The sequence below is a fragment of the Psychroflexus sp. MBR-150 genome, assembly GCF_053628795.1.
In genome coordinates this window covers 1-41938 of record NZ_JBRJHB010000019.1, presented here as the reverse complement: position 1 = coordinate 41938, position 41938 = coordinate 1, and the positions used below count along the sequence as shown (strand labels likewise).

38 protein-coding genes are annotated in these 41938 nt (G+C 32.8%); 15 read left to right on the top strand and 23 right to left on the bottom strand.

Features of this window, described 5'->3' with window-relative positions; genetic code table 11:
* Positions 1-281: 281 nt before the first annotated feature.
* The 5 genes from ACSSV5_RS10200 to ACSSV5_RS10180 all read right to left on the bottom strand — a co-directional run bounded on the left by ACSSV5_RS10200 (position 282) and on the right by ACSSV5_RS10180 (position 6657).
* Positions 282-1598: an OmpA family protein gene (locus tag ACSSV5_RS10200; protein ID WP_454245792.1), complete on the bottom strand. Its 1317-nt coding sequence runs from the start codon at positions 1596-1598 to the stop codon at positions 282-284.
* Between the two features lie 105 nt (positions 1599-1703).
* A complete protein-coding gene (locus ACSSV5_RS10195) occupies positions 1704-4022 on the bottom strand; it encodes an ATP-dependent helicase (RefSeq protein WP_454245791.1) in 2319 nt (772 codons plus the stop codon).
* 300 nt (positions 4023-4322) lie between these two features.
* Complete coding sequence (locus ACSSV5_RS10190; RefSeq protein WP_454245790.1) at positions 4323-5285, bottom strand: HaeIII family restriction endonuclease; 963 nt, start codon at positions 5283-5285, stop codon at positions 4323-4325.
* A gap of 3 nt (positions 5286-5288) precedes the next feature.
* Positions 5289-6332 carry a DNA cytosine methyltransferase gene (locus ACSSV5_RS10185; RefSeq protein ID WP_211065596.1) on the bottom strand — a complete coding sequence of 348 codons (1044 nt, stop codon included), beginning with the start codon at positions 6330-6332 and terminating at the stop codon, positions 5289-5291.
* Between the two features lie 4 nt (positions 6333-6336).
* Positions 6337-6657, bottom strand: a complete 321-nt coding sequence (locus ACSSV5_RS10180; RefSeq protein WP_454245789.1) for a helix-turn-helix domain-containing protein — start codon at positions 6655-6657, stop codon at positions 6337-6339.
* 195 nt (positions 6658-6852) lie between these two features.
* On the opposite strand from ACSSV5_RS10180, the gene ACSSV5_RS10175 reads away from it, so the two are divergent.
* The 7 genes from ACSSV5_RS10175 (at position 6853) to ACSSV5_RS10145 (ending at position 12840) form a co-directional block, all read left to right on the top strand.
* Positions 6853-7377, top strand: coding sequence for a DUF7935 family protein (locus ACSSV5_RS10175; RefSeq protein ID WP_211065598.1), 525 nt, complete (start codon positions 6853-6855; stop codon positions 7375-7377).
* Between the two features lie 78 nt (positions 7378-7455).
* On the top strand, positions 7456-8337 hold the full coding sequence (gene fabD, locus ACSSV5_RS10170; RefSeq protein WP_454245788.1) for an ACP S-malonyltransferase: 882 nt from the start codon (positions 7456-7458) through the stop codon (positions 8335-8337).
* A gap of 3 nt (positions 8338-8340) precedes the next feature.
* Positions 8341-8793 (top strand): 6-carboxytetrahydropterin synthase QueD, encoded by a 453-nt coding sequence (gene queD / locus ACSSV5_RS10165; protein ID WP_211065600.1) that lies wholly within the window; start codon positions 8341-8343, stop codon positions 8791-8793.
* Between the two features lie 178 nt (positions 8794-8971).
* The gene (locus ACSSV5_RS10160) at positions 8972-9811 is read left to right on the top strand and encodes an OmpA/MotB family protein (RefSeq protein WP_211065601.1); all 840 of its coding nucleotides are present in this window, start codon (positions 8972-8974) and stop codon (positions 9809-9811) included.
* Between the two features lie 224 nt (positions 9812-10035).
* A complete protein-coding gene (proC, locus tag ACSSV5_RS10155) occupies positions 10036-10836 on the top strand; it encodes a pyrroline-5-carboxylate reductase (protein WP_454245787.1) in 801 nt (266 codons plus the stop codon).
* 12 nt (positions 10837-10848) lie between these two features.
* A complete protein-coding gene (gene proB / locus ACSSV5_RS10150; protein WP_211065603.1) occupies positions 10849-11619 on the top strand; it encodes a glutamate 5-kinase in 771 nt (256 codons plus the stop codon).
* A gap of 21 nt (positions 11620-11640) precedes the next feature.
* The gene (locus ACSSV5_RS10145) at positions 11641-12840 is read left to right on the top strand and encodes a glutamate-5-semialdehyde dehydrogenase (protein WP_454245786.1); all 1200 of its coding nucleotides are present in this window, start codon (positions 11641-11643) and stop codon (positions 12838-12840) included.
* A gap of 298 nt (positions 12841-13138) precedes the next feature.
* Here ACSSV5_RS10145 and ACSSV5_RS10140 read toward each other — a convergent pair whose 3' ends face one another.
* Genes ACSSV5_RS10140 through ACSSV5_RS10130 form a run of 3 tightly spaced genes read right to left on the bottom strand, consistent with a single transcriptional unit; the run spans position 13139 to position 14958 of the window.
* Positions 13139-13918 carry an enoyl-CoA hydratase-related protein gene (locus ACSSV5_RS10140; protein WP_454245785.1) on the bottom strand — a complete coding sequence of 260 codons (780 nt, stop codon included), beginning with the start codon at positions 13916-13918 and terminating at the stop codon, positions 13139-13141.
* 49 nt (positions 13919-13967) lie between these two features.
* A complete protein-coding gene (locus ACSSV5_RS10135) occupies positions 13968-14471 on the bottom strand; it encodes a hypothetical protein (RefSeq protein WP_454245784.1) in 504 nt (167 codons plus the stop codon).
* 4 nt (positions 14472-14475) lie between these two features.
* Positions 14476-14958 (bottom strand): DUF4199 domain-containing protein, encoded by a 483-nt coding sequence (locus ACSSV5_RS10130; protein ID WP_211065607.1) that lies wholly within the window; start codon positions 14956-14958, stop codon positions 14476-14478.
* Between the two features lie 105 nt (positions 14959-15063).
* Here ACSSV5_RS10130 and ACSSV5_RS10125 point away from each other — a divergent pair, with 105 nt between their 5' ends.
* Positions 15064-15858 carry an undecaprenyl-diphosphate phosphatase gene (locus ACSSV5_RS10125; protein ID WP_454245783.1) on the top strand — a complete coding sequence of 265 codons (795 nt, stop codon included), beginning with the start codon at positions 15064-15066 and terminating at the stop codon, positions 15856-15858.
* Here ACSSV5_RS10125 and ACSSV5_RS10120 read toward each other — a convergent pair.
* From ACSSV5_RS10120 to ACSSV5_RS10105, 4 genes are all read right to left on the bottom strand, one after another.
* The gene (locus ACSSV5_RS10120) at positions 15833-16411 is read right to left on the bottom strand and encodes a DNA-3-methyladenine glycosylase I (protein WP_454245782.1); all 579 of its coding nucleotides are present in this window, start codon (positions 16409-16411) and stop codon (positions 15833-15835) included. The two genes, ACSSV5_RS10125 and ACSSV5_RS10120, sit on opposite strands and share 26 nt — an antisense overlap.
* 37 nt (positions 16412-16448) lie before the next feature.
* Entirely contained in the window at positions 16449-17087 is a 639-nt protein-coding gene (msrA, locus tag ACSSV5_RS10115; protein WP_454245781.1) for a peptide-methionine (S)-S-oxide reductase MsrA, read from the bottom strand.
* Positions 17088-17338: 251 nt separating this feature from the next.
* Positions 17339-18667: a sigma-54-dependent transcriptional regulator gene (locus ACSSV5_RS10110; protein ID WP_454245780.1), complete on the bottom strand. Its 1329-nt coding sequence runs from the start codon at positions 18665-18667 to the stop codon at positions 17339-17341.
* Between the two features lie 38 nt (positions 18668-18705).
* The gene (locus tag ACSSV5_RS10105; protein WP_454245779.1) at positions 18706-20121 is read right to left on the bottom strand and encodes a glycosyltransferase; all 1416 of its coding nucleotides are present in this window, start codon (positions 20119-20121) and stop codon (positions 18706-18708) included.
* A gap of 252 nt (positions 20122-20373) precedes the next feature.
* Between ACSSV5_RS10105 and ACSSV5_RS10100 the strand changes: the two genes are divergently transcribed.
* Positions 20374-22947 (top strand): ATP-binding response regulator, encoded by a 2574-nt coding sequence (locus ACSSV5_RS10100; protein ID WP_454245778.1) that lies wholly within the window; start codon positions 20374-20376, stop codon positions 22945-22947.
* A 314-nt stretch (positions 22948-23261) separates the two neighbouring features.
* Here the strand turns inward: ACSSV5_RS10100 and ACSSV5_RS10095 are convergent, their stop codons facing one another.
* The gene (locus ACSSV5_RS10095; protein WP_454245777.1) at positions 23262-24041 is read right to left on the bottom strand and encodes a zinc ribbon domain-containing protein; all 780 of its coding nucleotides are present in this window, start codon (positions 24039-24041) and stop codon (positions 23262-23264) included.
* A 2-nt stretch (positions 24042-24043) separates the two neighbouring features.
* On the bottom strand, positions 24044-25138 hold the full coding sequence (locus ACSSV5_RS10090) for a Nif3-like dinuclear metal center hexameric protein (RefSeq protein WP_211065616.1): 1095 nt from the start codon (positions 25136-25138) through the stop codon (positions 24044-24046).
* 136 nt (positions 25139-25274) lie between these two features.
* Between ACSSV5_RS10090 and lpxK the strand changes: the two genes are divergently transcribed.
* On the top strand, positions 25275-26249 hold the full coding sequence (gene lpxK / locus ACSSV5_RS10085; RefSeq protein ID WP_211065617.1) for a tetraacyldisaccharide 4'-kinase: 975 nt from the start codon (positions 25275-25277) through the stop codon (positions 26247-26249).
* Here the strand turns inward: lpxK and trxB are convergent.
* From trxB to mazG, 3 genes are all read right to left on the bottom strand, one after another.
* Entirely contained in the window at positions 26242-27219 is a 978-nt protein-coding gene (gene trxB, locus ACSSV5_RS10080) for a thioredoxin-disulfide reductase (protein WP_454245776.1), read from the bottom strand. The two genes, lpxK and trxB, sit on opposite strands and share 8 nt — an antisense overlap.
* 157 nt (positions 27220-27376) lie before the next feature.
* Complete coding sequence (locus tag ACSSV5_RS10075) at positions 27377-27802, bottom strand: DUF4168 domain-containing protein (RefSeq protein ID WP_454245775.1); 426 nt, start codon at positions 27800-27802, stop codon at positions 27377-27379.
* Between the two features lie 56 nt (positions 27803-27858).
* Positions 27859-28626 (bottom strand): nucleoside triphosphate pyrophosphohydrolase, encoded by a 768-nt coding sequence (mazG, locus tag ACSSV5_RS10070; protein WP_454245774.1) that lies wholly within the window; start codon positions 28624-28626, stop codon positions 27859-27861.
* Positions 28627-28736: 110 nt separating this feature from the next.
* On the opposite strand from mazG, the gene ACSSV5_RS10065 reads away from it, so the two are divergent.
* Positions 28737-29894, top strand: a complete 1158-nt coding sequence (locus ACSSV5_RS10065) for a T9SS type A sorting domain-containing protein (protein WP_454245773.1) — start codon at positions 28737-28739, stop codon at positions 29892-29894.
* Between the two features lie 71 nt (positions 29895-29965).
* On the opposite strand, the gene ACSSV5_RS10060 is transcribed toward ACSSV5_RS10065, so the two are convergent.
* From ACSSV5_RS10060 to ACSSV5_RS10050, 3 genes are read right to left on the bottom strand one after another with little or no spacing between them, the layout of a single operon-like run.
* Positions 29966-30808, bottom strand: coding sequence for a head GIN domain-containing protein (locus tag ACSSV5_RS10060; RefSeq protein ID WP_454245772.1), 843 nt, complete (start codon positions 30806-30808; stop codon positions 29966-29968).
* A gap of 38 nt (positions 30809-30846) precedes the next feature.
* The gene (locus ACSSV5_RS10055; RefSeq protein ID WP_454245771.1) at positions 30847-32445 is read right to left on the bottom strand and encodes a PspC domain-containing protein; all 1599 of its coding nucleotides are present in this window, start codon (positions 32443-32445) and stop codon (positions 30847-30849) included.
* Position 32446: 1 nt separating this feature from the next.
* Positions 32447-32782 carry a PadR family transcriptional regulator gene (locus ACSSV5_RS10050; RefSeq protein ID WP_211065624.1) on the bottom strand — a complete coding sequence of 112 codons (336 nt, stop codon included), beginning with the start codon at positions 32780-32782 and terminating at the stop codon, positions 32447-32449.
* A 204-nt stretch (positions 32783-32986) separates the two neighbouring features.
* Between ACSSV5_RS10050 and ACSSV5_RS10045 the strand changes: the two genes are divergently transcribed.
* Entirely contained in the window at positions 32987-33439 is a 453-nt protein-coding gene (locus ACSSV5_RS10045) for a DUF4442 domain-containing protein (RefSeq protein ID WP_454245770.1), read from the top strand.
* Positions 33440-33458: 19 nt separating this feature from the next.
* On the opposite strand, the gene ACSSV5_RS10040 is transcribed toward ACSSV5_RS10045, so the two are convergent.
* Genes ACSSV5_RS10040 through ACSSV5_RS10030 form a run of 3 tightly spaced genes read right to left on the bottom strand, consistent with a single transcriptional unit; the run spans position 33459 to position 35308 of the window.
* On the bottom strand, positions 33459-33995 hold the full coding sequence (locus tag ACSSV5_RS10040; protein ID WP_454245769.1) for an RNA polymerase sigma factor: 537 nt from the start codon (positions 33993-33995) through the stop codon (positions 33459-33461).
* A complete protein-coding gene (locus ACSSV5_RS10035; protein WP_454245768.1) occupies positions 33992-35104 on the bottom strand; it encodes a glycosyltransferase in 1113 nt (370 codons plus the stop codon). The genes ACSSV5_RS10040 and ACSSV5_RS10035 overlap by 4 nt, the downstream gene beginning before the upstream one ends.
* A 3-nt stretch (positions 35105-35107) precedes the next feature.
* The gene (locus ACSSV5_RS10030; RefSeq protein ID WP_454245767.1) at positions 35108-35308 is read right to left on the bottom strand and encodes a membrane or secreted protein; all 201 of its coding nucleotides are present in this window, start codon (positions 35306-35308) and stop codon (positions 35108-35110) included.
* A gap of 79 nt (positions 35309-35387) precedes the next feature.
* On the opposite strand from ACSSV5_RS10030, the gene ACSSV5_RS10025 reads away from it, so the two are divergent.
* From ACSSV5_RS10025 to ACSSV5_RS10015, 3 genes are all read left to right on the top strand, one after another.
* Positions 35388-35924, top strand: coding sequence for a 1-acyl-sn-glycerol-3-phosphate acyltransferase (locus ACSSV5_RS10025; RefSeq protein WP_454245766.1), 537 nt, complete (start codon positions 35388-35390; stop codon positions 35922-35924).
* A 147-nt stretch (positions 35925-36071) separates the two neighbouring features.
* Positions 36072-37970, top strand: coding sequence for a molecular chaperone HtpG (gene htpG / locus ACSSV5_RS10020; RefSeq protein WP_454245765.1), 1899 nt, complete (start codon positions 36072-36074; stop codon positions 37968-37970).
* Positions 37971-38210: 240 nt separating this feature from the next.
* Positions 38211-41938: SdrD B-like domain-containing protein (locus ACSSV5_RS10015; protein ID WP_454245764.1), on the top strand; the 3728-nt coding region annotated here is incomplete at its 3' end.

Here is a 41938-nt window from a genome sequence, read left to right as displayed (position 1 = left end):
TCATGCTTCGCTCTATCGACATGACAAATGATTAAATATCTGTATTTTATATGAATATATTTTATTGGAATTTATATCGAACTCACGTTATTTTAAATGTCTCCCTTATATACGTGGTTTTTAAAATACCAGCCTGCTGTAGGTAGGTAAGTCAGTATTATACATTCATCTTATTAACGATATTATTCATTCAAATTGTCTCTTATTGAATTTAAACAATAAAAAAAAGAACAAAGTGAATTGTTCACTTTGTTCTTTATGAGCTTAGATATTAAAAAGATTTACTTTTTAAGTTTAATCATTACTTTTCTAGCTAATTTTCTAGAGTAAGTTGTGTTTGAATCTATATTTGGGTTAACACCTGAACCAATGGATTCAATACGAGACTCACTTATGCCAGCAGAGACTAAAATGTCTTTAATATATTTTGATCTTTTTTCAGATAAAATTTTATTGTATTCTTTGTTGCCTATGCTATCTGTATATCCGATAAGCTGAATAGTTTCGTTAGGATTTTGTTTTAAGAAAGTAATAACGGAATTAACATCATTAATTGAAGCAGCTTCAGGATAGACTTTGTCAAATCCAAAATAGACATTAACATAACCTTGTTCAACAAGTGATTTAAATGTACCACTACCACCTGATGTTTTAGATTTATTCAAATCAGATTTTGTAGCATAAGTTTTATTGAGTTCTTTTTCTAACTCATCAGGAACACCATTTTGATTTTGATCTATAGCAATTCCTTTAGTGTTTACAGCAACACCGTTGACAGTGTTAGGTTCATTATCAAGGTAATCAGGAACACCATCACGATCAGTGTCTGAAAGCTTATTTTTTAAGTCGTTAATTTCTTCTTTTAAAGATTGTGTTTCTGCATTTTCACTATGTTCTAAATGATACCAATCAATATTTTTTTGGCTTTTGCCCAAATTAATATTTAAACCAATAGATGAATTGAGCATTAAGCCATCAACCGAACCTGTAGTTGTATGACTAAATCCATCCCAATTAAATTGTTGAGTGGCATTAGCAAGCCCCATGAAATCCATCTTGAGTGAGACTTTATCGCTAATTTTATACATTGGGGTAAAACCTATAACAGCAGTGGCTGTGTAGTCCTCACCATCTGAAAAGTCAGTGGTTAAAACACCGACGCCAAAACCACCATATATTTGCAAGTTAAATCTTTGAGTCCAATTTTGGAAGTCTAATACGCTCCCTAAGTTTAAAACTCCTTCTAAACTTGATTGGATATAAGTCGAATTAAATTCAAATGTTGATTCATCTTCGTTTTCTGAAATATCATTGTATCCACCTTTTAATCTTAAACCAAATTTATCGTTAAACATATATCTAACAGCTAGATCTGCGTGCAAACCTGAAAAGGTTTTTGTGTTGGCAGTTTCAAAGATATTAAGTGAAGGGTTTGAAATATTTGTAAGAGTTCTTCCTGCTTTATTTCCACCTACACCAAATTCTATAAACCACTGATTGTAATCATCGAACTGAGATTTTTTATCGCTATCATTTTTTTCTTGAGAAAAAGCTATGGTCGATAAGAGAACAGATAATAATAAGATTAAGTTTTTCATTTTACTAAAATTTATAATTAGATTTATGCTTGGTTAATTTAAAACATATGCAAATTACGTGAAATATTAATAAAAAAACAAATTAAAAAACAACTTAGTAAAATATTATTTTAAAATTTCTAATTTGGCGAATTTTAATAACAATTTTTTTAAGCCAGCTTCTTCAAAATTTATCTCAGCCTTTTTGTCTTGACCAATGCCAGAAACGCCTATAACTTTTCCTTTACCAAACCTGCCGTGTTTAACTATTTGCCCAGACTTTATAGACATAACTACTTCATTAACAGAAGTTTGAGATGTGCTCGGTTTAACTTTTCTCAATTTTCTTAATTGATTTTCAGTGGGTTTATGACTTGGTGGTGGTGTCCCTTTTTTAGGTTTGGTTTGACGTAGTTTAGATTTATCAACTTCATCAAAAATATCAGCGTCAATTTGGGGTTTGTAGCGATAAGAATCTTCTGAGATGTTATATTCTAATGCTGTATCATCAATTTCATCAATAAATCGACTTGGTTCTGCATCAATCAATTTTCCCCAACGGTAGCGGGATAAGGTATAAGTGATGTAAGCTTGTTTTTCGGCTCGTGTCAAAGCCACATAAAACAATCGGCGTTCTTCTTCAAGTTCACTTCGTGTATTCATGCTCATAGCCGAAGGAAACAAATCTTCTTCCATACCTACAATAAAGACATAAGGAAACTCTAAGCCTTTTGCTAAATGCACCGTCATTAATGATACCCGATTGCTATCGCCTTTTTCATTATCAAAATCGGTTGCCAGAGCAACGTCTTCTAAAAATTCACTAATTGAACCTGTGGCGTCTTCCACTTCATTTTGTCCTTCTACAAAATCTTTAACCCCATTGAGCAATTCTTCTAAATTTTCAACTCTTGTTATCCCTTCTGGCGTGCCGTCTTTTTTGAATTCTTGAAGTAAACCTGTTTTTTTAATCACCAAATCGGTGAGCTCAAAAGCATTGAGTTTTTGAGCCGTAATCTGAAAACTCTTAATCATATTCACAAAATTAATCAGCTTGGTTTGGATACCTTTATTGATAGGTAAGTCAATTTTTTGAATATTTTCGATGACTTCAAAAATGGAACGTTTGTAGTGATTAGCCGCCAATACCAATTTATCTAAAGTGGTTTGACCAATGCCACGAGCAGGATAATTGATTACTCGCTTGAGTGATTCTTCATCTTTGGGATTAACTATTAGTCGTAAATAAGCCAAAGTATCTTTTATTTCTTTACGCTGATAAAAAGACAAACCACCAAAAATGCGATATGGCATATCTTTTTTTCGCAAGGCGTCTTCCATAGCTCGACTTTGAGCATTGGTGCGATACAAAATGGCAAACTGGTCGTAATCCAATTGATTTTGCATCTGCAATTCAAATATGGTTGAAGCTACATATCGCCCTTCTTCAGCATCATTGAGTAAACGATTAACTTTTATCTTATCGCCTTGTGTATTTGAAGTCCAAACTACTTTTTCCAGACGTTTTTTATTTTTTTCTATCACCGAATTCGCTGCTTGTACCAAAGTTTTAGTCGAACGGTAATTTTGCTCAAGTTTGTAAGTTTTTACCTCATCATAATCTCTTTGAAAATTGAGAATATTATTGATGTTGGCACCTCTAAACGCATAGATACTTTGGGCGTCATCACCAACCACACAAATGTTTTGATATCTATCACTTAAAGCTTTTACAATTAAATACTGAGAGTGATTCGTATCTTGATACTCATCCACCAAAATATACTGAAAACGGTGTTGATATTTAGATAAAACATCAGGAAATCGCGTTAATAACTCATTGGTTTTTAACAATAAATCGTCAAAATCCATTGCTCCAGCTTTAAAACAACGTTTGACGTATTCTTCATAAATATCACCCAAGCGTGGTCGTTTTGCCATGGCATCAGCTTCTTGAAGTTCGGGATTTTGCCGATAAGCTTTAACGGTGATTAAGCTATTTTTATAAGATGAAATTCTGGAATAGACTTGTTTATATTTATAAACATCTTTGTCTAAATTCATTTCTTTGATGATACTATTGACCAATCTCTGAGAATCTTGGGTATCATAAATGGTAAAATTGGATGGAAAACCCAGTTTATCAGCTTCAAATCTCAGTAATCTTGCAAATACAGAGTGAAACGTTCCCATCCACAAATTCTTTGCTTCACTTGGACCAACAATTTTGGCAATACGATTTTTCATCTCACGAGCTGCCTTGTTGGTAAAAGTCAATGCTAAAATATTAAAAGGATCAACACCTTGATTCATCAAGTGAGCGATGCGGTAGGTCAACACTCTGGTTTTACCCGAACCTGCACCAGCTATAACTATCATTGGCCCATCTTTTTGCAATACGGGTTCGCGTTGGGCGTCATTCAATTCGTCTAAATATGCTTGCAAATTATCAGTTTTTTTAAAATTTCAAAATTAAATAAACCTTAATGAATTTAAGCTGAGATTGTATTTTAATTTCAAAACGTATTTTGATAGATTAAGGACAAGTAATGTAAGGAATTTGAAGAACTCCATTTTTTTTATCGATATCCGTTAGTGTTAAGAATACTCAAAATTACCCCTTTTTCTTGCTTCACCCTTATATATTTATATCTGAAGTACGCATCTTTCTCAAAGGCATACTCTTAGGGAAGGTTTAGTTTATGTTGAATCAGATTTGAAAGGTTTACGGCTTTTTGCGTTAGCTTAGCCATTTACAAATATATGATTTGTAAATAAAGTATATGGTGCACTCACTAAATTTATATCAAATTTTAAAGATGGTTCAACTCTTGAACTCGCATTATGAATTCTAAAAGATATTTGCCAACCTTCATTTAGAGAAACTAGCAAAGTCGTTGTTGAGTTTTCTTGATAAACTATGTCGATTAGCCTTGACGGCAATTTCAATTTAGGAATTTTTGCTTTTGGTTTTACTTTTTCAAATGGTAAATTTAAAGTTCCGTGAAAATTATAAGCTTGAATTTCAACTTTTTTATTGCCTTTAATCACTTTGTAAAAATCCTGATTTCCAATTAAATATTGAACCAAATTTTCTGCCACTATATTTGGGTTTTCTTTGTCTAAACGAAGTAATTCTTTTTTGAAAGCATTTAAAATTGGAATGTAAACCACTTCGTGCATATTCTCAATTGAAGACCATTTAATTGATTTGTCACTATCTCTTAAATCTGTAAGCATATCGAAAACTGGCTTTATTTCTTCAAAATAATCTTGCGAACAAGAAGCACCAAGCCATTTTTTACCAAAATTTATCTTTTGTGATAATCTTGAATGTTTTACAGCTCTATGATTATTTTTTGCAGAAATACCAATCTCCCATTTTTGTAAAGAGCGAATTATCAAAACATCTCGAACATCTCCAGTTTGTCCAGCTTGATCGCTGACTAATTCTAAAACTAAAATATCATCTTCATTAATTCCATTTGATAATCTAGGTTCGATATCTATAAGAAAATTAATTGAAGCACTTGCTGTTATATTAAAAGTTTCTTGCTCTTGCTCTTTAAAACTTTCAAAGAAGCCTTTAGCAGTTATATAAGGTTCATTTTTTGTGATTGATACACTTGTTATGTTTTTTAAACGCTCATAAAACTCAGTAAGCAGGGCATACTCAAAAGCCTTACCGTTTACTGTTTGACTTGCCATAAATTAAGATAAAATATTTTCTAGCTTCATATTTCTTTTAGAAACTGTTTTTTGTTTCTTTTCTGTATTTTCAATTTGTGATTTTATACTAATTGCAATATGATTTGCGAGATTAACAGGAACAGCATTGCCAATCATTTTATATCCAGTTGCAATATGATTGTAATAAAAAATAAAATCATCAGGAAAAGTCTGGATTCTTGCACATTCCCTGACGCTTAATCTACGATATAAATACTCTTTCCCAGGCACAAAAATACGTTTGTTTTGTTCTATGAATTTCATTTTTGGTGCTTGTGGATGAATAGGGGCGTGTCGCCCTCCTGCTTGAATTGTGTAAGATTGTTCATTCCAACTTCTCACTCTATTTCTAGACATAAACATAGATGAAAAACCACCAATCATATATTCGTGATTTGGGACTTTACAATTTTCTTTATTGGTTTTATTACCGTCCTTTGCAGGAACAGCTGAATTTTGTAAATCAGCAATTTTTTGTTGAAGCGTTACTTTTTCTTTTAATGGTTTTGGAAATTCAAAATTGAAATTAAGATCTTTCCGAATACCAATAAAAAAGACTCTTTTACGGTCTTGAGGAACGTCAAAATCTGATGCGTTTAACAGTTTGAAAGATAAATTATAACCAGCATTTTCAAAAAGTTGTTTTATCGTTTTTAGAGCTTCACTATGTCTGTTTAACAGCATTCCACTAACATTTTCCGCAAGAAAAAATTTAGGCTGTTTTGCTTCTAATATTCTGATAAAATCAAAAAATAATTGTCCTCGTTTGTCATTTATCCCACGTTTTGACCCAGCTTCACTCCAACTTTGGCAAGGTGGACCACCAATAATTCCATCACATTCAGGAACTTCGTCAGACTTTATTTCTACAATACTACGTCTATCAAGAATAGTATTCTTATGATTTTTTTCGTAGGTTTCCCAAATGTTTCTATCATATTCGTTCGCCCAAACAACATTAAAACCTGCTTTTTGAAATCCTAAATCGAGTCCGCCAGCTCCCGCAAAAAATGATACTAAATTCATATAATTACTGTGTTTGAAGTGATTTATTAAACGCTCTTCTGTATTCTGCTTTTTGTTCAGCGACTTGTAAAAGTTGTTTTGTGCAATTTGTTTCGTAAATATGTTTTCCTATTTGGTCGGTTACATATTCGTTCCTCAATTCATTTAGATTTAATTTAAAGATTTTTGCAAGTTTTGGCAAGCGTTTTTCATCAAAATCTCTTTTTCCATTTTCAATTTTACTCAAATTTGCAGAGTCTAAATTCAGTCTAGCCGCAAGCTGAGTTAAAGTAAGTCCGTTTTCGTTTCTTAAAAGTCGGATGTATTCTCCAAATGTGGTTTCCATAAGACTTGTCATTTTTTGACAAATCTAATCTTTTTGTTTGAATAGTCAATTCAAATGTTGCAAAATTTCTGTTTAAGATTTGAATTATATTATAGAAAAAACTAAAAGAGATCAATTAATAAAATAGGTTTAGTATTAAACCTAACTAAATTGTATTTATCAATGATTATCTTTACACCCAAATTTTTTTAAACAATGACAGATTTTAATTTTTCAATTTTAGTATCTTTCTTTTTATCAAGCCTAATTGTTGGTGGTATAGCTTTTTATTTTTTTAAAACCCATATCGAGCATCTTCAGCAAAAACAACGTTTAGATATTCGACTTAAATATCAAAAAGAAACCTTGCCTATTCGCATACAAGCTTATGAAAGATTGGCTCTACTCTCAGAACGGTTATCTTTAGGTAATTTACTCAACCGAGTTACACCCATAAGCAATGACAAAAATGCCTACGAAGACTTACTTATTAAAACCATCGACCAAGAATTTGAGCACAATTTAGTGCAACAAATATATGTGAGCAATCAATGTTGGAATGTGATTAAAACCGCTAAAAACAGCACGATTTCTAAAATCAGAAAAACCAATATGAGCGAAAACATTAGCGATGCATTCAAACTCCGAGAAACATTATTAAGAGATTTACTCGACCAACAAAATTCACCAAATGACATAGCTTTACAACTGATTAAAAAAGAGTTAAGGACGTTGTTTTAAGTTTAAATTTCTTGCATCTTAATTGATTTGTAGAATCACTAAAATGGCTCTACTTTTGTAATCCAAACAATAAAAAATATGAAAGCATACGTATTTCCAGGACAAGGTGCTCAATTTTCAGGTATGGGACTTGATCTTTATGAAAATTCAAAGATAGGCAAACAACTTTTTGAAGATGCCAATGCTATTTTAGGCTTTGATATCACAAAAACGATGTTTGAAGGCTCTGCAGAAGACCTCAAACAAACTGAAATCACACAACCTGCAATATTTTTACATTCCGTCATTTTAAGTCAAGTCATAGGCGATAAATTTCAACCTGATATGGTGGCTGGTCATTCACTGGGTGAGTTTTCAGCTTTGGTGGCTAATGGCACTTTAAGTTTTGAAGATGGCTTAAAACTGGTACATCAGCGTGCCATAGCTATGCAAAAAGCCTGCGAAGCTCAAGAATCTACTATGGCAGCGGTTCTCGGACTTGCAGATGATGTTGTGGAAAACGTTTGTGATAGCACCGAAGGCATTGTTGTTCCAGCAAATTATAACTGCCCTGGTCAATTGGTGATTTCTGGCGAAGTAGAAGCAATAAATGCAGCTTGCAAAACTTTAAAAGAAAAAGGAGCTAAACGAGCCTTAGTATTGCCTGTTGGTGGAGCATTTCATTCGCCTTTGATGGCTCCTGCCAAAGAAGCCTTGGCTACTGCTATTGAAAATACCAATTTTTCAAAACCACAGTGTCCAATCTATCAAAACGTCAATGCTAAAGCCGTTGAAAATCCTGAAGACATCAAAAAAAATCTGGTTGAACAACTTACATCTGCTGTAAGATGGACACAAATTATGCAACATATGCTCAACGACGGCATGACACAATACATCGAAGTTGGTCCTGGTAAAGTGCTTCAAGGTTTAATGAAAAAAATTGACCGTAGGTTTCCAACTGAAAGTGCAAGTATTTAAATGATGAGTAAAATTAGAATCACAAAACAGTTTACCTTTGAAATGGCTCATGCCTTACACGGTTATGATGGCAAATGTAAAAATATACACGGTCATAGCTACAAACTTGACGTCTGTGTGATGGGTTCGCCAATTGAAGATAACACAAATCCAAAATGTGGAATGGTGATAGATTTTGGCGACTTAAAACATATTGTAAAATCTGAAATAGTTGATGTTTTAGACCACGCCATTATGCTTAATATTAACTCACCTCATCAAACTTTAGCTCAAGAATTAGAGTCTTCTGGACACAAAATTGTTGAAGTTAATTACCAACCAACAAGCGAAAATATGGTAGCTGATTTTGCAAATAAAATCCAAGCCAAATTGCATAAAAATCTCAAGCTTCATTCTATAAAATTAAGAGAAACTGAAACCGCTTTTGCTGAATGGTTTGCTACTGATCAACAATAGTAAATAACTTGATTTCGACTATGTTTAAGCCAAGCAAAAAAACGTCATTGGTAGTTAGATAATTTGATATGGATTTAAGGTTTTAAAATGGTTCACACAAAATTAATGTTAATCCCACATCATAAAAGACTTTAATTGCTTATTTTTGTCATAAACCCATTATAAAAAATTAGAACTTATGAGAGTAACTGTTAGTTTAATTATGCTATCTATTGTAATGTCTTCTTGCGTTTCTAAAAAGAAATTTGCTGAAGTCGAAAATAAGTATCAAGAAACTAAAGCTATGCTTGATAATGCTACAATGAAGCTTAATATTTGTCTAGATGAGAAAAAAGCTTTGACTAAGTCTTACGAAGAACAGCTTAAAACATTACAACGCACCAATGAAGCTTTAATTAGCACGCAAGGCGATTTAACTACTTTAACGCAAAAAGGTGCTGAAAATTTAGAGAAGACTTTAGAAAGTATGAAAGAAAAAGATCTTCAAATCAAAACTATGCGTGATGCTATCAATAGAAAAGATAGTGTAACATTAGCATTGGTAACAAGTTTGAAAAGTGCCGTTGGCAATATGGACGATGAAGATATTCAAATTAACGTAGAAAAAGGTGTTGTATTTGTTTCCATTTCAGACAAACTACTTTTTGGCAGCGGTCAATACCAATTAACAGACAGAGCCAAAGAAGTTCTTGGAAAAGTTGCCAAAGTGATAAAAGCAAAGCCTGATTTTGAATTTATGGTTGAAGGTCATACTGACAACGTGCCTATTTCAAAACCATGCTTTGAAGATAATTGGGATTTAAGCACCAAAAGAGCAACTTCCGTTGTGAGAGTTCTTCAAAATGAGTATAATGTTGATCCAAGTAGAATGGTAGCAGCTGGTAGAGGTGAATATGTGCCTTTAGAATCTAACAGTGATAAACTTGGAAGAGCGAGAAATAGGCGAACAAAAATTATAGTTTTACCAAAACTCGATCAATTTTATAACATGATTGAACAAGGTATGAAAAAGCTTTAAAAACTATCAAAAAGATATAAAACCTCAGCTTGCTGAGGTTTTTTTATGCCGAAATGTCAGGTGTTTTTATAAATAATAAAATATTTAAAAACTAAGCTGATATCAGTTATAGTCTTGTTTTAAAGAATATTTGTATTATATGTTAAGCAAACTTATTACTCTAATTCGTTACTCTGCATAATCATTGTAGTATATATGGCAACTATTAATTTTAAAATTAAAATATGAAAGTATTAGTTATTGGAGCTGGTAATATGGGGCTTACTTATTCTGAAGGTATGGCTCAGTCGGCTTTGCTCAACAGACGCAAATTAATGATTCACGATGTTTCTACAGAAACTATTGAATTGCTCAGAAAAGATGAACAATTTGATGTTTATGAAAAAATAGAAGATTGTTTGCCTGATGCAGACATCGTTTTTATAGCTGTAAAGCCTTATCACTGCGAAGATTTGTTTAAAAACATAAAACCCTACGTCAACAATCAACAAATTTTTGTATCCCTAATGGCTGGTGTGACCATTGCTAAAATTCAAGATTTATTAGGTATTGATAAGGTGGTGCGTACCATGCCAAACCTTCCTGCTAAGGTTGGTAAAGGCATTACTTCTTTTACTGAATCTGATAGCGTTTCAAGAGTTGAATTGCTTATGATAAGAAACCTACTCGATACCACTGGTGCATCAATTCACGTTAAAGACGAAGATTTTATCAATAAATCTACTGGAATTTCTGGAAGTGGACCAGCTTACATTTTTTACTTTATGCAATCTATGCTTGAAGCTGCCAAAAAAATGGGCTTTTCAGATAATGACTCTAAAGTGTTAGTCAGCAATACCTTTGAAGGTGCGGTAAAATTGTTTAATGATTCAGACCTATCGCCAGAAACCTGGATGGATCGTGTAGCTTCTAAAGGCGGAACAACTCGTGCAGCCCTCGATTCTATGGACGATAATAACGTAAAAGAACTTATTAAAGATGCAGCTTATGCAGCTTTCAACAGAGCTGTAGAATTAGGTGAATAAAACTTATAATCTATGTTTAAAAAACGAATAGTTGTAAAAGTAGGAACCAATGTGATGACCAATAGAAATAATCGTATTGTTGGTCCTATTCTTAAAAATTTGGTCAGACAAATCGCTTACTTGTACGAACGTGATATCATTACTGTTTTAGTGTCATCGGGTTCTGCTATTGCTGGTAGAGAAGTTCTCGGCAAAAGCAATGAAGAAAACCCTTCTGTGAGGCGACAGATTTATTCTTCGGTAGGTCAACCAAGAATGATGAGACATTATTATACTATGTTTCATGATTTTGGTATGCGTTGTGCTCAAGTTTTGGCTACCAAAAGAGATTTTGCCCCTGGTAAATATCGCCAAAATATGATAAATTGTTACGAGGGACTTCTAAAAGAAGGTGTTATTCCTATTGCTAATGAAGATGATGCCGTTTCGCTGTCTATGTCAATGTTTACTGACAATGATGAGTTAGCAAGCCTTGTTGCTGATTTAGTAAATGCTGACACAATGATTATGTTGACCGATATTGACGGTTTATATACCGGACATCCAGAACACGAATCTTCTGAATTATTGCACGAAGTAAAAGTGCATGAAAACGTAGAAAAATACGTTCAAGAATCTGAAAAAGGCGAAGGCGAAGGTCGTGGTGGTATGGAATCTAAACTAAGAATTGCTAAAGAAACTGCATGTAAAAATATACCAACTTATATTGCTAATGGAAAAGAAGAAAATATCATTTTAGATATTTTGGATGGCAAAAAAGTTGGGACTAAATTTTCTGTTTAATCAAAATTTAAAAATCAAATTATGAAATTATTAGATACAACAACCAAAAACAACGTTTTGCAATCTATGATGAATATTATAGAGGATAAAAGACAAGATATCATAAAAGCTAACAAAAAAGACTTGGACGCTTTCAATAGAGACGATCAAGCACTTTACGACAGACTTGTGGTTGACGACAAAAAAGTTGACGGAATGATACAAGCCATCAAAGAAGTGAAAGATCAAGATGATCCCGTTGGTAATGTGATATCAGACACCACTTTAGATAATGGTTTGAAAATTATCAATAAAACCGATCCTTTTGGAACAATATTAATCATTTATGAATCTCGGCCTGATGTTACAATTGAAGCTGCTGTTTTGGCCTTTAAAGCCAATAACAAAATTTTACTTAAAGGTGGAAAAGAAGCGGTAAATTCTAATATTATTTTAGAAGAATGCTGGCACAAAGCTTTAGAAGAAAATGGTTTATCCAAAGATTGGATAAAATTGATGCACATCAATAGAGAAGAAACCCAAGAGTTTTTAAGAAATCCATCTGAAAAATTAGATCTAATCGTGCCAAGAGGCGGTGAAAGATTGATTGAATTTGTAAAAACGCACGCCACTTGTGCAGTATTAATCAGTGGTCGTGGTAACAATTTTTTATATGTTTCTGAAAATGCAGATTGGGATAAAACCAAAAAAGTATTAATCAATGCTAAAACTGATAAAATTTCAGGTTGTAACGCTTTAGACAAAGTGTTAATCGATGAAAAATTGCCCGATTTTGAACAGAAAGTTGTTGATTTAGGGAATACACTAAAATCTCATAAAGTTGAAATTTTAACAGATGCCAAAGTTTCCCAAGTGCTTAAAGACGAAGCAAAAGTAGAAAATGAAGACACGTGGTATGAGGAGTTTTTGGCTATGAAAATTGTTCTATCTTCTGTAAGAAACTTTGATGAAGCTGTTGAGAAAATCAATAAATACTCAGGGAAACATTCGTCTATCATTATGACAGAAGATGCCGATGAAGCGGCTCAATTTATGGAACAAATTGACTCTGCTGCTGTTTATCAAAATGCTTCTTCTCGTTTCACTGACGGCGGACAAATGGGCGTTGGTGCAGAGTTGGCTATATCAACCGATAAACTACATCACCGTGGTCCACTAGGACTTAAACAATTGGTAACCAATAAATATTATGTTTATGGCGATGGACACGTAAGAGTTTAAAATAACGCGAGTTCGATTTATTGAAATCTGTAAATCAGATGATTACATATTTTTGTAAGCAAATTTTGTCATTTCGACGAAGAATGAGGAGAAATCTTATCCTACTGAGATGTCTCGTCGCTCATGCTTCGCTCTGTCAACATGACAAATGATTAAATATCTGTATTTTATATGAATATATTTTATTGGAATTTATATCGAACTCACGTTAAAATACTAAACTCTATAGTTTAAATAGCGGTCTTAAAACAGATTCTGAACTAAATTCAGAATGACAAAAGTTTTAAGACCGCTATTTTTATTTCCCCTTAAATTTGGGTTGACGCTTTTCAACAAATGCATTCACACCTTCTTGATAATCTTCGGTTTGAGCTGAAGCAATTTGATATTTAGACTCTAAAGCCAATTGGTTTTCTAAACCATTTTCAAGACTTTGGTTCATAGCTTTTTTAATAAAGGCTAAAGCTTTGGTCGGCATATTGGCGAGACGATGTGCCAGTTTATCGACTTCATTTTCAAAAGTTTCTGAAGAATAGTACGTATAAATCATCCCCATACGTTCAGCTTCAAAGGCATCAATTTTGTCACCGAGCATCGCTAGGGCAGAAGCACGTTGAAAACCGACAAGGCGAGGTAAAAAATAAGTGCCACCACTATCTGGAATAAGCCCAATTTTACTAAAAGCTTGTATAAAACTGGCTTTTTCACAAGCCACAACAATATCACAACACAATGCTAAATTGGCACCAGCACCAGCCGCAACGCCGTTAACGGCAGCAATTACAGGGATTTCTATATTTCGAATGCGAGTGACAATGGGATTGTAATGCTCTTCAAGGATTTTCTTAAACCCTGGGTTTTCGTCGGGATTGGCAACTTCTTGTAAATCTTGACCTGCACAAAATGCTTTGCCTTTACCAATCAAAACAATAGCTCTTGTTGTTTTGTCTCTTATGCAATCATCGAGATGTTGTTGCAGCGATAACGCCATCTCGCGATTAAAGCTATTAAATTTTTCAGGACGATTAAGATACAGATAAGTAACGTTTTGATTTTGTGTTTTAACAATGCTTGACATAAAATAGATTTTGTTATAAAAATACAAATACAATCTTAAACATTAAATTTTATGAGTTGTTTTCTAAAGACGTATTTTCAGTAGCTTTTGTCAACTTTTCTTTTAATTCTTTATAATTTGAGGTTACAATAGAATAAGACTTGTTATTGTTTTTCAATTTAAATCGAACGGCTGTACCGAATTTTGTATTAAATAACATATCGCCTTTCAAATTGTAACGCCAACCTATACCATACCACATTGAAGGTTTATAAATTTCAATACTTGATTGATCTATCTCTTGAAGTTTAAACTCTTTTTTAAAAACGCCTATGCCAAATTTCACCTTCAAATATTCGTTAGATAAAACTATTTTCATATCATAAAATAGGAGGAAGGCTGCTAAAATAAGAGCAACATTAAAAAAAGTAAGACCAATCGGTATAGTTTCACCTTCATCATTGGTGATGTTTTCAACATTAAAGCCAATAACTAAAATGATAATGAGGACGATAATACAAACCACCCAAATCAGGATAGTATTTTGTTTTTCAAAATAGGTAATTTTAGACATATTTTTATTTTGATTTAGTTCTAACAAAAAGGGCAACAATAGCCGTCGTAACTATACCAAATATTGGTGCAAACATTAAAGATTGAAGCATATAATTTTGTGTGTTAAAATAATCAAGGGCTTCCGGCTTAGTCATCATTTCTAATTCAACGCTCTTTTCAATGGCATTACCGAAAAACTCTGGAGAGATATATTCTACCGAAGCATAAGTGCTAAGTGGTGTAAGTAAACTGATCATTAAAGTTAATATAAGTCCACTGATAAAAGCATTTTTGTAATTCATAACACCGTTATAAAACTTACGTTTTTTTTCTTTTAAAGCTAATACATAAATCAGAATAGCAGGAATGGCGTAGAGATTAGTGTAAATAGGTTGCTGTTCAATATACTCGTGATGTAAGCCTGATATTTTTTCTAAGTAAATCCACAGCAAACTCATCAATATAAAAATGATAGTCCATTTGAATTCGGTTTTGATTTTAAACATGGTTGGTTGGTTTTAAAAATTAATTTTTAAATATAATTCATTTTCTCTAATCTTTGACATATAGCTACTTTCTAAAATAATATATTTGCACCCAAAACCATCTTTATGTCTATTATAGAAAGTATCATCATAGCTATTATAGAAGGGCTTACTGAGTTTTTGCCAGTCTCATCTACAGGACATATGATACTCGCTAAAGCCGCTCTTGGGATTACAGAAGACGGTGGTTTTGTAGATTCATTTATTGTGTCTATTCAAATTGGTGCCATTTTGGCGATTATTGGTTTGTATTATAAACGCTTTCTTCAAGGCATTGATATTTATGTGAAGCTAATGGCTGCATTTATTCCAACAGCTATCATAGGGTTGTTGGCGTATGATATTATTAAAAGTTATTTGTTTAACCCGACTGTTGTCGCAGTAGCCTTAATCATTGGCGGTATTGTCTTGATTTTAATTGATAAAAAAGTAGTGGCAAAAGAAACGCAAGTCGTTGATTTGAGTCAAATCCCAATTAAAAATGCGGTGTTTATTGGTTTGTTCCAATGTCTGTCTATGGTTCCAGGAACATCACGAGCAGCAGCAACTATTATTGGTGGGATTTTTAATAAATTCAATAAAACCCAAGCTACGGAGTTTTCATTTCTGTTGGCTGTTCCGACTATGATTGCCGCAACAGGTTACGATTTGTATAAAACGCCAGTTTCTTTTACAAATCACGAAATATTAATTCTTTTGATAGGAATGATAGTGGCTTTTGTAAGTGCTTTTATTGCAGTCAAAATATTTATCAAGTTGGTTGCTGCCTATGGTTTTAAGCACTACGGTTATTATAGGATTGGGATAGGAGTTATTTTTCTATTTGTCAGTTGGGTCATAGGTGTTGACTTAGGGTTTTGACCTTTTCATACCTAAAACAATCTGTAATATGGTCATTGGTCATACCTATGGCTTGCATAAACGCATAGCAAGTGGTTGAGCCAAAAAACTTAAAGCCATTTTTCTTTAAATCTTTGCTCATTAAATCAGAGATATCGGTTTTTGTTGGAATTTCAGATGCAGATTTGAACGCATTTTGGATAGGTTGATGGTTAACAAACTTCCATAAATATTTAGATAGACTTCCGTGTGTTTTCTGAAGGTTTAAAACACAATTGGCATTATTGATAAAGGCTTTCACTTTTAATCGATTTCTGATAATGCCTTTGTTTTGTAAAAGCTCTTCTACCTTTTGCTCCGAAAAATGAGCTACTTTTTCAATGTCAAAATTATGAAAAGCCTTTTTATAATTATTTCTTTTTTGCAACACGGTCAGCCAACTCAAACCCGCTTGAGCACTTTCTAAACACAACAGTTCAAATAATTTTTGGTCGTTATAAACAGGCACGCCCCATTCGGTGTCGTGGTAGTGTTCTTCAAGTGGATGTTTTGTTGCCCATTCACATTTTGTCATATTTTTTTGGGTTGACTAAATTAGAGTAATTTATTTTTTATTTTAAAACATTAGGCATTTTGGCTTTAAACCTTTCAAATCTCGGATTTGACACATTCTGAATATATCTGTTATTAGGGTGTTTCTTTTTGTAATTCTGATGATATTCTTCTGCAATCCAAAATTTTTCAAAAGGTTTGACTTCTGCTGCTATGGGTTTATCGTAATGATGTTGAATAGACTTTATTTTATTTTCAATGATGTTTTTTTCTTCATCATTTTGATAAAATAGTATAGAACGGTATTGATTTCCTATATCCGGACCTTGACCATTGATTTGAGTTACATTTTGTGATGCAAAATACACATCAACTAAAGTTTTAAAGCTTACAATATCACTGTTATATATCACTTTTACAGCTTCGGCATGACCTGTTTTTCCAGTATTGCTTTCCTCGTAGGTTGGGTTTTTAGTATGTCCTCCAGAATAGCCAGAAATCACTTCTTTTACGCCTTTTACATTTTCGTAAATAGCTTCTACACACCAAAAACAACCGCTAGCAAAATAGGCAAATTTTAAATCTTGGTTGTCAATATAGTTTGAATAATTATGGTCTTGAGCGTCTGTTTTTTTCTCAACTTTATTGCATGCTAATGAGACATTAGATATTAAAAGTATGATGAGTAATTTTTTCATCTATTTATGTTTTTCAGTAAAATTAAATATAATTATGAGTTTGAATTGATAGAACATTGTTAATATAAAACAAAAATTTATCGTCTTTGGTAGCTATTTATTATAAGTTGTCAATCAGTTAAATGACTGTTGACAATAAATGAGGTTTTCATCTAACATGTTGGTATATAAAATAAATAGGTATTTAAAAAAACTTTTCCTTGAAAAGAAACAAATGGTGTTGAAAAGAAAATATATAGTTGTGGTCAAATTTAATCAAGATTATATAGCTTGATTTTTTTATATAAAGTAGCTCTTGTGATACCTAATTTTTTTGCGGTTTTAGTTTTATTGAATTGATATTTAGTTAGCGTATCTTGAATCATTTTTTTTTCTAACTCTTCATTTTGAGACTTTAAATCCTGTTTTTGGGTTTCTTTGCTTTCAAGATGGCTAATGGGTTCAACTTGAAATCCAGCAAGATGTTCTTTTTTGATAACTCCATTTTCAGATAACAAAACACCTCTTTTTATAAAGTTTTTTAATTCTCTTAAATTACCTGGCCAAGAATGTTTCTTAAAATCTTGAAGCAGATTATTGTCAATACCTTTGTATTCTTTATTTAGTTCTTCAGCGGCATTTTTTCCAAAAAAATCTATAAATATATTGAGGTCTTCTTGTCTTTCTCTTAGTGGTGGTAGGGTTATAGGAAATTCGTTCAACCTATAAAATAAATCTAACCTAAAGTTATTATTTTCGATATTTTTTTCAAGATTTTCATTAGTTGCAGCAATAATTCTTACATCTATGTCGATGTCTTTGTTGCTTCCTAATCTTCTGATTTTTCTCTCTTGAATAGTTCTTAAAAGTATGACTTGTGAGTCATAGGATAAATTACCAATTTCATCTAAAAAAATAGTTCCATTATTAGCATATTGAAAATGACCTATTTTGGTTTGAGACGCACCAGTAAAAGCTCCTTTTTCATGACCAAATAGTTCAGATATAGCAGTTTCATCTGGTATTGCACCACAATCTACTGCTACAAAATTAGAGTCTTTTCTCTTGCTGTTTTGGTGGATATATTTGGCTACTAATTCTTTTCCCGTTCCACTTTCTCCTGTTATTAAAACCGATAAGTTGGTTGGTGCTACAATATCTACTTGAGACCAGATTTTTTTGGTTGTAGTGCCTTTTATAAAATTATTTTCAATTTTGTTTTCAGGGAGTCTTTTCTCATTTGTTTTTAAAGCTTGGTGTACAATTTTAAGAAATTCACTAGGATTTATAGGCTTGCTAACAAACTCAAAAGCACCTAATTTTATGGATTTTACGGCTGTTTGAATATTTCCATAATTTGTTATCAATATAACAGGAATAGTGCTATTTATTTTTTTTATTTTTTGAGTGATTTGTAATCCATCCAATTCTGGCAATCGGTAATCGGTCACAATCAAGTCTGGATGATCGTGATTTTTAAAATGCTCAAAAAAACTAACCGAGTTATAAAAAGACTCTACATTATAGTTCTTTTTCTCTAAAAGTTTTTTTAATGTTTGGTTAAAAAAAACATCGTCATCTATTAGGTAAACCGTTTTCAATTTTTATTTTCAAAGGTATAAATTGTATTTGAAAATAACTACTTTTGTTGCTTATGCTTGTTGTTTATTTTAGCCCGCGTTAACCATCCATTTTGTCCTGCTGTAGCTATTGCGTAAGGCGTTATCCAAAACAAGCTGAAGGCATAAAAAACACTATAACTGTATGATAGTAAAGATTGGTTGATATTAGAATATTTCAAGTAATAAAACAGTGCTGGAATACTTGCAAAAATCAAAATACTAAATAGACTTACACCTATAAATAAAAACGGTTTTAAAACTAAAAAAATAAGCATAAACACAACAGATGGATAAGCTGTTATCATTTTTACCCATTGGTTGATTAGCAACAGTCTAGATGGCCATTTTTGGGTAGATCTAAAATTTTGAAATGCAAATTTACTCATCATGATATTTTCTCTCACATTGCTGCGTTCCCAGCGGATAAACATTTTGCTAAGCTTTTGATATGTTTTAGGAATTTCTGTAATTACATTAGCGTTTGATTGAAAATTTACATCATAACCTTGTTTTAAAATCATATTAGTCATGGCTCTGTCTTCTCCAATTTGAGTCCTTTTTCCTAAAAACTTTTGATTAAACCATTTTTCTAAGCAATTGTCAACCGCTTCTTTTCTATAGGCAGATAAAGCACCTGGTGTGCATAAAACCGAACCATAAACACTTTGTGCTGATCGAATAAATTCAAAACTAAAGGCAAAACTAACATTTAGCATTTTTGGAATTATGCCTTCTTCTGTATTTAGCACCTTAACGTTACCAGCTACAGCTCCACATTTATCGTTGACAACAAATGGACTTACGATATTTCTTATAGTGTTTTTTTCTACAATTGAATCGCTATCTACTGTTATCACTACTTCTGTAGTTATTTCTTTAAATGCACGATACAAAGCTTCTCTTTTGCCCATGTTTTTGGGTTGTTGCAAAATGATTATGCCATCTTTCAAGTCTTTTTTTGCTTTCTTCATCCATTCCCAAGTATCATCTTCACTGCCATCATCTATGGCAATAAGTTGTATCTTATCTTTAGGATAATCACTATTTGATAGGCTGTGTATGGTTTTATAAACTAATCGACCTTCATTATATGCAGGAATAACAACTGTACATTCAGGAAGCTCATGGTCTTTTATTCCTTCTATAGGTTTATACTTTAAAAAGGTAAAAAATAAGAACAGCATGAAAGCTACTTTAAAAGCTAAAATTATATATCCAACTGTTATAAATACATTTCCAAAATTGCTTGTAGAAGGTATAAGGTTTATTTCAACTCCTTGATATAAAGCATATCCAAGTATTGTGGTGCTTAAAATTAAAATGGAGATAACGATATAACCCAATGAGTTATAAAAAATCTTGTTCATTATCTCACGTGAAATATAAAAATAGTTTTGATTAAAATCACTCAAGCTTTTTGTAATTGCTTCCATATATTTTTTTAATTATATATAAACAAATACACTACCACTTAATTTAAAAATAATATAATATTGAAAATCAGATAGATATAATAATTGTTGAGAGTTTTTTAAAACTAAAGTGTATATTTTTTATACATATTGTATTCTGATAATACACATTGCTATGTTTTTAATTTGTAGTTGCTCAAAATGTTGTAATTTTCTTGGTCGAACTCACGTTAAAATATTAAATTTAGTCAACTTTTTAATAAAAGATATTGGATGTTCAAACTTAAAGGAAAGACCATTTGGTTGTTTGCCCTCATTACTTTAGGCATTGCAGGAGTAGGATTATACTTTTATATTAGTCTAACTTCCTTAAACAAACTTGTAGTAGAAAGTGCTTATCCTCAAAAACGTTCAAATTATTTAAAGGACATAACAATTGATATTAACAAGCTTAACAATTTATATTTATTAGATTCCATAAAATTTTCTTTTAAAAAGGCAGATACTATTCTTGCAAGAATCGAACAAAATATTGATTCAATCAAAACTGAGCTTCAAAATTCTAAAACAATTGAAGTCTCTAAGTTAGACACTATACCAAAACTATTGCGAAGTGTTCAAGTAGAATACTTAGAATTACAGCGTATCAAAGAAAAAAATCAATCAAAATTTTTAAATGATTTAGAGAGTTTGCTCAAAAAAGAGTTGGCAGACCTTGAAATCAATAGAAAAGATTCAGTAACTATAATAAAACAAGTCACTTCAGAAATTTATAAGCATTCCATTGATGAAAACAAAAACTTTAATGAAATTGACGAAGAAGAAGAGGAAAGCAAAAACTTTTTTCAACGTCTGTTTGGTTCATCCAATAAAAAGAATGCCGAAGCAAAAAAAGACAATAACGATTCAAAAGTAAAAGAACAAATAGAAGCTAATAATGACACTGTCGTCTCTACATCAATTGATACTTTACAAACTATAACGCAAATAAACAACTTACCAGAGAAGAGAATTATTTCGATTTTTGAAAGTGTCCAGCAAAAAAGACAGCATATTATTGATGTTTTAAACAAAAGAGAAAACGAAATATTTCAAAAAAACACTGAAGTCAATAAATATATAGAGAAAATACTCAATGATATTTTATTAGAAGAATTTAACACCTTTAATGCTAACGTAAATAATTTTTCAAAAAAGTCTGAAAGTTATTTATGGAAAAGTAGCCTTATTATTTTTATTATTTTGTTGTTAGGTGTTTTTTCGATTTATGTTATAATAACAGACATCAATAAAAGTATATATTACCAGGATAGATTAAAAGAAAACGAAAAAAAGGCTATAAAAGAAACTGAAGAGAATCAAAAATTTCTTTCAACAATGAGTCATGAATTGAGGACGCCACTCACTTCAATTATAGGATATACAGAATTACTAAATGAAGATGACGATAATGTAAAAGCTATAAAAACAGCCTCCAATTATCTTTATCAAATGACTAATGAAATTTTGGACATTTCCAAAATTAAAGCTGGTATTATTGAAATTAAAAAAGAAGTCTTCAACTTAAATGAAGTCTTCGAAATGATTAAACACAACTTTGAGCCATTGATTAAAAATCAAAACATTGAAGTTTTTTTTGAAATTCCCGAAGAAAAAGTTTATGTCAATTCAGATCGATACAGAATACAACAAATTATATACAATTTAGTGCATAATGCGTTAAAATATACAGACAAGGGTTTCATAAAAATAGGGTTTATAAAAAATGAAATAAATCACCAAAAATCAGAGATCAATATTTTTATTGAAGACACTGGAGTAGGAATGACCTCAGATGAACAAAAGACAATTTTTAAGGATTACCATCAAGCGGGAACTCATAAAAGCAAAATGAAAGGAACAGGATTAGGAATAGGCATAGTTAAAAATTTGGTCAACAAATTAGGTGGACAAATAAAGCTGACAAGTGAGGTAAACAAAGGAAGTAAGTTTGAAGTATTGCTCAAATTAGAAAATGCTCAACCATCAGATGTTAGAGAAGAAGAAAAAACACTTCAATTACCTGACAATATATTAGATGGGAAAACAATTTTTGCTGTTGATGACGATAAGTTGATTACCAGTTTGTTTAAAACAATTTTTACCAACTACGGTGCAAAAGTGACAGTCATGAACAGTTCTTTACAAGCACTAAATCACCTGAAAGAAAATCGATATGACTTGGCTATTTTTGATATGAAAATGCCAGAGATGAGTGGAGTTGATCTTATTGATGAATTAGCTAAAAACAATTTGAAACTCAGCAAAACTGTAATCTGTACGGCCAACGTTTTGTTGTCTGATGAACAAAAAAATATTTTAAAAAAATTTGATTTTCAACTTTATAAGCCATTTAATAAGCAAGATATTATCAAATTAATAATCAAAGCTTTTAACTTTGATATTCAAGATTATTACGTTTTTGATGAAGAAAAAATAAAATCAACCCCCGAAACAAAAAAAGATCTTGACTTTAGTTACAGCCTCAAAGATCTGGTCCCATATACTGGAGATGATAAGGATGCTCTTATGGAAATGCTTCGATTTTTATTAGCGGAGAATGTGTCTGAACTTGAAATCTTTGAAGAGATGATAGAAAAAGAAAACCTCGAAGAAGTAGCTAACCAAATACATAAATTATCATCTCGTTTTGCTCAATTGAATATAAAACCACCTTATGACCCTAAAACACTAGAATTAAGGTTGCGAAATGGAGAAACCTTTATTTTGAATCAAGCTGTTGAAATTTTTAATTTTTGGAAACATTGCAATCAATCTTTAATTGATAAGTACAATATCAAAATTTAAGATTAATGGTTTTATCAGGTAGATGAAAATAAATCCAATTTGAACGAGAGTTCGATTTATTGAAATCTGTAAATCAGATGATTACGTATTTTTGTAAGCAAATTTTCTCATTTCGAACGAAGTATGAGAAGAAATCTCATCCTACTGAGATGTTTCATCGCTCATGCTTCGCACTATCGACATGACAAATGGTTAAATATCTGTATTTTATATGAAAATATTTTATTGGAATTTATATCGAAGAACTCACGTTATTTTATGAATTCCATATATACGAGTGAGATTTTAAAAAACATCAGAATCAATAAAAAGGATTATAATTTCTTAAAAACTTTCTGCATCCTATCTTCTTCTTCTTTAGCCAACTCTTGGTCAACGAGAATTCTACCACTATGTTCGTCTGTCATAATTTTTCTTCGTCCAGCAATTTCAACCTGAACTTGTGGCGGAATAGTAAAAAACGAACCACCAGAAGCACCGCGTTCTATGGTAACAACGGCTAAGCCATTTTTCACACTATTTCTAATTCGTTCGTAAGCATTAACTAATCTTTCTTCAATCTTAATTTTTAGTTTTTCTGATTCTTTTTCTAAGGCTTTTTCTTCTTTTTCAGTTTCTTTAAGAATGTTTGAAAGCTCTGATTTTTTGTGATCAAGGTGTGTTTGTCTATCCTTTAACTTAGCTTCTGTTTGCTCTAAGGCTTCTTTTTTGTGCTCAGTTTGAGCATAAAATTCTTTGATGTGTTTTTCAGCCAATTCAATTTCAAGTTCTAAGTATTCAATTTCTTTACTTAAAGCATCAAATTCTCTGTTATTTCTAACATTCTCTTGCTGTTTTTTATATTTTTTTATGCGATCTTGAGTTTCGCTGATAAAAATCTTTTTAGATTTAATGTCTTCGTCAATTTTATCTAAAGCGGTTTTAATTTTATCAATTCTTTTGTTGAGGCCTGCAACTTCATCTTCCAAATCTTCAACTTCAAGAGGCAATTCACCTCTCATGTTTCTGATTTCATCTATTCTTGAATCTACGAGTTGCAAATCGTATAGAGCTCTTAGTTTTTGCTCAACGCTAATCTCTTTCTTTTTTGCCATAATCAATAATATTGAACGGGATTTGTATTAGTATTTGATAAAACGGTTGCAAAATTAGTGAAATTTTCTTTAAGATAAGCATATAAAAGTTGTTTTGTGTATTGCTCACTTTCATAATGTCCTATATCGGCTAAAATTATCTTTTCTTCAGCTTTAAAAAAATCGTGATATTTGAAATCAGCACTAACATAAGCATCGGCTTTGGCTCTGATAGCATTTGGTATAGCAAAAGCACCGCTACCTCCTAAAACGGCTACTTTTTGAATGGGTTTGTTTAATAATTTTGAATGTTTTATGACGGGTATATGGAACGTATTTTTGAGCAATTCTAAAAATGCATTTTCTTTTATAGGATTTTTCCATGACCCAAGCATTCCTATGCCTATATTTTGATTGGTGTTTTCTAAAGTCTCAACTTCATAAGCTACTTCTTCATAAGGATGATGTTTGAATAGTTGGTTAAGAATTTGATTTTGAAGATGTTTGGCATAGGTAATGTTGATTTGAATTTCATCTTCAAAATGGGTTTTTCCTTTTTGACCTACCACAGGATTTGAGTTTTCATTTCCTTTAAAACTTCCTTGACCTTCAATATTAAAACTACAATGTGAATAGTTGCCAATTTGTCCTGCACCAACTTCAAAGAGTTTTTCTCTTAAAAAATTAGCATCGTTTTTTGGAATGTATGTTGTCAATTTTTTGATGGTGCCAGTTTGAGGGATAAGTATCTCGGGATTGTTTAGATTTAGTTTGTCGCATATCATTTTATTTACCCCATGAAATGCATTGTCTAAAGCTGTGTGAATGGCGTAAATTGCAATATCGTTTTTGATAGCCTTGATTACTGTTTTGTTGACATAATTATTGGGATTAAGTTTTTTTATACCCGAAAAAATGATTGGATGAAAACTTAAAATGAGATTGCAGTTCAAAGCTATAGCTTCATCAACAACCTTTTCATTGGTATCTAAACTGACCAAAACACCGTTTATAACACGATTTTCGTCTCCAACAATTAATCCTACATTATCAAAATCTTCTGCATAATCTAAAGGTGCATAGGCGTAAAGATTATTTATTAAGGATTTAATAGTCATAATTTATCTTTTAAGTTAAATTGTAAATTTAAATATTATACTTTCGTAATTATATGATTAAGGTATAAATTTAGTTTGTTTTCTTATTAATTTCGTTTTTATTGAAATAGGCTTTATACCTGAAGTGCTATGAATAATGCTAAATATTTTAAAATTTTTATTATTTCCTTTCTCGATAATTTATCATGCAGTGACTGCTTTGAGAAATTATTTATATGACAAAGGTTTGTTTAAATCTTACACTTTTGATGTTAAACTGATAAGCGTAGGAAATTTAAGTGTTGGTGGCACGGGCAAATCTCCTATGATTGAGTATTTAATTAAAAAATATAAAGATGATTATAAGATCGGAGTCTTAAGCCGAGGCTACAATCGCCAAAGCAAAGGGTTTTTAGAAGTTGATTTGCATATGAAAGCTATTGATGTTGGCGATGAGCCGCTTCAATTTAAAAACAAATTTAAATCAGTGCCTATTTTTGTTGATGCTGACCGTAAACATGGTTTAGAAAATATTCAAAAGCTTTATCCTGAAATAGAGATAATATTTTTAGATGATGCTTTTCAACACAGACGAGTAAAACCTGATATAAATATTTTATTGACAACATTTGACAAGCCCTTTTACAAAGATTTTTTGTTGCCAGTAGGACGATTGCGAGAGTCTAAAACTTCTGTAGAACGTGCAGATTATATCGTTGTTACAAAATGTCCACCTGATATTTCAAGTACCGTCAAAAGCAATATAAAGCAGAAAATGAATTTAAAGTCTAACCAAACTTTAGTTTTTTCTGAAATTGAATATAGCCAAACTCTCAAAAGTCAGAATCGCTCTATGGAATTTGAAACTCTTGATGATTTTTATTTGATAACTGGAATTGCAAACCCCAAGCCTTTACTGGATTATTTACAATCAAAACACAAAAGTTTTGAACACTTGCGTTTTGCCGATCATCATAATTTTTCAAAAGCTGAAATTGAAGACATTCAGTCTTATACTAAGCCAATTGTTACTACAGAAAAAGATTTTATTCGCTTAAAAGGTTTGATTGATAAAGAGATTTTTTATATCGCAATTCAAGTAAAACTAGATCAAGATTTAAAACTTATTTAGCTTCTTCAACTAATTCATCTACGCTTTGAACAGCAGATAAATAGCGTTCAGCATCAAGAGCAGCCATACAACCCGTGCCAGCTGCGGTTACGGCTTGTCTATACTCTTTGTCTTGAGCGTCTCCGCTGGCAAATACACCAGGAATATTAGTCTTGGTGCTTTTGGGTTGAGTGATGATATATCCAACCTCATCCATATCTAATTGACCTTTAAATATATCGGTATTTGGTTTGTGACCAATGGCTATAAATAAACCTGTGATTTTTATTTCTTCTTTTTCTTGAGTTTCGTTATTAACCATTCTCAGTCCTTCTACCACTTGATCGCCCAAAACTTCATCGACTTCTGTGTTAAATCTAACATCGATATTTTTGGTATTAAAAACTCTGTGTTGCATAGCTTTTGACGCTCTCATAACATCTCTGCGGACCAACATGGTCACCGATTTACAGATTTTAGCGAGATAAGTTGCTTCTTCTGCAGCGGTATCGCCACCACCAACAATGGCAACATCTTGACCTTTGTAAAAGAAGCCATCACAAACGGCACAAGCAGAAACGCCACCACCACGTAAGCGTTGTTCGCTTGGAATATTAAGGTATTTGGCTGAAGCACCTGTTGAAATTATGATGCTTTCGGCTTCAATCCACTTATTGTTGTCAATTTGAACTTTATGAATGCCGCCTTTTTCTTTGCTTAGCTCTGTTTTGGTAACCATTCCTATTCTTACATCTGTATCAAATCTTTCGGCTTGAGCTTTTAAGTCTTCCATCATTTTTGGGCCGTCAATGCCTTGAGGATAACCAGGAAAATTATCTACATCGGTTGTAGTTGTGAGTTGACCACCAGGCTCCATGCCAGTATATAAAACAGGTTTAAGATCTGCTCTTGCGGCATAAATAGCTGCTGTGTAACCTGCTGGACCCGAACCTATTATTAGGCATTTTACGCGTTCATTTGTGTTGTTCATCGTTTCTATATTTTACGCAAAAGTATTGTTTTTTATGAAATTTATATAAGGTTTTCGATAACTTTATGTTATACCAAATTAGAATGCATAATATTGATTTTAAACAAAAAAAAGCCGACTGTTGAGCCGGCTTACTGTTTAACCCTAAAATAATAGGTTACTGAATTAATTTTTGTATTTTTTCTTTCAGTGTTTTATCTTGAGTAGATGCTTTTGCAATGGCATGATAAGTTTCTACTTTTAAGCCTTGATTTTCAATCAAACGCTCCATGTTTTTTTGGATGTCTTCTTTTAAGTTTTCAATATTTTTTTTGGCCAAATTGTATTTATCAATTTCAGATTTTGTCAGTTGATTTTTTTTGTCAGAATCTAATAATTTTAGGTGTATATCGGTAAATTCATCACCACTTAGTCCTGCTTTTTCAATAGCTGTCAATTTATTAAGTTGAAACGACATATTTTCATTTCTAATTTCTATATAAGCCTGGGCAAACTTTTCTATGGTTTGGTCTGAAAATGTTTTATTTTGACTCCAAGATAAAGTTGAAAGACAAACAAATAATGCAAAAACTATTTTTTTCATATTAAAAATTTTTATTTAACAAATATATTAATAATGAAATAATATCAAAGATTATGTTACATTTTTTTAGCATCTTCCCAATACTTATTCATATCATCAAAACTCATTTCATGAAGTTTGAGGTTTTTTTTCTTGGTTTGGTCTTCAAGGAATTTAAATCGTTTGATAAATTTTTTGTTAGTCAATTCTAAAGCTCTTTCGGGGTTAATGTTGTGATGTCTAGCAAAGTTGATAAGTGCAAAAAACACATCGCCAAGTTCAGCTTCCATCTCAGATTGATTTTTATTTTTTGCTTCTGCTTCAAACTCGCTAATTTCTTCTTTAACTTTGTCTAAAATTTGTTCTGATTTTTCCCAATCAAAACCTACACTGGCAACTTTGTCTTGAATGCGTTGAGATTTGACCATAGCGGGTAAACTTTTAGGCACGCCACCTAAAACAGATTTGTTCCCTTTTTTTAATTTTATCATTTCCCAATTTTGCTTGACATCTTCTTCATTTTCAACCTTAACATCTCCATAAATATGTGGATGACGCTCTATCATTTTTTTGCAAATGGTGTTGATAACATCTTGTATATCAAACTTGTTTCTTTCTGAAGCAATTTTAGAATAAAAAACAATATGCAAAAGCAAATCGCCTAATTCACCTTTTATAGCCTCATAATCTTCTTCAATTATAGCATCGGTAAGTTCGTAAGTCTCTTCAACAGTTAGGTGACTTAATGTGTGAATGGTTTGTTTTCGATCCCATGGACAACCTTCGCGGAGTTCATCCATGATTTTTAATAATCGAGAAAAACTTTTTTCTTTTGATGGGTTCATTTTTTTTCTTTCAAAAGTAATGAATACTTTTTTAGCAGTTACAATGAAGTAAAATTTGTATTTTAAAACTAAAAAGGTTAAATTTGGATAAATTTATAAATCAATAACTTATGAAAAAAATATTACTTATTGCAATTTTGTGTTCTGCATTTATGATGCAAGCACAGACAGTTGGTATTGTTGGTCCAGCCGCTAATGGATGGCCAGATGCTACCAATCCAACTCCTGACATTATGTTGACTGATAATGGCGATGGAACACATTCAATTGATGGATTAACCTTAACTACTGGACCGGCTAAGTTCAGACAAAACCAAGATTGGGCAGTCAGTTGGGGTGGCGATACTTTTCCATCTGGGTCGATTACAAATGGCGATATACCCGTTCAAGCTGGGGTTTATGATATTGTGTTAGATTTAAATAACAATACCTACACATTTACTGATGTGGGAACATTTACTCAAATTGAATTGGTTGGGTCTGCTGTTACAGGGTCATCTAACCCACAAATGTCAACTATTGACGGTGTTAATTATGAGTTAAGTGTAACACAATTTGCCAATGGTGATATTCAATTTCAAGAGGTTGGAACATCTACGGTTTATGGTGCCAATAGTTTTCCAACTGGCACAGCCACAGCAGGAGGAATGGCTATTCCTGTAACTTTTGGATTTTATGAGGTTACTTTTAATTTAAACACAGGTGACTACTCTTTTGATATTCCTGATATTGGTATTGTTGGTGATGCAGCAGCAGGTTGGCCTGATAGTACTAATCAAACAGATATCTTAATGAGTTCTTCTGATGGCGATACTTATTCTTTAAATGCTCAAGTGTTAACAGACGGTGAATTGAAATTTAGACAAAATTTAAGTTGGGATACAAATTGGGGAGGAACAGGTTTTCCTAGTGGTAACGCTGTGTTTAACTCTTCTGATAATATTCCTGTAACTGCTGGTACTTATGACATCAGTTTCTTTAGAGATAATCTAACTTATACGTTTACAACTTTATCTGTTGAAGATTTAGCTTTTAATCAATTTAAGTTATATCCTAATCCAACTAAAGATGTTTGGGTATTTAATAATCCTGGAACGAGTATAAAAACCATTCAAATTTTTGATGCGTTTGGTAAAACCGTTTTAGAGCTCAAGCCTAATTCTACTCAAGCAGAAGTGAGTGCTCAAGTCTTATCGCAAGGCTTATACTTAGCAAAAGTTAGTTTAGTTGATGGTTCTGAAACTACTGTAAAAATTATCAAACAGTAGCTTTAATAAATATCTATAAAACAGATAAGGCTTCCTGATTGGAAGCCTTTTGTGCTAATCCAATTTATAAATTATCTGTACGTTATATCACCACCCGATGATTCGTTTTTATCTAATTTCACACTTGGCTTGTTGTGGTAGATAATATCGGAACCACTTGAAGCATTTCCAACCAAGACTTCTAAAGGATAAACATTAATAGTTGACCCTGAGCTGGCTGTTGCAGTTACGTTTATAGCTTTTAGGTTTTTAGCCTCAATATCTGATCCACTAGACGAATTAGCGGTAAGTTCATCGGTGTAACCTTCAATATTCAGGTCAGAACCGCTTGATGATGTGGCTTGTAAAGATTGCATTTTTCCTATAAGATGTAAATCAGAACCGCTACTTGAGTTAGCCACAACATCGGTTGAAGATATTTTTAATTTCATATCTGAGCCACTACTACTGCTACAGTTTAATTTTTGAGATTTTACATTTAATTCTACATCTGAACCGCTGGAAGATGAAATGTTGATATCATTAAAGTTTAATTGTTCTTTGGCAAACAAATTAATTCCAGACGAAGCTTTTAAGTGAGTCAAACTATCAGCAAAATAAATGGTGAGTAATTTAGAATCGGCTTTACCTATATTGTCTTTACTTTTAGTTCCAATTTTAAGCTTTAAATCGTCTTGGTCTATTTTTAGTTCTTCTATAAGATTTTTATTAGCTTTTATAACCAACTTGTTTTCATCGGCTTGAACTAATTTAATATCCCAAGCATTGGCAAGTGATAATTCTTCAAAAGGAGACAGTTCAAATTCTTTTTCAGTGACTTCGCCTTCACCTTTTATGGTGTTATAGCCGTCAATGTTGCATTGTGCATTGAAAATTAAAATGGCAAATGATAGATATTTAACTAATGTTGTCATGAGTTTTGTGTTTAGAGGTTATTGATAAAGACGTAAATTTACTCCTTAGGGTTGCCTGAAGGTTCAATTTTTTCACAACTTGCACACCATAATTTGTCATCGTTTAGAACATATATCTCATCATACTTGCTTTCACTTTCAAGGGGATGAAAATAGTTTTCGACAAAATTATCAGTGTTTTTATCTAAACTGATTTTTACATATTCAGGAATATAGATATCAATATCAACGCCAAGATAATTGTCATTCAATTCTTTAGGTGAAAGGAAATAACTGTTTAAAGAAATTTGATCATCATCAATTTGATAGTTGTATGTTATCAATTTGGCTTGATTTCGAGCCTTGTTTTCATCAAAGGCATAAGTCCATTTTGAAATTCTGATGTAAGCATTATTATCACTGGTGTGATTAAATTTTACATCAACATTGGAATTGTATAAAATTCTTTTGTCATTTTCATCATAAGTGATTTTTTCTTGGTTTTTCTTAAATGGTGAAACGGTATAATTCAAATTACCTTTCATTTTGATAAATAAAGTGTCTTGCGGTTTGATATTTAGACTTGTCGTATTAACAATTTCACCAGAAACTCGCTCTCTCAAAGAAGAATTGATACCTATAAAAATAAGACTTACAATACTTAAAAACCATAAAACACTGATACTGATCACAAATGTTTTACTGACACGTTTCAAGTTTGAAAACAACAGTCTTAAGCTGAGAATAAAAATCAAAATTAATGGCACAGCAATGGCAATGAACGATGAAACAATCACTAACCAAGCAGGAACACCATTGTAAATCAGACCATCTAATCTTATGATTTCATAATCAATTAAATCAAAACTTCCAAACAAACTATCGCCGCCAAGTCCTAAAGCGACGAAGATTAAGCTTAAAAGTCCTAATCCAGAAAATAACATTAAGACAAAACCTATGATCTTGACTAAAACTTTTCCAATTTTGATGATAATATTTTCAAGTTCATTAAAAAAAGAAGAAATACTGCTTTGTACACGTTTTGAATGCTTTTTGACATCAACATCTTTTATTTTTTCAGAAACGTTGTCATAACTTTCTTTAATTTTTTTTTCAATATTAGAAAGGTTAATGGGTTCGCCTTTCATCGCTAATTTTTCGGCAGTAGTTTTGGCTTCAGGGACAAGAATCCAAAATAAGATGTAAATCAAAATTGCCCAACCAAATGAAAGTATAGCAAACAAAATCCACAACAATCTTACCCAAACTACATCAATGCCAAGATAATGAGCTAAACCCGCAGAAACACCACTGATATAAGATTGGTCTTTGTCGCGATATAGTTTTTTTTCTACTTTTTGATAAGCTTGACTATGCTGATTGTCTTCATCATCAGAGATACTATAATCTTTAGGCTCGCCCATAATTTTGATGATTTCGTTGACATCTTCAGTCGTGATGACTTGTTTATCAGAAATCATTCTCTCTATAAAGAGTTCGGCGATTCGAGATTCTATATCTTGAATAATTTCATCACGACTCGCTTCGTTAGCCAAATATGATTTTATGGCATCTAAATAGTTTTTGAGAACCTTATAGGCGTTTTCGTCAATATGAAAAATCTGATTGGCAATATTGATATCTAAGGTTTTATTCATCTTATTTTGTTTTTGAGTTGGTTATGGTTTTCACAGCAATTTGTAAATCTGTCCAAGAGGCTGTAAGTTCATCTAAAAACGCTTGTCCACTGGATGTTAATTTATAGTATTTTCTCGGTGGTCCGCCAGTAGATTCTTCCCAGCGGTATTCAAGAAGTTCAGCATTTTTTAGCCTGGTTAGTAGTGGATAAATCGTGCCTTCAACCACAATGAGTTTTGCAGACTTGAGTTCGTCAAGAATTTCAGCAACATAAGCATCTTTGTTTTTAAGTATTGAAAGAATGCAATATTCTAAAATTCCTTTACGCATCTGTGCTTTTGTGTTTTCTATATTCATAATTGTTTTTGCTTGATAATAAAGAGATATAGTAATATCTGACACAAAGATACATCTATTATAAGTTACTTTGTATAGCATAGTAGTATAAATTAACATATATTTAATATATCAGTGTGATTGTTTTGTTGATTTCAATCAAAGTAAATAACTGGCTTAGCCTTTTTTTAAACTTTAGAAAAGTTTATTTTTACAATTAAAAAAATGATTTTGAAACCCAGTAAAGTCAATTGGTATTTGCTGTTTAAATTGCCTTCAGCATGGATTTGTGGTGTTCGGCTTAAATCTATAGAGGCTTCAAAAAGTCAAGTTACTGTAAAACACCGATGGATAAATCAAAATCCGTTTAAGAGTTTATACTTTGCAGTGCAAAATATGGCAGCGGAGCTAAGCACTGGCGTTTTAGTGATGCAGGCCATTCAATCTCAAAACCAGAAAGTCTCTATGCTTGTGATAGAATCTCATTCAGAATTTTTTAAAAAAGCAACGGGTCGTATCAGATTTGAATGCCAAGAAGGGCAAAAAATAAATAGAATTATAGATGAAAGCCTTAGAGAAAAATCATCTAAACAGATGACGATATTTGTAAAGGCTTTTGACAAAAGTGACGATTTGGTTTCGCAATTCAATTTCAAATGGAGTGTAAAACCAAAGTAAACAGGTATAAATCTCAGAATTATTTTGTTTTTAAAATTTTAGCAACTTTTCGTTTAGCCCTGAGTAATTTTACTTTTATAGCATTGACAGATTCATTCATTTCATCAGCAATTTCGGCATAAGATTTTTCCTCAAATAATCTTTTTTTTAATACCTCTTGATCAGTAGGTTTTAAGCTTTTCATCACGGCTTTGATGTTAGAGACATATTGTTTTTGAATCAATTGCTCGTCTATATTAGCATCCTCGCTTTTTATGACGGTTGTTTTTTTGTCTATTTTTGTAGTTTCAACTTCTTTTTTGCGTTGATGGTCTATCCAAAGTCTTTTGCATATGGTGATTAGCCAAGTTTTAAACTCGTAGTTGTCATCGTAAGTTTCTATTTTATCAAAAGCTTTAGCAAAAGTTTGAATACATATTTCTTCTGAAAGATAATTATTATGTGTGAGCTTTAATAAATAGTTGTAAACATAGTCCCAATGGTTTTCCAAAAGGGCATTAAAACCTTTTTGGTGACCTTCTTTTGCTGAATTGATATGCTCCTTTTGATTGTTCAAGACCAAGTTTTTTTTGGTGATAGCAAATTAAACATAAACAAATAAAACTGAAATAAAACCAGAATTATTTCCAAAAAATATTGTGATAACCATAAATCTTTGGTTAGTAGTTTTTTAAAAATCTTTCTGTTGATAAGCATTTTAGTACATAATAAAACCAGCAACAAACTTATATACCAACCTGACAACTCGTTTTCTATTTCAAACAAAATTGTTGATGGCAAAACAAAACCCCAAAACATCAATCGTGTCAAGTATTGAAAGGCTAATAAATATTTATGCAATACTTTATAATGTGGAGCAGTTGTGATATGTCTGCGTTTTTGGGCTAACCAAGATTTGAACGAAGTTTCAGGTTGACTCTCTACATAGGTTTTAGGATTTAAGCACAACCTAAAATTTGCACTTGCAGAAGCTTGATTGATAAACAAATCATCATCGCCTGACAAAATATGTTGATGAGACTTAAAACCGTTAAGGCTGTTATAAAGACTTTTGGTATAAGCCAAATTCCGACCAACACCCATATAGCTCATTCCTGAATTGGAATAGGCAAAATAATTTAATGCGGTAATAAAGGTTTCAAAACGAATAAGTTGATTTAAAAATCCACGCTTTTTTTGATAAGGTGAAAATCCTAAAATTATCGAATTTTTGTCTTTGTAATAGTGTTGAATTTCAGATAACCAATTATGGCTTAAAGGTTTGCAATCCGCATCGGTGAACACTAAATGTTCATATTTTGCAATTTCAATCCCTTTTTGAACCGCATTTTTTTTAGATGAAGCTTTGCCGTCTTTTATGTTTACTATTTTTAAGTTTGAATAGTTTTGAGCAAAGGTTTTTAGAATGTTTAAAGTTTCATCATCTGATTGGTCATTGACTATAACAATTTCAAACTCTGGATGATGTTGTTTGAGTATAAAAGGAAGGTTTTTCTTTAGAAGATTAGCTTCATTTTTTGCAGCTATAATCACTGATAGTTTTTTATGCTCTTTTTGTGGATAACAATGATCAGGAATATTTAAGAATGATAAGTAAAGTAATAAATCAAAAACAAAATAAAGTAATAGCCATATTAACCAAGTCAACTCAAGCCAAGTCAACATGATTTAGGCTTTTGGACCGTCACAGTCTTTTTGCTCGGCAGGGCTTTTACCACAAAAGCTACAAGCTTCACCATCTTTATTCAAAAATGGACTTTGACTTGCACAGGTTCCAGCAAACTTACCGTCTTTTTTGCCCCAAATTTTTATAGCAATTCCAGCAAAAGCAAGTCCCAATAATATGATTGTAATTATGAGTAATTCCATAGTACAAATGTAATAAATTTGTAGATAATATAATTTTAGTTGTCTTTTTTATTTAAATTTAACAAGCAATTTGATATTAATGAAACTCGCTAAGTTTGTTTTTCATACATTATTAGGTTGGTCTATAAAAGGTCAATTTTCAAAAGATATTCCTAAAACAGTCGTTGTTGTTGCACCACATACCAGTTGGCACGACTTCTATATCGGTATTTTAGCGAGAAAAGTTGTAAATATTCCCATACATTATGTCGTCAAAAAAGAATTGTTTGATTCGCCCTTTGGTTGGTATTTCCGTTGGATGGGTGGCGAGCCTATCGATAGAACTTCTTCTCAAAATAAAGTTCAACAAATTGTTAATATTTTTAAATCAAAACAAGAATTTAGATTAGCCATCACGCCAGAAGGGACACGTAAAAAAGTCAAAACTTGGAAAAGTGGCTTTTATCACATTGCACATACTGCTCAAGTGCCTATTACTTCTGTCGCATTTGACTATGCAACTAAAACCGTTTCGATTTCAAAACCTTTTTACACGACAGGCAATTATGATAAAGATTTAAAACACATCAAGTCTTTTTATAGTGGTGTAGTTGGCAAAATACCTGAATATACCTAACAAAAATGTTATTCTAAAAAACAAAATATTTAAAAAAATGTTTTTTTAAAAAACAAAATTAAAAACTTTAATGCCACTTTGTCAGAAAGCTTAAATTGGTATTTGTTTTGGTCATTAAAATTGAATTCAAATAAAAAAATATTTAAAATGGCAAATGGTAATATTAATGTTTCGGTAGAAAATATTTTTCCACTGATCAAAAAATTTCTCTACAGCGATCACGAAATTTTCCTTCGAGAACTCATCTCAAATGCAACAGACGCAACTCAAAAACTCAAACACCTAACTCGAATTGGCGAAGCTAAAATCGATATTGGCAATCCGCAAATTGAAGTTAAAATCAACAAAGACAACAAAACGCTTCACATCATAGACCAAGGTATTGGTATGACAGAAGACGAAGTCAAAAAATACATCAACGAAGTGGCCTTTTCAGGTGCAGAAGAATTTCTTGAAAAATATAAAGACAAAGATTCAAAAGACGCTGGCATCATCGGTCATTTTGGGCTTGGGTTTTATTCGGCATTTATGGTGGCTCATAAGGTTGAAATTTTTACCAAATCTTGGAAAGACGCTCCAGCAGTGCATTGGTCTTGCGAAGGTACAACTGAATTTACCCTTGAAGAAACTGACAAGAAAACCGATCGCGGTACAGAAATCATTCTTCATATTAATGATGATGAAAAAGAATTTCTTGAAGACCACAGAATTTCTGAACTCTTAAATAAATACAACAAATTTATGCCTGTTCCAATCAAATTTGGAACCAAAGAAAAAGAACTTCCTAAAGCAGAAGATGCTAAAGAAGATGAAGAACCTAAAAAGGTCACAGTTGATAATATCATAAACAATCCTAATCCAGCTTGGACTAAGCAACCTGCAGATTTAGAAGACAAAGATTACAAAGACTTCTACAGAGAATTGTATCCGATGCAATTTGAAGAGCCTTTGTTTCACATCCATTTGAATGTTGATTATCCATTCAATTTGACGGGAATTTTATATTTCCCTAAAATGACACAGGAATTGGCGGCTCAAAAAGATAAAATCCAACTCTATCAAAACCAAGTTTTTGTTACCGACAATGTTGAAGGGATTGTGCCAGAATTTCTAACAATGCTTCGCGGTGTGATTGATTCGCCTGATATTCCTTTAAATGTTTCGCGTTCATACTTACAATCCGATGGAGCGGTGAAGAAAATCTCAAGCTATATCTCCAGAAAAGTTGCAGATAAGTTAAATTCATTGTTCAACAACAACCGTGAAGAATTTGAGCAAAAGTGGAACGATATCAAAGTTGTGATAGAATACGGAATGCTTACAGAAGATAAATTCTTTGAAAAAGCCCAAAAATTTGCACTTTATCCAACTGTAGATGACAGCTATCTTACCTTTGACGAACTCAAAGAAAAAATAGAAAAAACTCAAACCGACAAAGATGACAAGCTCGTTATTCTTTATGCATCAGACAAAGAAGCACAACACACTTATATTGAATCTGCTAAGGACAAAGGCTATGAAGTTTTGCTTTTAGACTCGCCAATCGTTTCACATTTGATTCAAAAAATAGAAACCGAAAACGAAAACAAAGTTTCATTTGTCAGAGTTGACAGCGACCATATTGACAATCTTATCAAAAAAGACGAAGACAAAGTCTCTAAGCTTGATGAGAAACAAAAAGAAACTTTGAAAAAAGAATTTGAAGAAGTCGTACCTAAAGAAAAATACACAGTTCAACTTGAAGATATGGATTCTAGTGCCATGCCTTTAATGATTACACAACCCGAGTTTATGCGTCGTATGAAAGAAATGCAACAAACCGGTGGCGGTGGTGGAATGTTTGGTATGGGCAATATGCCAGAGATGTATAATTTGGTTGTGAACACCAATCATCCACTTATTGAAGACATTTTAAACACCAAAACCAAAAAGAAAAAACAGCGTTTAATCAATCAATCACTTGATTTAGCTTTGTTGTCGCAAAATCTATTAAAAGGTGAAGCCATGACAAAATTTATTAAACGCAGTTTTGAGATGGTGAAGTAAAAAATCAATTATCATTTATGATCAACCGATATTTTTTGAATATCGGTTTTTTTATTTCTTTTTGTTTTAGAGATGTATACTAATAAGTTATAAACTAGATAAATAATTGTAATTTTAATTAAAATCAAATATGGTTGCTGTTTCTTTTTTTATTATTGTAGAATATTAATTTTAACTTTTTTTTAAACTTTAATGTTTTGATTCTTAGTTTTTTAATTCTATTACCTATATTTGGAGCGTATGAATAAGGGGTTTATTTTACTAATCAGTTTATTTTGTTTGCCTATTTTTGGTGCATACAGTCAGGTTTTGTCTCCTTTAAATCCATTTAATAACTTCTTTCAGGCACTAAACGCTACTGCTACAATCGAAGGCAGAGTTTATCAAGATGATAATGGTAACGGTATTCAAGATGCAGGTGAAAATGGTTTAGAAAATATCGTGGTGATTGTTATTGATAGTAATAACACAGGTTCAACTACTACTACTGATGCTAATGGTGACTGGTCAAAAGTTGTTATTCCTGGTAATACGCTTGTTTTTATACAAACAACAGATCTTCCAGCAGGTTTCATTCAAACGGAAGGAGACGATCCAACTTTAGTTGATGTGGCCGATAATTCTGTAACTGACGCGGGTAATGATGGTTATGCTTTAATAGGTAATATAAATGGCTTAGTTTATTTTGACGTCAATGGTAACGGCACTCAAGATACAGGAGAATCTGGTATTCCTAATATAGATGTTCAAATTGATGATGCTTTTGGCAACTCTTTTAATGTAGTTACAGATGCAAATGGTGAATGGAACGCAGATGTATTAGCTGGTAACGTTACATCTACAATTGATGAATCTGACCCAGATTTTCCTACTGGAGCTATTCAAACTGAAGGCACAAATCCTACTACTACAACAATATCAGGAGGTGGAATATTTTCAGAAACAGATGGTTTCTTTGTTCCAGACCCAAATGATACGGGAACACTAACAGGACATTTGTATTTGGATGCCGATGGCAACGGCACGCAAGACGCAGGAGAATTAGATTTAGCTGACGTCGATGTTTTGATTACCGATAGCCAAAACAATGTTCAAACCGTAGCAACAGATGCTAATGGCGATTGGTCAGTAATCGTTCCAACTGGCAATACGATAAGCGATATCGATGAAACCGATGCCGATTTTCCTGTAGGAGCTATACAAACCGAAGGCACTGATCCGACGATGACTTTAGTTTTTCCAAACGCAACAAGTTTTAGTGAGAATGACGGTTTCTTTGTTCCAGACCCTAATGAAACAGGCAGTTTGACAGGACATCTGTATTTGGATGCCAACGGCAATGGCACGCAAGACGCAGGAGAATTGGATTTAGCAGATGTCGATGTTTTGATTACCGATAGCCAAAACAATGTTCAAACCGTAACCACAAATGCTAATGGCGATTGGTCAGTAATCGTACCAACTGGCAATACCGAAAGCGATATCGATGAAACTGATACTGATTTTCCAACAGGAGCTATACAAACCGAAGGCACTGATCCGACGATGACTTTAGTCGTTCCAAACGCAACAAGTTTTAGTGAAAACGACGGTTTTTTTGTTCCAGACCCAAATGATACAGGCACGTTAACAGGACATTTGTATTTGGATGCCAACGGCAATGGCACGCAAGACGCAGGAGAAATGGATTTAGCAGATGTCGATGTTTTGATTACCGATAGCCAAAACAATGTTCAAACCGTAGCCACAGATGCCAATGGCGATTGGTCTGTTGTAGTTCCAACTGGCAATACCGAAAGCGACATCGATGAAACCGATACTGATTTTCCAACAGGAGCGACACAAACCGAAGGCACTGATCCAACGATGACTTTAGTCGTTCCAAATACAACAAGTTTTAGTGAAAACGACGGTTTCTTTGTTCCTGATTCTAATGAAACAGGTACTTTAACAGGACATTTGTATTTGGATGCCAACGGCAATGGCATGCAAGACGCAGGAGAATTGGATTTAGCAGATGTCGATGTTTTGATTACCGATAGCCAAAACAACACTCAAACGGTTACCACAGATGCCAATGGCGATTGGTCAGTAATCGTACCAACAGGCAATACCGAAAGCGACATTGATGAAACCGATGCTGATTTTCCTGTAGGAGCTATACAAACCGAAGGCACAGATCCGACGATGACTTTAGTCGTTCCAAACGCAATAACTTTTAGTGAGAATGACGGTTTCTTTGTTCCAGACCCTAATGAAACAGGCACTTTAACAGGACATTTGTATTTGGATGTCAACGGCAATGGCACGCAAGACGCAGGAGAATTGGATTTAGCAGATGTCGATGTTTTGATTACTGATAGCCAAAATAATGTTCAAACCGTAACCACAGATGCCAATGGCGATTGGTCAGTAATCGTACCAACAGGCAATACGATAAGCGATATTGATGAAACTGATACTGACTTCCCAACAGGTGCAACACAAACCGAAGGTACTGATCCGACGATGACTTTAGTCGTTCCAAACGCAACAAGTTTTAGTGAGAATGACGGTTTCTTTGTTCCAGACCCTAATGAAACAGGCACTTTAACAGGACATTTGTATTTGGATGCCAACGGCAACGGCACGCAAGACGCAGGAGAATTGGATTTAGCAGATGTCGATGTTTTGATTACCGATAGCCAAAACAATGTTCAAACCGTAACCACAAATGCTAATGGCGATTGGTCTGTTGTAGTTTCAACAGGCAATACGATAAGCGATATTGATGAAACCGATGCTGATTTTCCAACAGGTGCAACACAAACCGAAGGTACAGATCCAACTACCACAACGGTGATTCCAAATGCAACAAGTTTTAGTGAGAATGACGGTTTCTTTGTTCCAGACCCAAATGAAACAGGAACACTAACAGGACATTTGTATTTGGATGTCAACGGCAACGGCACGCAAGACGCAGGAGAAATGGATTTAGCAGATGTTGATGTTTTGATTACCGATAGCCAAAATAATGTTCAAGCGGTTACTACAAATGCTAATGGCGATTGGTCAGTAATCGTTCCAACTGGCAATACCGAAAGCGACATTGATGAAACCGATACTGATTTTCCAACAGGAGCTATACAAACCGAAGGCACTGATCCGACGATGACTTTAGTCGTTCCAAACGCAACAAGTTTTAGTGAAAACGACGGTTTCTTTGTTCCTGATTCTAATGAAACAGGAACACTTACAGGACATTTGTATTTGGATGTCAACGGCAACGGCACGCAAGACGCAGGAGAAATGGATTTAGCAGATGTGGATGTTTTGATTACCGATAGCCAAAACAATGTTCAAACGGTTACCACAAATGCTAATGGCGATTGGTCTGTTGTAGTTCCAACAGGCAATACCGAAAGCGACATCGATGAAACCGATACTGATTTTCCTGCAGGTGCAACACAAACCGAAGGTACAGATCCAACTACCACAACGGTGATTCCAAACGCAACAAGTTTCAGTGAGAATGACGGTTTCTTTGTTCCAGACCCAAATGATACAGGCAGTTTAACAGGACATCTGTATTTGGATGCCAACGGCAATGGCACGCAAGACGCAGGAGAATTGGATTTAGCAGATGTTGATATTTTGATTACCGATAGTCAAAACAACACTCAAACCGTAGCAACAGATGCTAATGGCGATTGGTCTGTTGTAGTTTCAACAGGCAATACCGAAAGCGATATCGATGAAACTGATACTGACTTCCCAACAGGTGCAACACAAACCGAAGGTACAGATCCAACTACCACAACGGTGATTCCAAATGCAACAAGTTTTAGTGAGAATGACGGTTTCTTTGTTCCAGACCCAAATGAAACAGGCACGTTAACAGGACATTTGTATTTGGATGCCAACGGCAATGGCACGCAAGACGCAGGAGAATTGGATTTAGCAGATGTGGATGTTTTGATTACCGATAG

Coding starts and splice junctions, on each gene's coding strand:
- ACSSV5_RS10200 (WP_454245792.1), bottom strand. CDS start 1,598: ATGAAAAACTTAATCTTATTATTATCTGTTCTCTTATCGACCATAGCT.
- ACSSV5_RS10190 (WP_454245790.1), bottom strand. CDS start 5,285: ATGGCAAGTCAAACAGTAAACGGTAAGGCTTTTGAGTATGCCCTGCTT.
- ACSSV5_RS10185 (WP_211065596.1), bottom strand. CDS start 6,332: ATGAATTTAGTATCATTTTTTGCGGGAGCTGGCGGACTCGATTTAGGA.
- ACSSV5_RS10180 (WP_454245789.1), bottom strand. CDS start 6,657: ATGGAAACCACATTTGGAGAATACATCCGACTTTTAAGAAACGAAAAC.
- ACSSV5_RS10175 (WP_211065598.1), top strand. CDS start 6,853: ATGACAGATTTTAATTTTTCAATTTTAGTATCTTTCTTTTTATCAAGC.
- fabD (WP_454245788.1), top strand. CDS start 7,456: ATGAAAGCATACGTATTTCCAGGACAAGGTGCTCAATTTTCAGGTATG.
- queD (WP_211065600.1), top strand. CDS start 8,341: ATGAGTAAAATTAGAATCACAAAACAGTTTACCTTTGAAATGGCTCAT.
- ACSSV5_RS10160 (WP_211065601.1), top strand. CDS start 8,972: ATGAGAGTAACTGTTAGTTTAATTATGCTATCTATTGTAATGTCTTCT.
- proC (WP_454245787.1), top strand. CDS start 10,036: ATGAAAGTATTAGTTATTGGAGCTGGTAATATGGGGCTTACTTATTCT.
- proB (WP_211065603.1), top strand. CDS start 10,849: ATGTTTAAAAAACGAATAGTTGTAAAAGTAGGAACCAATGTGATGACC.
- ACSSV5_RS10145 (WP_454245786.1), top strand. CDS start 11,641: ATGAAATTATTAGATACAACAACCAAAAACAACGTTTTGCAATCTATG.
- ACSSV5_RS10140 (WP_454245785.1), bottom strand. CDS start 13,918: ATGTCAAGCATTGTTAAAACACAAAATCAAAACGTTACTTATCTGTAT.
- ACSSV5_RS10135 (WP_454245784.1), bottom strand. CDS start 14,471: ATGTCTAAAATTACCTATTTTGAAAAACAAAATACTATCCTGATTTGG.
- ACSSV5_RS10130 (WP_211065607.1), bottom strand. CDS start 14,958: ATGTTTAAAATCAAAACCGAATTCAAATGGACTATCATTTTTATATTG.
- ACSSV5_RS10125 (WP_454245783.1), top strand. CDS start 15,064: ATGTCTATTATAGAAAGTATCATCATAGCTATTATAGAAGGGCTTACT.
- ACSSV5_RS10120 (WP_454245782.1), bottom strand. CDS start 16,411: ATGACAAAATGTGAATGGGCAACAAAACATCCACTTGAAGAACACTAC.
- msrA (WP_454245781.1), bottom strand. CDS start 17,087: ATGAAAAAATTACTCATCATACTTTTAATATCTAATGTCTCATTAGCA.
- ACSSV5_RS10105 (WP_454245779.1), bottom strand. CDS start 20,121: ATGGAAGCAATTACAAAAAGCTTGAGTGATTTTAATCAAAACTATTTT.
- ACSSV5_RS10100 (WP_454245778.1), top strand. CDS start 20,374: ATGTTCAAACTTAAAGGAAAGACCATTTGGTTGTTTGCCCTCATTACT.
- ACSSV5_RS10095 (WP_454245777.1), bottom strand. CDS start 24,041: ATGGCAAAAAAGAAAGAGATTAGCGTTGAGCAAAAACTAAGAGCTCTA.
- ACSSV5_RS10090 (WP_211065616.1), bottom strand. CDS start 25,138: ATGACTATTAAATCCTTAATAAATAATCTTTACGCCTATGCACCTTTA.
- lpxK (WP_211065617.1), top strand. CDS start 25,275: ATGCTAAATATTTTAAAATTTTTATTATTTCCTTTCTCGATAATTTAT.
- trxB (WP_454245776.1), bottom strand. CDS start 27,219: ATGAACAACACAAATGAACGCGTAAAATGCCTAATAATAGGTTCGGGT.
- ACSSV5_RS10075 (WP_454245775.1), bottom strand. CDS start 27,802: ATGAAAAAAATAGTTTTTGCATTATTTGTTTGTCTTTCAACTTTATCT.
- mazG (WP_454245774.1), bottom strand. CDS start 28,626: ATGAACCCATCAAAAGAAAAAAGTTTTTCTCGATTATTAAAAATCATG.
- ACSSV5_RS10065 (WP_454245773.1), top strand. CDS start 28,737: ATGAAAAAAATATTACTTATTGCAATTTTGTGTTCTGCATTTATGATG.
- ACSSV5_RS10060 (WP_454245772.1), bottom strand. CDS start 30,808: ATGACAACATTAGTTAAATATCTATCATTTGCCATTTTAATTTTCAAT.
- ACSSV5_RS10055 (WP_454245771.1), bottom strand. CDS start 32,445: ATGAATAAAACCTTAGATATCAATATTGCCAATCAGATTTTTCATATT.
- ACSSV5_RS10050 (WP_211065624.1), bottom strand. CDS start 32,782: ATGAATATAGAAAACACAAAAGCACAGATGCGTAAAGGAATTTTAGAA.
- ACSSV5_RS10045 (WP_454245770.1), top strand. CDS start 32,987: ATGATTTTGAAACCCAGTAAAGTCAATTGGTATTTGCTGTTTAAATTG.
- ACSSV5_RS10035 (WP_454245768.1), bottom strand. CDS start 35,104: ATGTTGACTTGGCTTGAGTTGACTTGGTTAATATGGCTATTACTTTAT.
- ACSSV5_RS10030 (WP_454245767.1), bottom strand. CDS start 35,308: ATGGAATTACTCATAATTACAATCATATTATTGGGACTTGCTTTTGCT.
- ACSSV5_RS10025 (WP_454245766.1), top strand. CDS start 35,388: ATGAAACTCGCTAAGTTTGTTTTTCATACATTATTAGGTTGGTCTATA.
- htpG (WP_454245765.1), top strand. CDS start 36,072: ATGGCAAATGGTAATATTAATGTTTCGGTAGAAAATATTTTTCCACTG.